Here is a 53,648-nt window from a genome sequence, read left to right as displayed (position 1 = left end):
CCGCCGGGAATGTACATCGATCTGGGTCGTACCTATCCGATCAAAACACGTATCGCAGGGCCGGCGGCAATGACGTTTTATACCGACAGCGCGGGTAAATATCTTGGTCACGCCGACTATGCGGTTGTGCAGCTCCTGTTTGCCGATCCGCTCGGCCGCTACCCTGGCGAGGAGAACTGTGACCCTCGCTATGAAGTGCAGCATGTTTGACCCGATCTCTTTGCCTTCGCGCCGAGATTTGCTGCAGTAATCATTGCCGTGATCATGGCGGCGAGGGACTGGGCTTTGCCGCAGTGCGCGTCGCTATCGTCATCACAAGCTTGATCTGTGCGCTCCGGCGACGGACCAATCGCGAAGCCATGCGGCAAGGCTGAAAAGGGAAGGGGGGCCGGGGTCGCGAGTGGAAAGACCGCTCGAGATTTCCGGAGGACCCCATGAGCTACGACGTGGCGTTTCGCTATAGCCAAGCGCTCGACCCCAGCGCGCTGATCACCATCGGTACCACCTTGCACGCCGTGCAGGCGGCGATCACGGATTGCCGCAACGCCGGCATCGATGTCGAAACCGACCCCGCCGTCATCCTGCTGGTGCGGCATCTGTCGCAGGTCTGCGCCGATCGCGGCACAGACGCCGATCTCCGCCGGGACTGCATGGCGCGTATCGCCGATTTGCGGAACCGTCCCATGCTCAAGACCCTCGCCTTGCGCGGTGTCGCCTATGACGAACCGGCAAAGCGTCTCTTCCACTCCGAGGGCCGCGCCGCGCTGCGACGACTCGCCGAGGCGCTCGGCCTTGAAGAGGGCAGCTTCGATATCCGCTCCAACAAGGCCGGGCCGGCCGTATCCGGCGAGATCACCCTGCACGGCGAAACGCTGTGGGTGCAGCTCTCGATCGGGCCGTTCGGACCCGACCGCGAGGTCTGCTTTCGCAAGGTGCAGGGCCGGCAGGATCATATCGGCGAGCGCAACCACTGGGCATCGGTTCGCGAGCTGGTCGAGCCGGATCGTTTCGCCGCGCGTGTTCGCCGCGAACTCAAGCTCCCCGCGGCGGCGCCCACCGCGCCGCGGCTCGTCGCCTGAAGGGGGCAAATCATGCGCATCCTTCTCACCCGCATCAGGATCGGCGTGGACGTGCCGAGCTATTCTTACCGCACCTATGTCCCCTTCACCGAGATCTCGCTCGAACGTCAGGCCTTGATCTCGATGCACTCGGACTATGGCCACGGCGCCGGGCTCCTCGCTCGTCTGCCCGATGTTATCGCGCCAATGGCGCACCTCGAGGCCGCGTCCGGTCTCGACAAGCACAACGTCGCGAAGGCCATCGATGGCGTTGCCGATCGTCTCGCTGCCGTCCTCCTCGGTGCAGCCTTTCCCGAGATGACGGAACGGATCCTTCCGTTCCGCCTGGATGTCGCGTCCGTGCCGCCCAACGCGCGGCGGTTCGGGCGAAGCGAAAACCTCGCAGGACGCTACGAGATGCTCGTCCAGGCGCGCGATAGCCTCACCGCCGCGAGCCTCGGCTTCCGGTTGGAGACCGACCGATGATCTCGGAGCCGTTCGACCCGGCCGATGCTGGCACCTGGATCGCCCGAGGACGCAGGCCGGAGCATGCCGCCGTCATCGCCGAGGCCTGGCGCCACTTTCCGGATCTGCCAGCGGCGGCGGCACCGGAAGATCGCCTCGCGCGCATGCGACAGCGCGCGTTGGCGCTGCGGCCCGTGATGGAATCTATGTCGCGCGCCGCCGAGGAAGAGCGCCAGGCGCGGAACTTCGCCTTCACCGAAGCCCGCATCGCCAAAGGGGAGGGCGACGATCGCGATCGCGCGATCCTGTCTGCGCGCAGCCTCCACGGCTACGATTGGGATCGGGCGGTGCAGTACGCTTATGGCTGGTATGCTGCGATCGCTGGATGGGAACCGCGGGTGCGCCGGCCGGGATGTTCGACGGCCGCGACGATCGCCTACGATCAGGGCTTTGCTGAGGGCGGCGGCAACCGCGACGATCTTTTCGATACCGCCCGGCGCGCCTTCGAAGCGGCCGCGCCCCAGATCGAGCCGCCCTTGCTTGCCACCGGCCGGCCGCGCCCGAGTGAGTGGCCGAAACCGACCGACGAGCCTTTGCCCGCCCGCTGGAGCCGGCGGCTGCTCCTGCTCGGCGCGCCCGAGGCAGGCCTGGTCCCGCCGAGCGGTGACGCGAAGCCCGACGTCGCCGTGCTCCTCCCGACATTGCAGGCCTGTCAGGGCTATGGCGAACTCTTCGTCATCATCATTTCCGGCGCCGGTTTCCATGCGTTCGGCAATCAGCCGCCGGACGCTCGACCGTTGGAAGCCGCTTCCGGCGTTGTGTCGGGATCCGATCCGCGACTGGATCGCCAGCTCCGCGCACTGCTTGCCGGCCGCGACTTCGATGATGTCCTGATTGCCGCCCAGGAAGGCTATCTCGCGCTCCTTGACGCCCATGCGAGTGCGCTGCCGCTCTGCCGGACCATGGAACGCACGCGCAACACCGTCCTCCAGCAGCGCGCCCATTTCCGGATATGGCTCGATCGCGGCCTGTCGGCGGGCGAGAGCGTCGGCGCCGGTCACATTCGGTGGGGCAAGGCGGCCAAGGGTCTGACCGGCAAGCTCGGCGAATTCACCGCCCGCTATGCCGGCAAGTCGCCCGCCGGCGGCCATCGTATCGTGGTCGAGACTGAGGATGGCGAGCCCGCCCATCGCTATGTGACGCCGCAGGGCGAACCGCTCTCACCCGAAACCGTGATCGGCAATCGATCGCATCTCCGCAAGGAAATGGCCGCGCGGTTGCGGGCCTTCGGCGGCGCCACGCGCCTGTCCGCCGCTCCAATTTCCGATCTTCTCGATGCGCTCGCCGCCTGAGCCGGCGCTGGGGTGAGGGAAGGGGGAGCGCGAGAGAAGAGCCGGCAGGCTGACAGACCGGATCTTCGCCCCCTCAAACACGGGAACTCACCATGTCCGATACGCTTGCCCCCTCTCGCGTCCCCGTTGCCGCCGATTCCGATCTCATTGATCAGCTCGACCGGCTAACCGTGGCACTGACCGAGACCGAATATCACGCCGCGACGATCCTCGCCTTCGATCCCGACGCTCACGTCTCCGCCGGGCACCTCGATCATGGCCAAGGCGAGCCACGTGACCGTCACCTCGCCGGCGACGCGATGAGCCTGCGGGCCTGGCGGATCCTTGCCCGGGCCTGTGCTCCCGCATCCGACCGATTGGACGACACAGCGCGGCTCGCGCTGTTCCTCGCCGAGCGATCCACGCCGATTGACGCGGTGCGTGAACCGGGGATCCGCGACCGCGTGCGCATCCGGGTACGTCCGCGCGTTGGCGGGGACCGATTTGCGGGCCGCGAGGGCGTGATCGTGAAGACGCATTTCGCGGGCTTTTATGTGAAGCTCGACATGACGCCCCGCGAACGCAGTCAGAAGACCGAACTGGTCGAAGCGGCCTATCTCGAAGTTCTGGCTCCGGCCTCTGCCATTTGAACCGCTCCAACCGATATGGAGGCGTACATGCCTAAAACCTTCGCCAAAAACGTACACGATGCGGAGCCGGTTTTATCAGGGAATCGGCAAGGCGGCCCAGGAGCTGGCCGACCTCTACGTCTACGACACCGACCTGGAAAACCGCGCAGCCTTCAAGGAGCTGCTGTGGGATGCGGTGATGCATTCGCTCGTCGAGCACCACGGGTTCAAGCCGGAAGACCTGTAATGGCCAAGATCGACCCTCTCGACCTTTTGGCATTCATTGCGTCCGGCTCCTCCATGACTACCGAGCAGATCGCCCGGAGATGGCCCGAATGGGCCAAGCGCAGCGACGCCGCCTACAAGCGCTATGATCGTGAGAGCGCGGCTTACCGCACGAAGTGGGGCTACCAGGCGCGAGGCACGAATGATCCTAAGGTCGACAGCCTGGCTGGCGCCCAGCGTTACTGGGTCCACCTCCCGCTGATCAGGGCATGCCTCGAGCAAAATCAACCCGATATCCTGTCGTGAGGAGGTATCAGTGCGACGCACTCATCAACCCAATATCCCCGACAACCGAGAGTTCTACGCTGCGATCGAGCGCAATATCGCGCAAAGCGGCCAGCATCTCTTCCTGATCTTCGCCGATGGGGAAACGCCGGCGTTCGCCTACACCATCGGCAACGCGCTGCGGGGACCGCCGGAGCTGCTTCTCATTGGCAATTTCCCCCCGCGCGTTGCCGGCGGCATCGTGAACGAGCTCGGCCAGCGCATGCGCGAGGCAGGCAGGCCGCTCGAAGGGGACATCGACGTGGGCGGCCGCTTCCCGGTTCGCGTGCGCCGAGCCTCCGCAGGGGCCCGGCAGGCCTATACGCTCCAGGCAGGACGTTACTTCCGCCACGAGGAATACGACGTGCTGCAGATCCTGCTCTGCGATCCGGGCGGCACCTATCCCGGCGAGCCGGGCTGCGAGCCCGGATACGACGTGCCGCTTGCCTGATCGCGGCGGCGGCCCCCCACATTCCAAGACCGGAGACAGATGATGTCCGAGCCGACCCACTTCGTCCACGTCTATGCGACCGTCAGGGTCAAGATGGCCGTTTCCGCCGACGATCATCACGAAGCGATGCTCGCAGCAGATGCCGCACTCTTCGCCAGGGGCTTCGGTGTGCGGCTTATCCCGACCGCAGAAGGCGCGCTCGATGCGGACTATGCCGGGGAAGTGACCGGCTATCTCGTCGATGAAGCGGGTGACCCGGAATTCATGCGGAGCGCTAACTACGGACCGGACTACGAGCCTGACTGGGGCCTGCGCGGCCGCGGCGACAACGCTGCGCCGATTGCCAGCTCGTAGCACCAGCAGGCAAAGGGAAGGGGGAGCGATTGGGTGGTGGCCAGACAGGCCAAGCCCCAGGAGATCCCACCATGGCAACAGTCGTACAGATCGACCCCTCCGCCGACCAATGGTCCGTGCCGATCGGCAGGCACAGCCGTGGCTCGCTCATGCTGAACCTCGAACGCCTGCTCGCCGGGCGGCTGCTCATCCAGGGCAGCAGCGGCGCGGGCAAGAGCAGAACCCTGCGCAAGATTATCGAGGAGGCCTTCGATTTCACGACAATCGTGCTCGTCGATCCCGAAGGCGAATTCGGCAATCTCGCCGCCCACATCGGCGCAACCTCCCTAAAGGGCTGCGAGCTGACCTCCGATGGCCTGACGGCAGCCGCGGCCCGCGCCAGGCAGCACCGCCTGTCGCTTCACGTCGACCTCACCGATCTCGATCCCGACCAGCGGATCATCAAGGCGGCGGCGCTCTTCGCCGGACTGATCGGCGCGCCGCGCGAGTACTGGGCGCATACCGTCCTGGTCTGCATCGACGAGGGCCATCTGCTCGCGCCACATCATGCCGGATCGGCCCGCGATGCCGAGACCCGGCGCCTTGGCGTTGCCACGCTGACCGACCTCTGTGCCCGCGGCCGCAAGCGCGGCATCGCCCCGGTCATCGCCACGCAGCGCCTCGCCAAGCTCTCATCCTCGGTGATCTCGGAGCTGCAGAACTTCCTCGTTGGCCTCAACGTGTTCGATCGCGACATCGCGCGCGCGGCCGATCTCCTCGGTTTCTCGGCGAAGGAGGCCGATGCCCTGCGAAAGCTCGCGCCCGGTGAGTTCTTCGCGATGGGCCCAGCGATGTCGCCGCTGCCTGTCCTCGCCCATATGGAAGAGACGATCACCGAGCATCTCGGCGCGACGCCAAGGCTCACCGCGGCCGCTGCGGTCGACAGTGAAGAAGCGGAGAAGCTGCTCGACCTGTCGGCTCTCCGCGAGGTCTCGAACGGCTCGCGCGATGCGGCTCTGACGCTCAAGGGCACCCGGGCGCTCGATGCCTTCCTCCTCGATCCTTCCGCGCCGCACGCGGCCTCGATCATCGGCGCGCTCAAGAGCATCGCGCCGAACGCCACGACCGCCAACGATCTTGCGGGCCATATCGGTGCCCCGCGCGAAGCCGTCGACAACGCCCTCGACATGCTCGCCGCCATCTCCGCGGTGGACACGATGCCTCGAGGCGAGGATCGCATCGCCCGGCTTCATGCCCGCCTCCGCGCCAAGATCAGCGACATCCCCGTGGTGGCGCTGGCATGAAACCGCTCGATCTGGATGCCGACATCGTCGAGCTGGTACCCGCGCCAAGGCTGGTATTGCCTGCCACGCCGCTGCGCGAGATGGCCTATCGGGCCGATGCATGGACACCGCAGGAGAGCGAACGGCTGCGCGCGCTCTTCCTCGAGGACACCGCGATCGCCGACATCGCGCTGGCAATCGGCCGGGGCAGGGCAGCGGTCGCCGAACGTATTGCGCTGCTCGGGCTCCGCCGCAATTCCACGCGGACATGGACCGAACTCGATGATGCGGAACTGTCGCGGCGCTACGGCGGCGAACCCACGGCGGCCATAGCTTCCGACCTCGGTCGATCCTGCTCGGCGGTCTATGCCCGCGCCAGGATCCTCGACCTAACCGAGGGTAATCCGGCGGAATGGACGCCCTGGGAGGACGCCCAGCTCGTCGAAGGCTATCGCCGCGGCGTGCCGTTGGCGCAGATCGCCACCCTTATCGGCCGGCCGTTCGGCGGCCTATCCAGCCGGGCCGGAGCTCTCGGCATCGTGCATGCGAACCATCCGCCGGACTGGTCGGAGGCGGAAACGGCGAGGGCTCTCGACCTGGCCGAAGCGGGTCATCGCTACACGGCGATCGTCGGGATGCTCGGCCAGGAAGGCTTTCCCCAACGCACGGTCCGCGGCTTCGGCCTCGCCATCCGCAAGCTGGGCTATGGCCGCGGCTGGGGCAGGGCCTGGACGCCGGAAGAAGACGCCCTGCTGCGCAAGGCCTACATCGACGGTACGAGTCTCACCCCGCTGCGCCGCCAGCTTGGCCGCACCGCTGGATCGCTGCGCCACCGCGCCGAATATCTGGGCCTGCGCGGGCTTCATGCCAACCGCAATGGCTGGCGGCTTGGTCCGGACTGGACCGAGGCCGACGAGGCGCGCCTTCGTGCGGACTATGGCCGTGTCCCGACCAAGGTCCTGGCGGCAAGCCTGGGACGGACCAAAGCTGCGCTCACCTCGCGCGCGAATAGCCTCGGCCTTGTCCACGGCTACATTCGGCCTTTCAGCGACGATGAAACGCGCGCGCTCGACGTCGCCTTCAACACCGGTGTGTCGCTCGCCGATCTCGCGGTGGCGCTCAACCGCAAGGCCATGTCGCTCAGCAAATACGCGACCAACCATGGCTATCAGTTCGGCCGCCGGCCGCGCCGCGCCGTGACGCTCGAAGCGCTCTTGGCCACGAACTGACCCGGGCTCGGGCGCCGAGCCATTCGCCCGAGCCCTTCCACGCCCGCCAATCAGAACGTCGCGATGCCGCGCGAAGCGGCCCCGTGACCGGGGATCTCTCATGCCGCCGCAGGATCGACACATCAGGAACGTCCTGAAACTCTTCGATGCGCATTGCTATCGTCACGACCGCTACACGCTCTTCTCCGACTGCATGGAGCTCATAGCGATCAGCATCTCGAACAGCGTCGACAGCCGATCCCGGGAAACGCGCGAGGCGCGCTATCTCGAGATCGTGGGACGATATGAGCAGCACACCATCGAGATGTTCCCTCGCGTCTTCGGAGAGATCACAATGGCACTGGAGGAAGCGCCAGGGGACGTCCTCGGGAGCATCTTCACCGCGCTCGAGATCCACAACAAGAACCGTGGGCAATTCTTCACGCCCTATCCGGTTTGCCAGATGATGGCACAGGTCACGCTTGGCGATGCCAAGGACGCCCTGGCGCTGATCGACGACAAGGGTTTCGTCAGCGCGATGGAACCCGCCTGCGGTGCCGGCGCCATGGTCATTGCTCTCGCCGAAGCGATGCGCGCCGCCGGGATCAACTATCAGCGCCATCTCCACGTGACGGCGATCGATATCGACCAACGCGCCGTACACATGGGCTATATCCAGTTCTCGCTGCTCCACATTCCGGCCCACGTGATCGTTGGTAACTCTCTCAGCAACGAGGTCCGCGAACACTGGTTCACGCCGGCCCACATCCTCGGCGGCTGGGGCGCCAGGCTTGCCAGCCAGGAACGCTTGGTCGAACAACCCCCGCGATTTTTTACTGAAACGACACCGGAACGCACAACCCACGATAAGCAAGCCCAAGAGCCAAGGACCAGAACGGTCGGCGAGCAGTTGACCCTATTCTGAATTGCAATCCCGCCAGCGCGCCTCGGCTCTGGACATCACACTCTGAGGCGGGCTCTGGATCACCAATATACCCGGAACCTCCGGTCAGAGCGATCATAGGGCTGTTCGAAAATCGCTGCCCGCACCTTCTCCGCGATCTCTTTGAGCGTGGCGAACATCCGATTGATTTCGGACAGATCGCTGAGCTGTTCCGGCCCATATCTCACCATGAGATAATCGCGCTGATCGCTCAATCGGACCAGATGCTCCGCGGTACGGCGCCGGAGAGACAATCCCTTCTCGACAGCCAACCGCGTCCGTTCGGCGAGATCATGCTGCAATCCCCGGACCTGCTTTCGATCGACCGAATGAAAGAGCAGAAACGCATTGAGGTAAGTCTCGATCGACTGAATGGCGCACAGCCTAGCCGGGGTGGACGAGACACTCCGGCCTTTCTCGATCTGCGGCAGCAGCCTGTGCGCGGCATCCCAGTAGGCGTCGGCCAAGGTCATGACCGTACCAACCGACGCCTCCGTGCCGGGATAGGACGGGGTGCGAGTCTCGATCAGCCCCGGAGGTGTTGTCGAGCGCCGCGTCGAAATATCTTGATCCGATGGTCCCTTTTCCAAACCGGCCGTCTCCCCAGAGGAAGTCCTATTAGGCGGGCTGCCCTTCGGTGGATTTCGGACTTCCGCGACGAACCGGCGCAGATTTCGTCGCCTTTGCCGATGCGGCAGCGCTGGACCCCTTGGGCTTGCGGCCAAGTCCGATGCTCTTGGCGAGCGTGCGACGCTGCTCGGCGTAATTGGGCGCGACCATCGGATAGTCGGCCGGAAGATTCCACTTCGAACGATAGTCCGCCGGCGTCATCTGATAGTGCGTCATGAGATGACGCTTGAGCATCTTGAGCTTTTTGCCGTCTTCCAGGCAGACGATGTAGTCAGGTTTCACCGAGGCACGCACGGATACCGCCGGCTCCTGCTTTGTCTCGGGCGCCGTTTCACTTTTGCCGAGATTGCTCAACGCTCCGTGAACATTCTGGATCAGGGACGGCAAATCCGCCACCGCCACGCTGTTGTTCGTCACATGCGCCGCGACGATATCAGCGGTCAGGGTAATCAGCGTGCTATCGTTTTCCGATACGTCGCTCATGATGATCTTGCCTTCTCTGGTTGAAGAACCCGGAAGACTATTCGCTACCGGGAACATGGCGCCCTGTGAAGTTCCCAAAGGCTCACAGGAGCACCTATTCACCCGCGCCAAACAGGGACGTACGATATCTGATCGCGTCCAAACCCGAACATTCCGTAAATCCCTTCATGTCGATTCATGTCCAAAGAAGAGGGGAATGGGCCGGGGAGACCGGTCGGAGGCCAAGCGCCTTCGACCCCTTCCACCCGGGAGCCAGGACATGGAGACCTCACGAAGCCAGCGATGGCGGGAACGCCGCGCCTTATGGGCGACGGACTCTCTCATCATCAATCCGAAGGCCTATTCGGTCGACATCATCGATCACGCCGTAGCGCGTACGTTCATCGCCGAGCATCATTATCTGCCGAGCTATCCGGCAGCCCAGGTCGCAGTCGGCCTCTTTGGACTCCGCGCGGTCCTGGCAGGCGTGGCCGTCTTCGCGGTTCCCGCGACCGACGCCGTCATCACCCGGCACACGGGCTTCACCGATCCGGCAAAGGGATGCGTTCTCGCACGCCTGATTCTTCTCGACCGGGTCCCGCAGAACGGGGAAAGCTTCTTTTGCGCACGGGCCTTCCGACTGCTTCGCCAGGCGCGGCCAGCGATCGAAGCCGTCGTTTCCTACAGCGACCCCGAATTCGGGCATACCGGCCGGGTTTACGCCGCTCTTTCCGGGGCGCACCGGGGCACCACGCGCCCGCGTACAGTCCTTCGCGCCGCAGGCCAGACGATCTCCGATCGGACGCTTTCGAAGATCCGGCTCCGCGAACGCGGGATGGATGGCGCCATCGACCAGATCGTCCGCCTCGGTCTACCGGCGCCCGGCCTGCGCGAGAGCCCAGCCGCATGGCTCGCCCGCCTTCAGGCCGAGCAGCTCCTGACCCGCCACCGCCAATCCGGACTCTTCACCTACTGCTTCGAGCTCACCCGCAACGCGCGCCGACAGGGCCGCGCACTCCCGCGGTTGCCCTATCCTAAACTATTGCCGGGGCCGTGATCGCTCTCAGGCCTTGACGCCTTCGACATAGGTGATCGCCTCACCGACCGTCTGGTTCTTCTCCGCGTCGGCATCGGGGATCGCGATTCCGAATTTCTTCCTCGATCGCCATGACCAGCTCGACGACATCCAGGCTGTCTGCCCCGAGATCATCAATGAAATGGGCGTTGGGCATTACTTTCTCGCGGTCGGCGCCAAACTGATGCGCCACGAAATCGCTGACCCGATGGCTACGTCACCCCAAGCGACCCTCCCGCGGAGCGGGCTCGTGCTCTGCGCGCAACCTGTTCCACAAGGTCTACATGCAGAACCTGACAGTTCAGGCGGGCAATAGCGGCCTGATCGTCGGCACTCCGAGCGAACCCCGGCTGATCGGGGTGACTCTGAGGCTGCACAATTAAACCAACCCGTCTCTAAAACGCTCGAATTTCGAGACGCATGCGGCCTACATGAGCTATCCGCTCCCCAGGTTAGGCCGTTACCGCTGGCTGTATTTCAGGTCGATTGCGCCCATCGCCAACGCGGAGGGAGAACCTCCCTCGCGCGCTATCTCCTCGTCAACGCAACGCTGCCTCGGGCTTCGAGTGTCTTTCGGCCGCACAGGCACGGTATAGACCTCGCCGTAGCCCGGCACGATGACCGTGCGCGCAACCGCGCGAGGATCGTCTGTCGGCGCGGGCTGAACAAGAACAGTGCCGCGGCCTGGCAGATATAACATGCGCGGTTGCGGGGCTGCCGGCTTCTGGTCAGAGGACTGCGCGGCTATCGGCGCAGTCGCGCCGATCGTGAGCGCGGCTGTCGCCGCCAAAGCCAATAATTCTATGCGGGCCACAGTGAGGCAAATTGGCCGGGGTGCGGTTTTCATCAAGTTAACGCCCCAATTGCTAGAGGAGTGGCCTGCCCTCTGCGAGGGAGTCCAGAGCAGTACGATCATGGATTAGGATGCGTCGTCCGATACTTGTGAGCAGGCCGGCCCTGGCCCAGGCGGAGAGCATTCGGCTCGCAGTGTGAAGGGTCGTTCCCGAGAACTCCGCCAGGTCCTTACGACGTAGCGGGAACGCTACCTCGTCGCCACCATCGTTACGGATCAGGCGCAGGAGCGCACGGGCGAGACGCTGATCGGCGCGCTGGGTGGCCAACTCGCGGACCCGATCCTGAAGTTCGATAAGCCGCGTCCCGATCACTCGAATGACGTTCAGCGACACCTGCGGATATATGCCGATCAGCACTACTATATCCGCCTCGCTCCAACTGAGGACGACCGACGCCTCCGCTGTGATCGCGTCCGCCGGAAGAAGGTGGTCAGTGAAGAGAGGCACTGTTCCGAACATTTCGCCGGAGCCGATAAAGCGAATGATCGCCTGCCCGCCATCACTGCCGGTCTGGATGATTCTCACGCTGCCCTTCGCCACCGCATAGGCCCGCTCGGCACGGGCTCCTTGCTCGAAAATCCTCGCATGTTTTGGCAATCGTTCGATGCGTGCGCAGGCATGGGCATGCACCAGCGCTTCGTGAGGCAGATCGCGAAATAGCTCCACCGCGCCGATAATCTTCAGGTGTGAAGCAAGGCCTCGGGTCTGAACGATGATTTGCCTCCTGCCTTCTCTCGTTCGGGTCGATCTAGTCGAAATAACAGAGCCGAGTTTGCGCCAGCGCAAACCGGCTCGCACCGACAGCCTCTACAAGCAAACTGTTATCATGAAGAGGATCGTCGTGACCAAAGCATTGTCTCCCCAAACCATGACGTTGGTCAAAGCGACGGCGCCAGCCCTTCAACAGCATGGCGTGGACATCACCACGCGCATGTATCAGCGGCTATTTGTCGATCCCGAGATCAAGGCGCTGTTCGACATGGCCGCGCAGGAGTCGGGCGCGCAACCCAAGCGCCTTGCGGCGGCGATCCTGGCGTTCGCCCAGAATGTGGACAAGCTCGACGTCCTGAAACCGGCGATCGAGCGGATCGCCGGGCGGCACGTCGATACCCATATCAAACCAGAGCATTATCCTGCGGTCGCCAATGCCTTGCTGCCGGCCATTCGCGACATCCTGGGCGAGGCCGCGACGGACGAAATCCTGGCGGCATGGGGCGAAGCCTATTGGTTCCTCGCCGACATTCTGATCGCGCGCGAGGCCGAGCTTTATGACGAGGCCCAGGCCGCATGACGGGGCCGGCGCCCTACAGCTCGTCGCCGGTGTTCGATCAGGACACATTGCCGGCGGCGCTGCGCGCGCGCCATGACACCAAGGCGGGGGTGTGGGGACTGATCCGCGTCCTCGAAGGTGAACTGAAGCTCACCTATCTCGAGCCGGCGTCGGAAGTCATCCTGAAGCCCGGTCATCCCGGTCTGATCGAACCGCAGCAGCCGCATTTCGTGACCCCGCTGGGTCCGATGCGGATGCAGGTCGAATTTTACCATGAGCCGCCCCCGAAGAGCTGATGATCGCGGACGATTTCACTCTTGCGCGCGTGATCCATGTCGTCGCCGTCCTGTTCTGGATCGGCGGCGTCGCCTTCGTGACGCTGGTGCTGATGCCGGCCGTGCGTGCCGGCAATCCGCCCGCTGAGAGGCTGGCGGCATTTCACCGGATCGAAGGCCGCTTCGCGCCGCAGGCTCGGCTGTGGGTTCTCCTTGCCGGCGCTAGCGGCTTCTGGATGACCTGGCGGGCGGACCTGTGGGAGCGTTTCGCCGATCCCCGCCTCTGGTGGATGCAAGCGATGGTGGCGATCTGGCTGGTGTTCGTCGCCATGCTGTTCGTCATCGAGCCGCTTTATCTGCACCGCCGCATGGCCGCTTCCCCCGATCCGGCGGCCGACTTCGCACGCATGGAGCGTATGCACCGTCTGCTGCTGGCGGCATCGGTCATCGCGCTGATCGGCGCCGTCGGCGGCAGTCACGGGCTTTTCTAAAGGAAGAGGGACGGGGAACGATGTCGACGACGAAACGGCTGTGGATCGGCCTGGCTGCCGTCATCTTCGCAGGATTCGCGGTGATGCTGTGGCTCGGGTCGGACCTTATGCGTACCGCGCCGCCGATCCCCGAACGGGTCGTGACCGCTTCCGGGCGCACCGTCTTCACACGCGACGATATCGAGACCGGCCAACAGGTTTGGCAGTCGATGGGCGGCCAGCAGCTCGGCAGCGTGTGGGGTCACGGCGCATTGATCGCGCCCGACTGGTCCGCCGACTGGCTGCACCGGGAGGCGCTGGCCCAGCTCGACGCCGTTGCCCGCACGAAGGGCGCGGCCAGCTTCGACATGCTGTCGCTGGCAGATAAGGCGGCTTTGCAGGCCGAGCTACGTCCCGGCTTCCGTGCCAACACCTATGACGCTGCGACCGGCACGCTGACGATCAGCGACGCGCGCGCTGCAGCGATCGCCGGCGTGGCAAGGCATTATGACAGCCTGTTCTCCGCTGACCCGGCAACGCGCGATTTGCGCGTCGCCTACGCCATGAAGGAGAACACACTTCCCGATCCGGCGCGGCGCAGGGAACTCGCGGCCTTCTTCTTCTGGACAGCCTGGGCGACCGTGACCGATCGGCCCGGCGATATGGTGAGCTTTACCAACAACTGGCCCTCCGAACCGCTGGTCGGCAACGTGCCCACGTCCGGCACCTTCATGTGGTCGCTTTTCAGCATCCTCTTCATGCTCGCCGGCATCGGCCTTCTCGCGTGGCACTATGCGGTCTGGCACGGCAAGGAACCGCCGCTCACCCCGCCCGCGGCCGATCCGCTCAAGGGGATCGTTCTGACACCCTCGATGCGTGCCAGCGCCAAATATTTCTGGATCGTCATCGCGCTCCTGCTCGCGCAGATCGGCCTGGGGGCGGCGACCGCGCATTATCAGGTCGAGGGCCAGCATTTCTACGGCATCAACCTCGCCGACTGGCTACCCTACAGCCTGACTCGAAGCTGGCACACCCAGCTCGCGGTGCTGTGGATCGCGACGGCCTGGCTCGGCACCGGCCTCTATATCGCGCCCGCCATCTCCGGCCATGAGCCGCCGTGGCAGCGCGCCGGTGTCAACTTCCTGTTCGTCAGCCTGATCGTCATCGTCGTCGGCGCGTTCGCCGGACAATGGCTGGCGGTGATGCAGAAGATGGGCCTCACCGAAAACTTCTGGTTCGGGCATCAAGGCTGGGAATATGTCGATCTTGGCCGGTTCTGGCAGATATACCTCTTCATCGGCCTGCTGCTGTGGCTCTTCCTCGTGGGTCGCGCGCTCTGGCCCGCGATCCGGCGCCGGGATGAGATGTCCTCGATCGTCGGCCTGCTGTTCCTCTCCACGGTGGCGATCGGTCTCTTCTATGGCGCGGGGCTCATGTATGGCGCGCGCAGCCACCTGTCCGAGGTTGAGTATTGGCGTTGGTGGGTGGTCCATCTCTGGGTCGAGGGCTTCTTCGAGATTTTCGCGGTCGCCGTCATCAGCTTCCTGTTCGTAAAGCTGGGGCTGGTGCGCGGCCGCACGGCCACGGTCAATGTGCTGTTCGCGACGATCGTCTTCCTGTCGGGCGGCGTGCTTGGCATGTTCCACCATCTCTATTTCGTCGGCACGTCGATGGCGGGCGTGGCGCTCGGCGCCAGTTTCTCCGCGCTTGAGGTGGTCCCGCTCGCGTTAATCGGCCTCGAGGCGATGGACACCTGGTCGCACAGTCGCGCGACGCCGTGGATGGCGCGCTACAAATGGCCGATCATGTTTTTCCTCGCGGTGAGCTTCTGGAATCTGGTCGGCGCCGGCCTGTTCGGCTTCCTCATCAACACGCCGATCGCGCTCTATTACGTCCAGGGACTCAACCTGACCCCGCTGCACGGCCATACCGCGCTCTTCGGCGTCTATGGGATGCTCGGCATCGGCCTGATGCTCTTCTGCCTGCGCGGCCTGCGCGATCATATCCATTGGAACGAAGGCTGGCTACGCGCGAGCTTCTGGTGCTTCAACATCGGGCTTGCCCTGATGGCCCTGCTCACGCTGCTGCCGATGGGCGTGCTGCAACTTCAGGCGGCGCTCGATCATGGCTACGCCTATGCGCGGTCGGCCGCGTTTATGGATCGGCCGCTGATCCATTTCCTCGTGTGGATGCGCACCCCCGGCGATGTGGTATTTGCCGCTGGCGCGCTGCTGCTGACGGCGTTTGTCGCGCTGCAATGGCTTCGGCCCATACCGGAAGTACCCGCCTCTACTGCAAAGGCGAACGAACAGAGCGTTTGACTAACACCTACGTGCCGATTTGTGGATATCAGTCAGCCCGTAAAATGACTGCTGTGGTGTAGAGGGAATGCAATTCCCATCCTAAGGATGCATAGAGACCGCGACCCTCTGCAGTGGCGACCAACACCTCCCGCGTCGCACCATGATGCGCGCGATGGATTCAAGTTTCTTCATGACGGTTCGCGCGAGGCCGCGCCGTCTATGAGCGGCGTTGGTTTCGATCCGATCGTATATGGCAAACTCACCGACGCGAACGACACGTCCGATTGCGACCAGCGCGCCGCTCGGAGTAAGCGCCCGCACGATTACAATGGGGCGAGGTTCAGCCGCATCGAGCAGATAGCCGTCAGGAGGCGCGGAATCGCCGGGCATGATGCGCCGATATTTCATCATGAAGCCCGGTGGCTGTATTACCCAGTGTTCTGGTAAGGCGACGCGCATTGCTGTCGCCGAGACACAAGCTTTCAAAAAAACCCACGGCTCCTCGATCGTGGTGGCCAATTCGTGCAGGGCCGGCGAGATATCGGTAAAGACATAGCGCGTCCGTTGTTGCGGCCATCCCACATCGACTCTGAAACCACCGTGATCTTCGACCGGAGGCGGCGTTTCGCGGGCAATGGTCCATCCTTCGATCCAAGTCGCCACAACTCTTGAATCGGCAACCAACTCATGTTCGTTAGCCATGCCTCATCCTATCAAAACCTGATGCCGGTTGGACGAGCAGATCAGTTTACGGGCGAGGGCGAAAATCGTTGATATATCGCTTGGTCTCGGAAACGCTGATTTTCGAGACAACGCAGCCTGAAAGGCTCAAAAGCGGCAATGAGCATCTCCTCGATTTCGACTTCCGGTTGATGGGCACAGGCGAGTTAGCCAGACAAGTCGTGGTTAGAGGTTCGGACTGCAATAATAGAGTTGTCCAAAGAGCCGGGTCCTCTCTACCGGTCTATCCTAGCCCTTGAACGACCGCTTCTGCGACAATCGAGACGTCAAGCGCCCCAGGTTGACGCAACGCTATCGAGCCGCTTAGCTCATTCTACGTTCAGCCATCTATGCTCATCTCGGCGGACTTGTTCAAACCGACACACAAACTACGCACTCGGCGCTTCGCACAAAGTTCTATAGGACAGCGAAGGCCGGTCATCCATCGATTCCGGCATCATTTGATACATGCATTATCTTAGGGCAGCCCGACGTAAAATTGCCGTCCCGAAACGAGCCATCGCCCGTGTCCGTCCATCCAATGATCGAGATGGCCAGCACCGCAGAGGCCGACGACCACCGCGACCTGACAACGGCGCAAACGGCCGAGTTCGGGGGTCATCTCGACCTCTACGATCGCACATCTTGCCTGCAGGACAGCGACTAAAGCGGGCGGCGACTACGGCAGAGAGGTGAGGGGAAGGGAGCCGGGCGCGCAGAATGGCTGCGCGAGACCGGAGCGACTCCCATGCTGGCCAGCGATCGCCCCGCGCCGTCCGCGCGGCCCCGTGACATCGACTATATCCGCGTCGCCGAGCCGGCTCCCGTCGTGCTTGCCTATGGCATCGGCGTCGACAGCACGGCGCTCCTCGTCGAGCTCGAAAGCCGCGGCACGCCGCCTGATCTCGTGATCACCGGTGACCCGGGCATCGAGAAGCCGGAGACCTATGTCTATCAGGAGATGATGGCGGCGTGGATGGCCGCGCGCGGCATCCGCTACGAGACCGTCCGCTACACGCCAAAGCGCTTCAAGCACTGGCCGCCCTATTACGACCTGCTGGCCAATGTCCTCACCAATGCCACACTCCCCAGCATCAGCCTCGGGCGCCACAGCTGCAGTCTTAAGTGGAAAGTGGCTCCGCAGGACGCTTTCCTGAAGCAATGGGAGCCGGCAAAGGCCGCCTGGGCCAGAGGCCAGAAGGTCATACGCCTCATCGGGTATGATGCCTCGCCCGCCGACACGCGCCGCTATAACCATGCGTCCGCCATCGCGAACGATCTGTTCGAATGCCGCTACCCCTTGCGCGAATGGGGCTGGAACCGCGCCGCCTGCATCGCGCGCATAGAGGCCGCAGGTCTGCCGGTGCCACCAAAATCGAGCTGTTTCATCTGCGGGGCGATGAAGCCCGACGAGGTCCGAGCGCTGCCTTCCTGGTGCCTCAGGCTCATCGTCCTTGTCGAAGCGCGCGCAGCTCCACGCCTGCGCACGGTCGAAGGCCTCTGGCGCCGTTCGACTGCGACCCGCCCGGGCCGAATGACCGACTTCATCCGCGCCGAAGAACTGCTCCCTGCGGCCGACATCGACGCGATCATCCGCGATGCGCCGGCCGATCTCATCCGCTTCCAGGACGTGGCAGGGCACGTCCCGCTCCCCGAACGACCGACAATGGCGGAGTGGCTCGACATGTTCAACGCCGGCCTGTTGGAGGCAGCATGACAGTCCCCGTCACCGAACGCATCACCCAGCTCAACGATCGCTGCCGGCACGGCCTCGACCCCAACGCGCGGATCATGGTCACGCGCAACTGTCTCGCCCGGCTTTCAGGCGACGGCGAGGGGATCGCTGAGGTACTCGCCCAGGCCGCGTTGCTTGCGGCCGTGCGCCGTTACGCGTTCCAGCCGGGTGATGGCCCCGAACGCGACTTCGGCGCCTTCGACCTGCAGGGGCAGCGAGTCCTCTTCAAGATCGATTATTACGACATGGCGCTCGAGTGCGGCTCCGAAGACCCGGCAGATGCCTCGATCACTCGGCGCGTCCTCACCGTCATGCTCGCCGACGATTACTGACCGCGTCCGCGGGCAAATCCAACCTTTCGAAATCGACTGCGCGCTCTTCCAGCCCTCCGGGCCGCGCGAGGGGAGGGGGAAGGCGAGCGTGAGGCTCGCAGAACCGAAGGCACGCGACCCCGGCCGACCCGGCCTTCCCATTCCACGAGGAGATCCGTCTTGAGCACTCCAGAACCGAGCTGCGCCACGCTGCCGCTCTCGCGCATCGTCAAGGGCGACAATCCGCGTCGCTATTTGTCGCGTAGCCCTTAATTGTGAGATGAGAAATCCAACGAAATCAACGGCCTTGCTTTGCCCTTAAATATGATATTTTGCCTTTAAATCCGATATTTTTGCCCTTAAACCTGAGACAGGGTTCGCAGCTTCGTGTGGCAAATATTGATGGATGATGATCGCGAAGACTTCGTTGCCGCTGGTGCTGAGGAGGCGCGCAGGGCGGCCGTTCTGCGTCCGCTTGTTCAGGCATATCTCAAAGGAACTGGCAGTCTGGAAAGTGGCATCAATGACGCCGTTTGGGAGCTTGGTGTCAGCAGGGCGACTGTCTGGCGCTGGATAAAGCGTCTGGCCGAAGAGGGTGGGCGCACCAGCGCGCTGGCTTCTCGGAAACGGGGCCGCCCGACTGGTACAACCTTGATATCCGGCAAGGTGGAAGCGGTGATCGAAGAACATCTTCGCCGTTATTTCTTACGGCGGGAACGCCCAAGCCTGTCGCGCATCGTGACAGAAATCCGAAGCGCGTGCTGGCAGCAGGGCTTGCAACCGCCGACACGTCGGACGGTTCAGCGCAGGCTGGATGCAATGGATGCCCGTGAAATTGCCAAGGCACGCGAAGGCGCAAAGGCGGCCCGCCAGAAATTTGCGCCGGTCGTAGGCGACAACAAGGCAAACCGGCCACTGGAGGTCGTGCAAATCGACCATACGCCTGCGGACATCATTCTCGTCGACAGTTTTGAACGCAAACCAATTGGGCGGCCTTGGGTCACGCTGGCGATCGACGTCGCAACGCGGATGGTGACCGGATATTACACCTCTCTCGAGGCACCTTCGCGTCTGTCGGTGGCGCTTTGCCTGACACAGGCTGTGGCCCCCAAGGCGGAACTTCTGGCGGAATTGGTGCGCAATGTTCCTTGGCCCGCGCAGGGTAAACCGCATAGCATCCACGTCGATAACGGGCGCGATTTCCGGTCGCATGCCTTTCGGTCGGCATGTGCAGAATGGGGGATCGATCTGGTCTATCGGCCGCCAGGCAGTCCTCATTTCGGAGGGCACATCGAACGATTGATCGGCACGATGATGGGGGCCGTGCACCTGTTGCCTGGAACAACGCAATCCTCGGTCGTGGCCAAGGGCGACTATGACGCCGAGGGCATGGCCACGATGACCTTAAGCGACTTCGATCGCTGGTTTGCTCTGGAAATCTGCCGCTACAACAACAGCATTCATTCAAGTCTTGGCTGCACGCCCGTTGCCAAATGGGAGGCGCTCTCAGAGCAAATGATGGGCGATATCCCCTTCGAGATTGAAGCCTTTCGGGTGAGCTTTCTGCCAAGTGAACTGCGCAAGGTCAGGCGTGACGGCATCCATCTGTTCCAGATACGGTACTGGTCCGATGCGCTTGCAGGCCACATCGGGCGCGGGGATGGAAAGGTGGTCGTCCGCTACGACCCTCGCGACCTCTCGGTGATCTGGGTCGAACTGGATAATGACCGATACGTCGAAGCTCGGTACCGAAACCTGGAAATTCCGCCTGTGTCGCTCTGGGAATATCGCGAAGCCATGAGGAATGCCCGTGCCCTTGGCAAGTCCGGGTCCAATGAGCTGGTCCTGGCTGAGCTGATCCGACAGCAACGCCAAATCGAGTCTGAAAGCCGGAGCCTGACGAGGGCCGAACGCCGATCCCGTGAAAGAAAAGGGACATTGGAGGGCGCCAACTCGGCCGTCTCAACAACCGAAGGGCTGCGCGCGATCGATACGGGTGATACATCGCGCCCATTGTTCAAGGTGGAGAGATGGTGAATTGAGGGCAGGAAAAACAGAGGAAGACGGTCGGATCACCCTCATTCAATCGGATATCTGGATTGGCTTTCCGCGGGCCGAACAAGTTCTGGACCGTTTGCAGTGTATGATCGAAGCGCCAAGGCAAACCCGTATGCCTGGCCTTCTTGTGCATGGCGCGTCCGGGATCGGAAAGACGATGATCGCCCGCAATCTTTCGCGCAGATATGCACCGGAATATGACCCAGCATCGGGAATTACGCGAACGCCGCTGTTACTGTTACAAGCACCACCAGCTCCCGACGAACGACGGTTCTATCTGCACATCCTGGCGACCGTCGGGGCACCGGCCACGGCACTGAGCGCGCGCGCTCAAAATGTGGCCTCCCTCGAAGTCCGTGTCGTCGCGCTCTTGCGCGACCTTGGCCTGCGGATGATCATGATCGACGAAGTCCACAACCTCTTGGCCGGGACCCACCGCGAACAGCGCCGCTTTCTCAATGTTCTGCGGTATCTCAGCAATGAACTCGAAGTGTCGCTGGTCTGCCTGGGGGTCAGCGAGGCCGTCGATGCCATCCGTGGTGATATCCAGCTTGCCAGGCGGCTGGACGAACATCACCTTCCAAACTGGCGCGACGACGCCGAGTTCTCGGACATGATCCAGACACTCATCGCGGCAATGCCCCTCGAGAAGAAATCCAATCTGAAGGTCAAGTCACTAAAGCAGATACTTGCGCTGACCGGCGGGGTGACCTCGCGCATCTTCGCCCTGATCAAGGATCTTTCCATCGACGCCATTGTCACAGGTGATGAATGCATCACCGATGACGCAATCGCAAAATGGACGCCGGTTTGGTCGCGCCATGCGAACCCCCATCGGCGGCTCGAGAAGTCCGGGGTGTGAAGCCGCACCCGCTGCCCAAGACTGTCGCGCCGCTGCCCGACGAGTTGTTGTCAGGTTGGTTGTCTAGGCTGGCGGCGGCCAACTACTGTGATGATGCGGAACTACTGGCTCATCTCAGAATCGATACCGCGCATGGCACCGCCTTGAACTTCAACGTCGACGCGGCTGCGGCGGCGAAGATTGCCAACGCCGCACGGATTGACCCAGATGTTGTGCGATCTTTGACCTTCCCAGCAATGACGACACGAGAAGCCTCGCTGACGGCCCAGATACCATTCCAGCATTGCCTGCAATGTTCCAGAGAGGGCCTTTCGCTCAAGCATTGGAGGCGAGCCTGGGCATTCGACTGCCAGGTTTGTGGGACGAGACTTGTGCCGACGCTCGGCAAGGCCAGTGGCGAACAGATGCCCGAAAAGCTGATAAATCGTGCGCGCAACGGCGCCGCGCGGCTTGAATACGCCGCGCGATTACGCAGCTCCAAGCAATTTCGGCGCGCAATGCGCGCGGTCACCTTTGCCATATCATTAAAGGCCTTCCGCGGAGATCCGTTATACGCTCTTCAGGGCCACAGGCTGGAAGTAAGGCTGTTTGGCCTTGCTGCAATTGATGCAGCCCAATCCCGTCCACTGGTCAAAGCGGCCATCTCAAGCTCCGGCATCGACGACTATGCAAGGGTTGCTCTATTGCGCGCCTTCGATAAGGAGCCACGTCTGCTTGCCGCGGTTGTTTACATCGCCCGGCAGCGCGCGAAAAGCATAGGCGCGATGGCAGTGGAATCTCATAATTAAGGGCAAAAAATATCCCCGAACGCGTCGTGTCTCAGATTTAAGGGCAACGCGACAGCGCCCGATTGCGGCAGCGAACAGGCCCCTTGGCTTGAGGTGGATGGCCAGCGTGTTCCCTATGCCGAAGGCGAGGGGCTGTTGTGGGATGACACTTTTCCGCACGAGGTGCTCAATCCCGGCCCCAACCCGCGGCTGGCCCTGCTTTTGGACATTCGTCGCCCGGTCACCCGGTTGCGCCAGAAAATCGCGTTTCGGGCGATCATGCGCGGTGGGCAGCTGTATAGCTGGATCAATGAGGGGCGGATGCGCGCGGCCTGAGGCGCACGCCCCCCTTGATCCTGCCGGGATGTTCGTGCATCTTGGGGCAAAGCCTTTGGGGGGGACAGGATGAACAAGCTCTCGATGCTGCTGAAACTGGCAATCGTTCGCGCGCCCGAACCCGTGGCGGCGCTGTGGTTTGCCGGTCGGCGCAAAGTGGTCGATGGCCGCAAGATCGACGCCAAGGCGCAGGCCTTGGGCGAGCTGTTCAACGCGGTGCGGGTGCCGGGCGTGATCCCCACGCTGGAAGACAGCCGCCGCTCGCTGGTGGTGCTGGCAGACAAGTTCGACACCCCGTCCCCCGCGCAGGTCACCAAGCGCGATGTCAGCATCGCGGGCGCAGATGGCCCGCGGCCCGCGCGCGTCTATGACACCCAGCCCCAGGCAAAGGATCGCCCCACGCTGATCTATATCCACGGCGGCGGTTGGGTGCTGGGCGGGCTGGATACCCATGACGGGCTGTGCGGTCAAATCGCGCTCGAGGCGGGGATCCGCGTCATTTCACTCGATTATCGGCTGGCGCCCGAGCATCCCTGGCCCGCCGGGCCGGATGATGTGCTGGCCGCCTATCGGGCCGTGCTGGATGCGCCTGATGACTGGGGCGTCGATCCGGCGCGGCTGGCCGTCAGCGGCGACAGCGCGGGCGGCAACCTGACCGCCGTGCTGATGCATGATCTGGCGGGGCTGGGCCTGCCGATGCCCAAGGCGCAGGTGCTGATCTATCCGGCCGTGGACAGCCGGGGGGAAACGCCCTCCATGACCTCGCTGGCCAAGGCCTATGTTTTGCCGCGCGACCGCATCGACTGGCACATGGATCAATATGTCCCGGCGGTCGAGCAACGCGGCGATCCTCGGGTCTCGCCCATCTTTTCGGACCGGCTGACGGGCCAGCCGCAGGCGCTGATCCTGACCGCCGGGCATGACGCGTTGCGCGATGACGGGGCGATGTATCATCAGGCGCTTGAGGCTGCGGGCGTCACGTCTGATCTGCACGAATACTCGGGGCAGATCCACGGTTTCGTGTCGGCCCGCCGGGCCGTGCCGCAAGGGGCGCAGGCCACCACGCAGATCAGCAACTGGCTGCGTCGGACACTCTGAGCGCTTAATCATCGACCATGGCGCACAGACATGGGGCCGTTATGCCCGCACAGGTTGCGCATCGCGGGGCCGTGGCACTCTGTCGCGCATCCGATGGTTGATTTTCGTAGGCCAAAGGCGGACCCTGAGACCTGAAGTGCCGTGCGGCACATAAGCGCCCCACGGCTTTGCGGCTTCCGATCTGTTTCGGCGGCCCCACGTTGTAGGAGGTCATCATGAAGTCCAGTATTTCCTGTGCCGCGCTGCTTGTCGCTCTGTCGGCGGGGACCGCGCAAGCCACCGGCCCGATTGCCCCGCCGCCGCCTTACGTTCCCGAAATCGTTCCGATGCCCGACCCCGATTGGGGCGGGTTCTATATCGGTGGGTCGGTCGGCCTGTCGCAGGGCGACATGTTCGATATTGGCGGGCCGTATGATCTGGCCGATGACAGTTTCACAGGCTCGATCTTTGCGGGCTATCGCTGGTGTCGCGTAGCCCTTAATTGTGAGATGAGAAATCCAACGAAATCAACGGCCTTGCTTTGCCCTTAAATATGATATTTTGCCTTTAAATCCGATATTTTTGCCCTTAAACCTGAGACAGGGTTCGCAGCTTCGTGTGGCAAATATTGATGGATGATGATCGCGAAGACTTCGTTGCCGCTGGTGCTGAGGAGGCGCGCAGGGCGGCCGTTCTGCGTCCGCTTGTTCAGGCATATCTCAAAGGAACTGGCAGTCTGGAAAGTGGCATCAATGACGCCGTTTGGGAGCTTGGTGTCAGCAGGGCGACTGTCTGGCGCTGGATAAAGCGTCTGGCCGAAGAGGGTGGGCGCACCAGCGCGCTGGCTTCTCGGAAACGGGGCCGCCCGACTGGTACAACCTTGATATCCGGCAAGGTGGAAGCGGTGATCGAAGAACATCTTCGCCGTTATTTCTTACGGCGGGAACGCCCAAGCCTGTCGCGCATCGTGACAGAAATCCGAAGCGCGTGCTGGCAGCAGGGCTTGCAACCGCCGACACGTCGGACGGTTCAGCGCAGGCTGGATGCAATGGATGCCCGTGAAATTGCCAAGGCACGCGAAGGCGCAAAGGCGGCCCGCCAGAAATTTGCGCCGGTCGTAGGCGACAACAAGGCAAACCGGCCACTGGAGGTCGTGCAAATCGACCATACGCCTGCGGACATCATTCTCGTCGACAGTTTTGAACGCAAACCAATTGGGCGGCCTTGGGTCACGCTGGCGATCGACGTCGCAACGCGGATGGTGACCGGATATTACACCTCTCTCGAGGCACCTTCGCGTCTGTCGGTGGCGCTTTGCCTGACACAGGCTGTGGCCCCCAAGGCGGAACTTCTGGCGGAATTGGTGCGCAATGTTCCTTGGCCCGCGCAGGGTAAACCGCATAGCATCCACGTCGATAACGGGCGCGATTTCCGGTCGCATGCCTTTCGGTCGGCATGTGCAGAATGGGGGATCGATCTGGTCTATCGGCCGCCAGGCAGTCCTCATTTCGGAGGGCACATCGAACGATTGATCGGCACGATGATGGGGGCCGTGCACCTGTTGCCTGGAACAACGCAATCCTCGGTCGTGGCCAAGGGCGACTATGACGCCGAGGGCATGGCCACGATGACCTTAAGCGACTTCGATCGCTGGTTTGCTCTGGAAATCTGCCGCTACAACAACAGCATTCATTCAAGTCTTGGCTGCACGCCCGTTGCCAAATGGGAGGCGCTCTCAGAGCAAATGATGGGCGATATCCCCTTCGAGATTGAAGCCTTTCGGGTGAGCTTTCTGCCAAGTGAACTGCGCAAGGTCAGGCGTGACGGCATCCATCTGTTCCAGATACGGTACTGGTCCGATGCGCTTGCAGGCCACATCGGGCGCGGGGATGGAAAGGTGGTCGTCCGCTACGACCCTCGCGACCTCTCGGTGATCTGGGTCGAACTGGATAATGACCGATACGTCGAAGCTCGGTACCGAAACCTGGAAATTCCGCCTGTGTCGCTCTGGGAATATCGCGAAGCCATGAGGAATGCCCGTGCCCTTGGCAAGTCCGGGTCCAATGAGCTGGTCCTGGCTGAGCTGATCCGACAGCAACGCCAAATCGAGTCTGAAAGCCGGAGCCTGACGAGGGCCGAACGCCGATCCCGTGAAAGAAAAGGGACATTGGAGGGCGCCAACTCGGCCGTCTCAACAACCGAAGGGCTGCGCGCGATCGATACGGGTGATACATCGCGCCCATTGTTCAAGGTGGAGAGATGGTGAATTGAGGGCAGGAAAAACAGAGGAAGACGGTCGGATCACCCTCATTCAATCGGATATCTGGATTGGCTTTCCGCGGGCCGAACAAGTTCTGGACCGTTTGCAGTGTATGATCGAAGCGCCAAGGCAAACCCGTATGCCTGGCCTTCTTGTGCATGGCGCGTCCGGGATCGGAAAGACGATGATCGCCCGCAATCTTTCGCGCAGATATGCACCGGAATATGACCCAGCATCGGGAATTACGCGAACGCCGCTGTTACTGTTACAAGCACCACCAGCTCCCGACGAACGACGGTTCTATCTGCACATCCTGGCGACCGTCGGGGCACCGGCCACGGCACTGAGCGCGCGCGCTCAAAATGTGGCCTCCCTCGAAGTCCGTGTCGTCGCGCTCTTGCGCGACCTTGGCCTGCGGATGATCATGATCGACGAAGTCCACAACCTCTTGGCCGGGACCCACCGCGAACAGCGCCGCTTTCTCAATGTTCTGCGGTATCTCAGCAATGAACTCGAAGTGTCGCTGGTCTGCCTGGGGGTCAGCGAGGCCGTCGATGCCATCCGTGGTGATATCCAGCTTGCCAGGCGGCTGGACGAACATCACCTTCCAAACTGGCGCGACGACGCCGAGTTCTCGGACATGATCCAGACACTCATCGCGGCAATGCCCCTCGAGAAGAAATCCAATCTGAAGGTCAAGTCACTAAAGCAGATACTTGCGCTGACCGGCGGGGTGACCTCGCGCATCTTCGCCCTGATCAAGGATCTTTCCATCGACGCCATTGTCACAGGTGATGAATGCATCACCGATGACGCAATCGCAAAATGGACGCCGGTTTGGTCGCGCCATGCGAACCCCCATCGGCGGCTCGAGAAGTCCGGGGTGTGAAGCCGCACCCGCTGCCCAAGACTGTCGCGCCGCTGCCCGACGAGTTGTTGTCAGGTTGGTTGTCTAGGCTGGCGGCGGCCAACTACTGTGATGATGCGGAACTACTGGCTCATCTCAGAATCGATACCGCGCATGGCACCGCCTTGAACTTCAACGTCGACGCGGCTGCGGCGGCGAAGATTGCCAACGCCGCACGGATTGACCCAGATGTTGTGCGATCTTTGACCTTCCCAGCAATGACGACACGAGAAGCCTCGCTGACGGCCCAGATACCATTCCAGCATTGCCTGCAATGTTCCAGAGAGGGCCTTTCGCTCAAGCATTGGAGGCGAGCCTGGGCATTCGACTGCCAGGTTTGTGGGACGAGACTTGTGCCGACGCTCGGCAAGGCCAGTGGCGAACAGATGCCCGAAAAGCTGATAAATCGTGCGCGCAACGGCGCCGCGCGGCTTGAATACGCCGCGCGATTACGCAGCTCCAAGCAATTTCGGCGCGCAATGCGCGCGGTCACCTTTGCCATATCATTAAAGGCCTTCCGCGGAGATCCGTTATACGCTCTTCAGGGCCACAGGCTGGAAGTAAGGCTGTTTGGCCTTGCTGCAATTGATGCAGCCCAATCCCGTCCACTGGTCAAAGCGGCCATCTCAAGCTCCGGCATCGACGACTATGCAAGGGTTGCTCTATTGCGCGCCTTCGATAAGGAGCCACGTCTGCTTGCCGCGGTTGTTTACATCGCCCGGCAGCGCGCGAAAAGCATAGGCGCGATGGCAGTGGAATCTCATAATTAAGGGCAAAAAATATCCCCGAACGCGTCGTGTCTCAGATTTAAGGGCAACGCGACAGCGCCCGATTGCGGCAGCGAACAGGCCCCTTGGCTTGAGGTGGATGGCCAGCGTGTTCCCTATGCCGAAGGCGAGGGGCTGTTGTGGGATGACACTTTTCCGCACGAGGTGCTCAATCCCGGCCCCAACCCGCGGCTGGCCCTGCTTTTGGACATTCGTCGCCCGGTCACCCGGTTGCGCCAGAAAATCGCGTTTCGGGCGATCATGCGCGGTGGGCAGCTGTATAGCTGGATCAATGAGGGGCGGATGCGCGCGGCCTGAGGCGCACGCCCCCCTTGATCCTGCCGGGATGTTCGTGCATCTTGGGGCAAAGCCTTTGGGGGGGACAGGATGAACAAGCTCTCGATGCTGCTGAAACTGGCAATCGTTCGCGCGCCCGAACCCGTGGCGGCGCTGTGGTTTGCCGGTCGGCGCAAAGTGGTCGATGGCCGCAAGATCGACGCCAAGGCGCAGGCCTTGGGCGAGCTGTTCAACGCGGTGCGGGTGCCGGGCGTGATCCCCACGCTGGAAGACAGCCGCCGCTCGCTGGTGGTGCTGGCAGACAAGTTCGACACCCCGTCCCCCGCGCAGGTCACCAAGCGCGATGTCAGCATCGCGGGCGCAGATGGCCCGCGGCCCGCGCGCGTCTATGACACCCAGCCCCAGGCAAAGGATCGCCCCACGCTGATCTATATCCACGGCGGCGGTTGGGTGCTGGGCGGGCTGGATACCCATGACGGGCTGTGCGGTCAAATCGCGCTCGAGGCGGGGATCCGCGTCATTTCACTCGATTATCGGCTGGCGCCCGAGCATCCCTGGCCCGCCGGGCCGGATGATGTGCTGGCCGCCTATCGGGCCGTGCTGGATGCGCCTGATGACTGGGGCGTCGATCCGGCGCGGCTGGCCGTCAGCGGCGACAGCGCGGGCGGCAACCTGACCGCCGTGCTGATGCATGATCTGGCGGGGCTGGGCCTGCCGATGCCCAAGGCGCAGGTGCTGATCTATCCGGCCGTGGACAGCCGGGGGGAAACGCCCTCCATGACCTCGCTGGCCAAGGCCTATGTTTTGCCGCGCGACCGCATCGACTGGCACATGGATCAATATGTCCCGGCGGTCGAGCAACGCGGCGATCCTCGGGTCTCGCCCATCTTTTCGGACCGGCTGACGGGCCAGCCGCAGGCGCTGATCCTGACCGCCGGGCATGACGCGTTGCGCGATGACGGGGCGATGTATCATCAGGCGCTTGAGGCTGCGGGCGTCACGTCTGATCTGCACGAATACTCGGGGCAGATCCACGGTTTCGTGTCGGCCCGCCGGGCCGTGCCGCAAGGGGCGCAGGCCACCACGCAGATCAGCAACTGGCTGCGTCGGACACTCTGAGCGCTTAATCATCGACCATGGCGCACAGACATGGGGCCGTTATGCCCGCACAGGTTGCGCATCGCGGGGCCGTGGCACTCTGTCGCGCATCCGATGGTTGATTTTCGTAGGCCAAAGGCGGACCCTGAGACCTGAAGTGCCGTGCGGCACATAAGCGCCCCACGGCTTTGCGGCTTCCGATCTGTTTCGGCGGCCCCACGTTGTAGGAGGTCATCATGAAGTCCAGTATTTCCTGTGCCGCGCTGCTTGTCGCTCTGTCGGCGGGGACCGCGCAAGCCACCGGCCCGATTGCCCCGCCGCCGCCTTACGTTCCCGAAATCGTTCCGATGCCCGACCCCGATTGGGGCGGGTTCTATATCGGTGGGTCGGTCGGCCTGTCGCAGGGCGACATGTTCGATATTGGCGGGCCGTATGATCTGGCCGATGACAGTTTCACAGGCTCGATCTTTGCGGGCTATCGCTGGTGTCGCGTAGCCCTTAATTGTGAGATGAGAAATCCAACGAAATCAACGGCCTTGCTTTGCCCTTAAATATGATATTTTGCCTTTAAATCCGATATTTTTGCCCTTAAACCTGAGACAGGGTTCGCAGCTTCGTGTGGCAAATATTGATGGATGATGATCGCGAAGACTTCGTTGCCGCTGGTGCTGAGGAGGCGCGCAGGGCGGCCGTTCTGCGTCCGCTTGTTCAGGCATATCTCAAAGGAACTGGCAGTCTGGAAAGTGGCATCAATGACGCCGTTTGGGAGCTTGGTGTCAGCAGGGCGACTGTCTGGCGCTGGATAAAGCGTCTGGCCGAAGAGGGTGGGCGCACCAGCGCGCTGGCTTCTCGGAAACGGGGCCGCCCGACTGGTACAACCTTGATATCCGGCAAGGTGGAAGCGGTGATCGAAGAACATCTTCGCCGTTATTTCTTACGGCGGGAACGCCCAAGCCTGTCGCGCATCGTGACAGAAATCCGAAGCGCGTGCTGGCAGCAGGGCTTGCAACCGCCGACACGTCGGACGGTTCAGCGCAGGCTGGATGCAATGGATGCCCGTGAAATTGCCAAGGCACGCGAAGGCGCAAAGGCGGCCCGCCAGAAATTTGCGCCGGTCGTAGGCGACAACAAGGCAAACCGGCCACTGGAGGTCGTGCAAATCGACCATACGCCTGCGGACATCATTCTCGTCGACAGTTTTGAACGCAAACCAATTGGGCGGCCTTGGGTCACGCTGGCGATCGACGTCGCAACGCGGATGGTGACCGGATATTACACCTCTCTCGAGGCACCTTCGCGTCTGTCGGTGGCGCTTTGCCTGACACAGGCTGTGGCCCCCAAGGCGGAACTTCTGGCGGAATTGGTGCGCAATGTTCCTTGGCCCGCGCAGGGTAAACCGCATAGCATCCACGTCGATAACGGGCGCGATTTCCGGTCGCATGCCTTTCGGTCGGCATGTGCAGAATGGGGGATCGATCTGGTCTATCGGCCGCCAGGCAGTCCTCATTTCGGAGGGCACATCGAACGATTGATCGGCACGATGATGGGGGCCGTGCACCTGTTGCCTGGAACAACGCAATCCTCGGTCGTGGCCAAGGGCGACTATGACGCCGAGGGCATGGCCACGATGACCTTAAGCGACTTCGATCGCTGGTTTGCTCTGGAAATCTGCCGCTACAACAACAGCATTCATTCAAGTCTTGGCTGCACGCCCGTTGCCAAATGGGAGGCGCTCTCAGAGCAAATGATGGGCGATATCCCCTTCGAGATTGAAGCCTTTCGGGTGAGCTTTCTGCCAAGTGAACTGCGCAAGGTCAGGCGTGACGGCATCCATCTGTTCCAGATACGGTACTGGTCCGATGCGCTTGCAGGCCACATCGGGCGCGGGGATGGAAAGGTGGTCGTCCGCTACGACCCTCGCGACCTCTCGGTGATCTGGGTCGAACTGGATAATGACCGATACGTCGAAGCTCGGTACCGAAACCTGGAAATTCCGCCTGTGTCGCTCTGGGAATATCGCGAAGCCATGAGGAATGCCCGTGCCCTTGGCAAGTCCGGGTCCAATGAGCTGGTCCTGGCTGAGCTGATCCGACAGCAACGCCAAATCGAGTCTGAAAGCCGGAGCCTGACGAGGGCCGAACGCCGATCCCGTGAAAGAAAAGGGACATTGGAGGGCGCCAACTCGGCCGTCTCAACAACCGAAGGGCTGCGCGCGATCGATACGGGTGATACATCGCGCCCATTGTTCAAGGTGGAGAGATGGTGAATTGAGGGCAGGAAAAACAGAGGAAGACGGTCGGATCACCCTCATTCAATCGGATATCTGGATTGGCTTTCCGCGGGCCGAACAAGTTCTGGACCGTTTGCAGTGTATGATCGAAGCGCCAAGGCAAACCCGTATGCCTGGCCTTCTTGTGCATGGCGCGTCCGGGATCGGAAAGACGATGATCGCCCGCAATCTTTCGCGCAGATATGCACCGGAATATGACCCAGCATCGGGAATTACGCGAACGCCGCTGTTACTGTTACAAGCACCACCAGCTCCCGACGAACGACGGTTCTATCTGCACATCCTGGCGACCGTCGGGGCACCGGCCACGGCACTGAGCGCGCGCGCTCAAAATGTGGCCTCCCTCGAAGTCCGTGTCGTCGCGCTCTTGCGCGACCTTGGCCTGCGGATGATCATGATCGACGAAGTCCACAACCTCTTGGCCGGGACCCACCGCGAACAGCGCCGCTTTCTCAATGTTCTGCGGTATCTCAGCAATGAACTCGAAGTGTCGCTGGTCTGCCTGGGGGTCAGCGAGGCCGTCGATGCCATCCGTGGTGATATCCAGCTTGCCAGGCGGCTGGACGAACATCACCTTCCAAACTGGCGCGACGACGCCGAGTTCTCGGACATGATCCAGACACTCATCGCGGCAATGCCCCTCGAGAAGAAATCCAATCTGAAGGTCAAGTCACTAAAGCAGATACTTGCGCTGACCGGCGGGGTGACCTCGCGCATCTTCGCCCTGATCAAGGATCTTTCCATCGACGCCATTGTCACAGGTGATGAATGCATCACCGATGACGCAATCGCAAAATGGACGCCGGTTTGGTCGCGCCATGCGAACCCCCATCGGCGGCTCGAGAAGTCCGGGGTGTGAAGCCGCACCCGCTGCCCAAGACTGTCGCGCCGCTGCCCGACGAGTTGTTGTCAGGTTGGTTGTCTAGGCTGGCGGCGGCCAACTACTGTGATGATGCGGAACTACTGGCTCATCTCAGAATCGATACCGCGCATGGCACCGCCTTGAACTTCAACGTCGACGCGGCTGCGGCGGCGAAGATTGCCAACGCCGCACGGATTGACCCAGATGTTGTGCGATCTTTGACCTTCCCAGCAATGACGACACGAGAAGCCTCGCTGACGGCCCAGATACCATTCCAGCATTGCCTGCAATGTTCCAGAGAGGGCCTTTCGCTCAAGCATTGGAGGCGAGCCTGGGCATTCGACTGCCAGGTTTGTGGGACGAGACTTGTGCCGACGCTCGGCAAGGCCAGTGGCGAACAGATGCCCGAAAAGCTGATAAATCGTGCGCGCAACGGCGCCGCGCGGCTTGAATACGCCGCGCGATTACGCAGCTCCAAGCAATTTCGGCGCGCAATGCGCGCGGTCACCTTTGCCATATCATTAAAGGCCTTCCGCGGAGATCCGTTATACGCTCTTCAGGGCCACAGGCTGGAAGTAAGGCTGTTTTGCCTTGCTGCAATTGATGCAGCCCAATCCCGTCCACTGGTCAAAGCGGCCATCTCAAGCTCCGGCATCGACGACTATGCAAGGGTTGCTCTATTGCGCGCCTTCGATAAGGAGCCACGTCTGCTTGCCGCGGTTGTTTACATCGCCCGGCAGCGCGCGAAAAGCATAGGCGCGATGGCAGTGGAATCTCATAATTAAGGGCAAAAAATATCCCCGAACGCGTCGTGTCTCAGATTTAAGGGCAACGCGACAGCGCCCGATTGCGGCAGCGAACAGGCCCCTTGGCTTGAGGTGGATGGCCAGCGTGTTCCCTATGCCGAAGGCGAGGGGCTGTTGTGGGATGACACTTTTCCGCACGAGGTGCTCAATCCCGGCCCCAACCCGCGGCTGGCCCTGCTTTTGGACATTCGTCGCCCGGTCACCCGGTTGCGCCAGAAAATCGCGTTTCGGGCGATCATGCGCGGTGGGCAGCTGTATAGCTGGATCAATGAGGGGCGGATGCGCGCGGCCTGAGGCGCACGCCCCCCTTGATCCTGCCGGGATGTTCGTGCATCTTGGGGCAAAGCCTTTGGGGGGGACAGGATGAACAAGCTCTCGATGCTGCTGAAACTGGCAATCGTTCGCGCGCCCGAACCCGTGGCGGCGCTGTGGTTTGCCGGTCGGCGCAAAGTGGTCGATGGCCGCAAGATCGACGCCAAGGCGCAGGCCTTGGGCGAGCTGTTCAACGCGGTGCGGGTGCCGGGCGTGATCCCCACGCTGGAAGACAGCCGCCGCTCGCTGGTGGTGCTGGCAGACAAGTTCGACACCCCGTCCCCCGCGCAGGTCACCAAGCGCGATGTCAGCATCGCGGGCGCAGATGGCCCGCGGCCCGCGCGCGTCTATGACACCCAGCCCCAGGCAAAGGATCGCCCCACGCTGATCTATATCCACGGCGGCGGTTGGGTGCTGGGCGGGCTGGATACCCATGACGGGCTGTGCGGTCAAATCGCGCTCGAGGCGGGGATCCGCGTCATTTCACTCGATTATCGGCTGGCGCCCGAGCATCCCTGGCCCGCCGGGCCGGATGATGTGCTGGCCGCCTATCGGGCCGTGCTGGATGCGCCTGATGACTGGGGCGTCGATCCGGCGCGGCTGGCCGTCAGCGGCGACAGCGCGGGCGGCAACCTGACCGCCGTGCTGATGCATGATCTGGCGGGGCTGGGCCTGCCGATGCCCAAGGCGCAGGTGCTGATCTATCCGGCCGTGGACAGCCGGGGGGAAACGCCCTCCATGACCTCGCTGGCCAAGGCCTATGTTTTGCCGCGCGACCGCATCGACTGGCACATGGATCAATATGTCCCGGCGGTCGAGCAACGCGGCGATCCTCGGGTCTCGCCCATCTTTTCGGACCGGCTGACGGGCCAGCCGCAGGCGCTGATCCTGACCGCCGGGCATGACGCGTTGCGCGATGACGGGGCGATGTATCATCAGGCGCTTGAGGCTGCGGGCGTCACGTCTGATCTGCACGAATACTCGGGGCAGATCCACGGTTTCGTGTCGGCCCGCCGGGCCGTGCCGCAAGGGGCGCAGGCCACCACGCAGATCAGCAACTGGCTGCGTCGGACACTCTGAGCGCTTAATCATCGACCATGGCGCACAGACATGGGGCCGTTATGCCCGCACAGGTTGCGCATCGCGGGGCCGTGGCACTCTGTCGCGCATCCGATGGTTGATTTTCGTAGGCCAAAGGCGGACCCTGAGACCTGAAGTGCCGTGCGGCACATAAGCGCCCCACGGCTTTGCGGCTTCCGATCTGTTTCGGCGGCCCCACGTTGTAGGAGGTCATCATGAAGTCCAGTATTTCCTGTGCCGCGCTGCTTGTCGCTCTGTCGGCGGGGACCGCGCAAGCCACCGGCCCGATTGCCCCGCCGCCGCCTTACGTTCCCGAAATCGTTCCGATGCCCGACCCCGATTGGGGCGGGTTCTATATCGGTGGGTCGGTCGGCCTGTCGCAGGGCGACATGTTCGATATTGGCGGGCCGTATGATCTGGCCGATGACAGTTTCACAGGCTCGATCTTTGCGGGCTATCGCTGGTGTCGCGTAGCCCTTAATTGTGAGATGAGAAATCCAACGAAATCAACGGCCTTGCTTTGCCCTTAAATATGATATTTTGCCTTTAAATCCGATATTTTTGCCCTTAAACCTGAGACAGGGTTCGCAGCTTCGTGTGGCAAATATTGATGGATGATGATCGCGAAGACTTCGTTGCCGCTGGTGCTGAGGAGGCGCGCAGGGCGGCCGTTCTGCGTCCGCTTGTTCAGGCATATCTCAAAGGAACTGGCAGTCTGGAAAGTGGCATCAATGACGCCGTTTGGGAGCTTGGTGTCAGCAGGGCGACTGTCTGGCGCTGGATAAAGCGTCTGGCCGAAGAGGGTGGGCGCACCAGCGCGCTGGCTTCTCGGAAACGGGGCCGCCCGACTGGTACAACCTTGATATCCGGCAAGGTGGAAGCGGTGATCGAAGAACATCTTCGCCGTTATTTCTTACGGCGGGAACGCCCAAGCCTGTCGCGCATCGTGACAGAAATCCGAAGCGCGTGCTGGCAGCAGGGCTTGCAACCGCCGACACGTCGGACGGTTCAGCGCAGGCTGGATGCAATGGATGCCCGTGAAATTGCCAAGGCACGCGAAGGCGCAAAGGCGGCCCGCCAGAAATTTGCGCCGGTCGTAGGCGACAACAAGGCAAACCGGCCACTGGAGGTCGTGCAAATCGACCATACGCCTGCGGACATCATTCTCGTCGACAGTTTTGAACGCAAACCAATTGGGCGGCCTTGGGTCACGCTGGCGATCGACGTCGCAACGCGGATGGTGACCGGATATTACACCTCTCTCGAGGCACCTTCGCGTCTGTCGGTGGCGCTTTGCCTGACACAGGCTGTGGCCCCCAAGGCGGAACTTCTGGCGGAATTGGTGCGCAATGTTCCTTGGCCCGCGCAGGGTAAACCGCATAGCATCCACGTCGATAACGGGCGCGATTTCCGGTCGCATGCCTTTCGGTCGGCATGTGCAGAATGGGGGATCGATCTGGTCTATCGGCCGCCAGGCAGTCCTCATTTCGGAGGGCACATCGAACGATTGATCGGCACGATGATGGGGGCCGTGCACCTGTTGCCTGGAACAACGCAATCCTCGGTCGTGGCCAAGGGCGACTATGACGCCGAGGGCATGGCCACGATGACCTTAAGCGACTTCGATCGCTGGTTTGCTCTGGAAATCTGCCGCTACAACAACAGCATTCATTCAAGTCTTGGCTGCACGCCCGTTGCCAAATGGGAGGCGCTCTCAGAGCAAATGATGGGCGATATCCCCTTCGAGATTGAAGCCTTTCGGGTGAGCTTTCTGCCAAGTGAACTGCGCAAGGTCAGGCGTGACGGCATCCATCTGTTCCAGATACGGTACTGGTCCGATGCGCTTGCAGGCCACATCGGGCGCGGGGATGGAAAGGTGGTCGTCCGCTACGACCCTCGCGACCTCTCGGTGATCTGGGTCGAACTGGATAATGACCGATACGTCGAAGCTCGGTACCGAAACCTGGAAATTCCGCCTGTGTCGCTCTGGGAATATCGCGAAGCCATGAGGAATGCCCGTGCCCTTGGCAAGTCCGGGTCCAATGAGCTGGTCCTGGCTGAGCTGATCCGACAGCAACGCCAAATCGAGTCTGAAAGCCGGAGCCTGACGAGGGCCGAACGCCGATCCCGTGAAAGAAAAGGGACATTGGAGGGCGCCAACTCGGCCGTCTCAACAACCGAAGGGCTGCGCGCGATCGATACGGGTGATACATCGCGCCCATTGTTCAAGGTGGAGAGATGGTGAATTGAGGGCAGGAAAAACAGAGGAAGACGGTCGGATCACCCTCATTCAATCGGATATCTGGATTGGCTTTCCGCGGGCCGAACAAGTTCTGGACCGTTTGCAGTGTATGATCGAAGCGCCAAGGCAAACCCGTATGCCTGGCCTTCTTGTGCATGGCGCGTCCGGGATCGGAAAGACGATGATCGCCCGCAATCTTTCGCGCAGATATGCACCGGAATATGACCCAGCATCGGGAATTACGCGAACGCCGCTGTTACTGTTACAAGCACCACCAGCTCCCGACGAACGACGGTTCTATCTGCACATCCTGGCGACCGTCGGGGCACCGGCCACGGCACTGAGCGCGCGCGCTCAAAATGTGGCCTCCCTCGAAGTCCGTGTCGTCGCGCTCTTGCGCGACCTTGGCCTGCGGATGATCATGATCGACGAAGTCCACAACCTCTTGGCCGGGACCCACCGCGAACAGCGCCGCTTTCTCAATGTTCTGCGGTATCTCAGCAATGAACTCGAAGTGTCGCTGGTCTGCCTGGGGGTCAGCGAGGCCGTCGATGCCATCCGTGGTGATATCCAGCTTGCCAGGCGGCTGGACGAACATCACCTTCCAAACTGGCGCGACGACGCCGAGTTCTCGGACATGATCCAGACACTCATCGCGGCAATGCCCCTCGAGAAGAAATCCAATCTGAAGGTCAAGTCACTAAAGCAGATACTTGCGCTGACCGGCGGGGTGACCTCGCGCATCTTCGCCCTGATCAAGGATCTTTCCATCGACGCCATTGTCACAGGTGATGAATGCATCACCGATGACGCAATCGCAAAATGGACGCCGGTTTGGTCGCGCCATGCGAACCCCCATCGGCGGCTCGAGAAGTCCGGGGTGTGAAGCCGCACCCGCTGCCCAAGACTGTCGCGCCGCTGCCCGACGAGTTGTTGTCAGGTTGGTTGTCTAGGCTGGCGGCGGCCAACTACTGTGATGATGCGGAACTACTGGCTCATCTCAGAATCGATACCGCGCATGGCACCGCCTTGAACTTCAACGTCGACGCGGCTGCGGCGGCGAAGATTGCCAACGCCGCACGGATTGACCCAGATGTTGTGCGATCTTTGACCTTCCCAGCAATGACGACACGAGAAGCCTCGCTGACGGCCCAGATACCATTCCAGCATTGCCTGCAATGTTCCAGAGAGGGCCTTTCGCTCAAGCATTGGAGGCGAGCCTGGGCATTCGACTGCCAGGTTTGTGGGACGAGACTTGTGCCGACGCTCGGCAAGGCCAGTGGCGAACAGATGCCCGAAAAGCTGATAAATCGTGCGCGCAACGGCGCCGCGCGGCTTGAATACGCCGCGCGATTACGCAGCTCCAAGCAATTTCGGCGCGCAATGCGCGCGGTCACCTTTGCCATATCATTAAAGGCCTTCCGCGGAGATCCGTTATACGCTCTTCAGGGCCACAGGCTGGAAGTAAGGCTGTTTTGCCTTGCTGCAATTGATGCAGCCCAATCCCGTCCACTGGTCAAAGCGGCCATCTCAAGCTCCGGCATCGACGACTATGCAAGGGTTGCTCTATTGCGCGCCTTCGATAAGGAGCCACGTCTGCTTGCCGCGGTCGATTACATCGCCCGGCAGCGCGCGAAAAGCATAGGCGCGATGGCAGTGGAATCTCATAATTAAGGGCAAAAAATATCCCCGAACGCGTCGTGTCTCAGATTTAAGGGCAACGCGACACTATTTCGACCGGAAAAAGCACGACGATCTCGTCGCTTCGATCCGCATTCGTGGCATCCTGCAGCCGATCCTGGTTCGTCCGGCACCCAGCTCGGACGATAGCTACGCCATCGTCGCCGGCGAGCGCCGGTACAGGGCGGCGCTGGAAGCGTTCGGTTCCGACGGCGAGGTGCCCGCGATCATCCGCGAGATGACCGACCAGGAGGCCCTCGAGGCGGCAATCGACGAGAACGACAATCGCGACGACGCCTCGGAGACGGAACAAGCGGACGCGGCCGTTCGCGTGCTCGCCGCATGCCGTAACGATCGCGCCGAGGCCGCGCGGCGTCTGGGCTGGTCGCGGGCCAAGCTCGATCGCCGCCTGGCGCTCGCCGAACTCTCCGAGGCGGTCAAACTTGCGCTCGACGAACGGCGGATCAAGGTCGGCCATGCTGAACTCCTCGCCGCGATCCCCGCCGACAAGCAGGACAAGGCCCTCGAGACCATCCTGGGCTCCGGTCTCGATGTCAGCAAGACCCGCGACCTCCTCATGCGCGTCACCCAGAATCTCGGCGCGGCGTGCTTCGACAAGACCGACTGCACCACCTGTCCGTTCAACTCGGCCGCACAGCGAACCCTGTTCGAAACCCATGTCGATGACGGCCATTGCACCAATCCGGGCTGCTTCCAGCTCAAGACCGAGGCGTGGGAAACCGCCCAACGCGAGGAGCAGGAGCGCGCCGCTGCCGCGGCCAAGGCAGCGGCGCCGCCGCCCGCAGACGACATCGAGGACGAGGAACAGGATGACGACGAAGACGACGCCATCGACCAGAGCCCGCCGGAAGCGGACGATCAGGAAGAGGCAGGCGACCGCGCCTCGCCTTCGGGCACGGCAGCCACGCCCGCATCCACGCCGCCCACTGTCGTTCAATCCAAGGGCAGTATAGTCCAGGCGCACAAGCCAACGGTCACCGTCAAGTCGATCGCCGGCCGCACCAGCGACCTGCGCGAGGCGACGTGGCGCACCGCGCTCGCCCGTGCGCTCGCCGGCAATGCCGCGCACGCCCAGACCGCGATCCTGGTCGCCGCGATGTCGGGCACGCTCTCGCAGATCAAACCGGAGACGCTGAAGGCCCGCGCCGGCCTGCTGGTGGGCGCCTCGTTCCCGGAGCTCGCCTACAGCGCCAAGATCGCGGAGATCCGCGCGTTGCCCGAGGCTCAGGCCGAGAAGGTGCTTTCCGCGATCGGCGCCGCTTATGCCAAGGATGTGCTCACCTTCGGCCATGTCGCCGACCTCGCCCGGACCTTCGACGTCGACCTGCGCGATGTCTGGCAGGTCGATAAGACATTCCTCGAGCGCTACACCAAGGACGAACTCAGGTTCATCGCCCAGGAGTGCGGCCTCGTCGCGCATGTAAGCGAAAAGGCGTTCGCCAAGCTGCTCAGTGCGAAGAAGGCCGACCTGATCGCTGGCATGCTCAACGCCACCGGCTTCGACTGGGCCGGCCGCCTGCCGAGCTCGATGACGCTCGACGGCCAATATGGCCCGCCCCCCGTGCCGGCCCAAGCCGAAGAGCCGCTCTCCCGACAAGCCGCCTGACCCGCTTCTCCAATCTCACACAAGGACCGAACGCCATGCTGATCTCCAGCCTTCTTCCTATGCTCGCCCGCTACTCGCTCGGCTTCGATCTTGTCGCCGGCGCCAACGACACGGTCACCCTGACCATCCTTCCGCGCAAGGCCGAAGGCGCAAAGGACAATCTCGAGGCCAGCGAAACCCGGCCGATCTCGATCACGGCGACCGCCGCAGAAATCGATGCGGAGCTCGCCCGGGGCCCTGACGGCGCGCTCGGCCAGCTCATCGCCTCGCGCCGCACCCTTGCCGATCAGATCGCGGAGCAGCGACAGGCTGCCGAAGCCGCACGGGCGGCCGCCGCCGAGGCAGCCAAAGCCAAGGCGGCTGCGCCCAAGACGCCCGCGCCTGCAGCCTCACCGAAGACGCCGGCTCCCAGCAGCCCGCCGGTCGATGCCAAGGCCGAGGAGCCCGCCAGCCTCTGGTGACGCGCCGCCCTTGAACTTCCCGATCACCACCAGCCCGGAAGGCCAGCCATGCAGATCAACCAGCTCACCCGCGCCTATCGCTACGACGGCATCGACCTGCCCGTGCCGCCGCACCTTGCGGACGACCGCCAAGCTCTGCGCGCCTATCATGCTACCCTCTACCCGGCGATTCTCACTGCCGAGGCGGTGGACGCCGGCGTGTCGGGCACCGCCCACGTCACCGAATATCGCCGCGCCGTCGGCACCAAGGGCTGATCGTGCCCTGCGGCAACGACGCGCCGATCCCCGCCGCACCGCGCAAGACGCTCCTCGAATGGATCGAGCACGACGATGGCAACACGAGCGAGTTCCCCCAGCCTTCCTGCAGCGCCCAGGCCAAGGCGCTTCACGCGCGGATCCTCCCCGATCCCGACAACGGCAAAGGCGAAGCGCCGGAGCCGCTCCAGCCTCCTCCCGGTCTCAGGCTCGCGCCCCTCGGTTGACCTCGCGGGGCGAACGGTCGCGTTATCGGCCGACATTCCCGCGACCTTCGACCAGCCCCTCAGCAATCACCACAAGCTGATCGGCCGCTGGGTCGCGGGGCGAGAGCCGAGCGCCAAGCAATACACCCGTGTGAGTGCCCGCCGCCGCATCGAGCAGGTTTTCAACGCTGCCGTGCTCGAGATCCTGGACCCGATCGAAATCGTCGACCTGCGGATCGCGGTCCTCACCGGCGAAGACGCCAACCCGCCGGCGATCGCGGTCGCGTGTGACAGCCTCGGACAGCTGGATCTCGGCTGGATCGAAACCGGCGAGGCGCCCACCCCCTGGCGTGCCGCGGCCTATGCGGCGCTCGGCGAAACCCTCGGCACCGCGCTCCCGATCTTCGGCTACCAGGACCTCTTCGACGAAATCTCCATGTATTACTGGGACGGGGAGATCGACGACGAGGGCGCGCGCCAGAGCCTGATCGCCTATCACGGCCTCAGCGCCGAGGAACTCGAAGAGCAGACCATGCCTTCGGAGATGAACGCGCGCCGGCCTGACTGGATGATCGGCGCGAACGCGGCGAAACCGGCCGCCCTTCCGAAGGGCCTGCGCGAGGCGCTCTGCCAGCTTCGCGACGCGCACAAGGCGCTCAAGCGGCTGCCATCGGACCGCAACGCCTGGCACTTCGATACCGACATTCTCTACGAATATGTGCCGGGGATCGAGGAATGCTCGTCCCTGCCGCCGTTGACGCTCGTGCCTTTCGATGAGTTCGCGCGCGAGCTCGACGATGTCGCCCGCCACGGCATGGAAATGGGCTTCATGGACGTCTGCGGCATCTGCCCGCTGCCCGATGTCAGCCGGATCGACGACTGGTTCGCAAGCCTGCGCCTCGGCGTCCAGTTCCTGCTCGCCGCCCAGGACCTCGTCCGCTTCGACCCACCCAATCCGTGAGGCCGTCATGTCCGATCACAGCAGCCACTTCGAAACCACTGGCGGCGGTCTCGTCCTGACCAACGCCGTTCTGCTCTATCAGGCGGGAACGCCCCGCACGCCCAGCCCTTATGGCGCTCCAAGGCCGGATGCGGCGGCCTTCGCCAGCATGCATGCCGTCGAGCACGATGCGGACGGGCGTCCGACGATCGCCGCCGGCGTGCCCCTGTCGCGGGCACAGCTGCGCCAATGGACAGAGGCGCTGGGCCGGACCGCGGTTCCAGAGATCCTGCCGGCCAATGTGCTTGTCTCCCACCCGGACGTCCTCGCCTGGTGGGTGCCGGAGCAGGTGCGCCAAGCCTATTTTGCGCTGTCGTCGCCCCCCGATGGCCTTCGGGCGCTCGCACGGCGCACTACCGTCGCGGTGCCATACCCGGCCCATCTGTTCGTCGCCACGCGCTCCGGCCTCGGCGTTTACGCGCTTGCCGCAAGCGAGCGCCCTGCCGCCGACACGCCGGTGCTCCATTCGCCGATCCTCAACGTCTTCATCCAAGGCCGGCTGTGCTGGGGCAACATCCCGAGGCCGAAAACACTGGGCGTTGCCGCCATCTCGGAATTCGAGCGCGCGGTGTTCGACAGCTGGTCAACTCACCCCAACCCCGGCCAGGAGCGGACGGTCACGGGGAAGGGCGGCCTGGTCAGGCTCTGGGACGATCTTGCCGCGCGCGGCGCGCGTCGTTTTCCGGTGAAGCGGCTCCGATCCTTCCATCCTGCCGCCGGCCAGCGGCAAGTCCGTCCCGCCGCTGATGCGGTCACGGTCGGTATGCTCGTTGCCGCAGCGGCAGGGAGATGATCATGATCGCCGAAGATCCGACCGCGGCGGCACTGCTCGCTGTCGTGCCCTGCTATCCGGTGCCATCGAGCGGTGGCTCGCCGGCACTCGACGCGCTTCGCGGCAGCCGTGCCGGCCACGGCCTTGCGGTGGGCAAGGATGGCGTAATGCTCATCCTGCGCCGGCCATGGCTTGCTCTCGATGCGCCGGTGACGCCGCCGATCGCCGCCTATCTTCCTTATGGCAGCATCGGGTCACCCAAGGCCGACCTGCGCTGCGGACTGATCCCTGGCGAGCATCTGGCTGCGATCCTCGATCACTTCCGGGCGGCTCTGCCCAACGAGGCTGCGGCCTTCATCCTCTGGAACGAGACGACCAACACGTTCGCGGTCGATTTTCCGGCAATCGACGACGCCACGCCGACACGCCTCGTCTATCGCCCCCCGGTCTGCGAGCCGGGCTGGCACATGGTCTGCGACATCCACAGCCACGGGCGGGGGCCCGCCTATTTCAGCGCGACCGACGATGCGGACGACGCCCACGCTACGAAAATTTCGCTCGTCATCGGCCGGCTCCACGATCCCGCTGGCCCGGTCATGGCAGCGCGGCTCTGCGCGGGCGGCATGTTCCTGGCCGTACCGCGCAGTCCATTTTCCGGAGACAATCCATGCAGCCTGAGAGCCCCAAGCGCCACTATCTTCCCGCCGCCTTCGACAACAGCGCTGTCCGAATCCTGCTCGTGGGATGCGGTGGAAACGGAGCGCAAATGCTGATGGGGCTCGCCTCGCTCGATACCGCATTGCGCGCAATTTCCTCACGCTCGCTCGAGGTCACCGTGGTCGACGAAGACATCGTCACCGAGGCGAATCTCGGCCGCCAGCCCTTCTACCGCTGCGATCTCGGCAATTCGAAGGCGAGGACGCTGACCGAACGGATCAACCTTGCCCATGGTCTGGCCTGGAAGGCGGTCCACGGCCGCGCACCCGGAGCGATCGGCGTCGACAACAGCCATGTGCTCATCAGCTGCGTCGACACGGCCTCGGCCCGCCGCGCGCTGGGCGCGGCGCTGCAGGATGCGCGGAACCCGCCCATCTATTGGTTGGACCTCGGCAACCGCGCCAGCGACGGCCAATATCTGATCGGATGCCCGGGCCGTGGAACCGGCCGCGACGATAATCGCCTTCCAACGGTGCTCGAGGCTTTTCCCGAACTCGCCGACGAGGGCCTGGCCGAAGACGATGCGCCCTCCTGTTCGGTCGCCGAGGCGCTCGAGCGCCAGTCGCTCTTCGTCAACCGGGTGCTTGCGAGCCACGCGCTGGCGCTCCTGTTCGATCTGCTCGGACGCGGGTCGATTGGCCACGCCGGCGCCTTCGTGAATCTTGCCACCGGGTACAGCGTTCCGATCCCGCTACCTATGAAGGTCGTTTCCCTGTGCTAAAGCAGGTGGCTCGCCACCCCTGTGAACGGTGATGGTCCGGTTGCGTCACCGCGCTCGGACCATAGCATTATTCTGCCGAGGCCGTTTCAGCAGGAGCGATTTCGACCGGTGCTGTCGGCGGGGTGTCAGCTTTCGTCGCACGGCTGCGCTTTGGCTTTGCAGGCTCGACAGCCGCTGCCGGTTTCCCTTTGCCGATGGCGGCCTTGGCGTTCGACGTTTTTGGCGAGGCCTTTGCAGGGGCTGCCTTCGCGCGCGGCCCGCGAGCGGGCGTCGCCTTCACTTGCGCAGCTTCGCTGGCAGTCGCTTCGGGCGTTGGGGCCGGCTCGCCTGCCGGCGCCGCAACGGTCTCGGCGACAGCGCTGGGCTTGCCCTTCCCGGCTACGGCATTGGGCTTCGCCTTAGTTGCCGGGGCAGAGGCATTCACTCGAGCCTTGCGCACCGGCGCGGGCACTTCCGCGACCACTTCCGCAGGCGCCACTTCGGCTGCCGGGGCTTCGCTGCCCGCCTCGGCTAGCGCCGGATTAGCGGCGACGTCCTTCCGCTTGCCGCCAAGACCAAGTTTCAGGGCGGCCTCCCGGCGCGCGGCGGAATAACCGGGTGCGACCATGGGATAGTCCGCGGGCAGATCATAGCGCGCGCGATATTCTGCGGGCGTCAGGCCGTGAGTCGAGAGATGGCGTTTCAGGGACTTATAAGGCTTGCCGTCGATCAGGCTCAGTATCTGATCGGGCGACGCAAGGCTTGCATCTACCGTCACCGCTGGCTTGAACTCGGGGGCTGGTGTCGGCGGCACAGCCGCTGGTTCAACTGACACCGGCGCGGACACTGTCTCTTCAGGGGCTGGCGACACCACTGGTGCATCGCCCAACAAGGCTTTTCGAGTTCCCTCGACCAGCGCGGGCAGTTCGCTGCTCGGCACGGTGTTGTTCGCAAAATAGGCGCTGAGCAGCGCCACGGTCAGAGACATCACGTCCGACTGTTCGGCCTCGGCCATGCAGGTTCCTTCTTTTGTTTGGATAGACTGGTCTTGACCCATGCGTGATTGCGCAAGCGTAAACAGATACGTGCCGTCATTCGGCGTGCAAGTCAAAGGGAGGGAGAAAGAAACTCATGGATGGCGTGGCGATTGGGCCGCGCAACTGTCTCATCGAGAAAATTTATGGCGGACAGCTTCGTTGAGGGGCTCTTTCTCCTTCACCTGCTCAAGCAAATGAAGCTGCATTGAGTGAAGAGCCTCTCACCAACGAAATCGAGGCGTCTCTTCCGGGCGCCTGACATTCTCCGCCCGCGAACGGCGGAAAACCAATCATCCGAGGAAATATGTAATGACCGACACCACTTCGTCGGGCGCGCCCGCGCGCCTCTATAGCCAGACCCCATATGACGATCGAGGCAACTTCCATTATCAGGGCGATCTCTATCGTCCCAGTGATAATCTTGCGACCCTCGCTGGCCGCATCGAACCGCATCTGGCGCGGTGCTTTCCGAACGCGTCCTTTGCGATCCAGACCCAGAAATTCGCGGGAGGACGCAAGATCACCGCTGAGATCCTCGACTGGCCCGAGGATCTGACCGGGCGTGACGCTCAGGAGGCCGCGCAGGTCGCGATCCGCGACCAGATGGAGCGGTTCGGAACTACCCGCACCAACCCTCTACAGGACTTCTGGTCCTGCTCCTTCTACTGCGAAGCGCGCATTGGACAGGTTTATTGGTCGGCGCTCGCGAAACGCAACGGACTGAAGAATCCGGTCGACGCGATCGTATCGCTGGCCGCCTTCAAGAAGCGCGTAAAAGCGGGCGACGCCCTCAAACTGGTCGATGCGCCGGCAGGGCATCGCGCAATTGGGACCACGCGGACGATCACCAAGGTGCGCTCGGGCGATCTGATCCTCGAAGGCAAATCCTATCTCGGTTTCCCGCGGGCGTCGGCTTTCGCGTGCGATGGCAAGTTCGTTCGCATCTCGATCGGATCGGAATATGAGCCGGACGCCCATCTGCTGTACGAGTGGATAGTGCAAAAGGCCGCGTGAGACATGGCCCTCATCGTCAAGGGCGGCGCCGTCTGCCAGAGCCCTCCGCGTCGGCGCCGACCATTCCGTATCGTGCAGAAGGGCTATCCCGACATCTGGGCGGCTGACTGGGCTGACGCCTCGCGCCTTTACTGCGATCGGCGGGACATGAACGGCCTGGGCGCAAGTATGTTCCCTGAAGCCACCCTGCTCCTCGAACACATGCCTGTCGGCCGCATCAGCTACAACGGCCGTATCTGGCTTCCAGGCGAGTGGCGTCCGGACGACCGGCCACTGTACGATAACCAGATCGCGTCCGGCACCTGACCGCGCGCTCTGGTCCTCCCATCCGAAATCGCCGTCCCGAGGAAACTCCATATCCGCAAGCGGCGTCCGAACGGCGAGCGCTACGTCCACATCGAGACCGAGGCCGAGACCAGCGCCGCTGTGCCTGATCGGTTGCGAAAGGGGAGAAGGGGAGGGCCGGGGGAGCAGGTCCGCTCTTGTCCAGGAGACCCCGATGCCCCTTCCCACCGTCATCCACAGCCAGGTCGATCCCGCCGCGATCACCAAGGTGACGCGCCTCTTCAACAACACGCTGGTCGACACCCTGGCTGAGCTCATCCAGAATTCGCGCAGAGCCGGCGCGACGGTCATCGATCTCGATGTTGCCGAGGCCGACGGGCAGAGCTGGCTTGTCATCGCGGATGACGGCGCGGGTATCGCCGATCCCGCCGTGATCCTGGCGCTCGGGCGCTCGGGCTGGGACGACAACATCGCGCGGCGCGAAGACCCTGCCGGCATGGGCGTCTTCAGCCTTGCCGGTCGCCATGTCGAAATCCGCTCCTGCCCGCGCGGTCCGGGCGAGGGCTGGGCTATCACCATCGGACCAGACCATTGGGAATCGGGCGCACCGATAGCTGTCGCCCCCTGCGATCATGGCTTCGGAACTGCAATCCGTCTTCTGCTCGACGACGATTGCACTAGGAATCTCGAAGCAGTGGCCAGCGGCGCGGCGCGCTATTGTCCCACACCGATCCGTTTCAACGGCGTACCCCTTACGCAAGCCGACTGGCTCGCCGGGGCCGATGTGGTCGAGGAGGTCGATGGCGTGCGGATCGGCCTGTTCACCGACGGGCGCACGACGCCCCATCAACCGCGCATCAATTTTCACGGCCTCACGGTTCCTTGCGTCCTGCCGTCAGTCGACGAGAAGGATCGCCATTGGTGGGCCCGGGTCGATATCGTCGATGCGCCGGCCCTGCAGCTCGTCCTGCCGGCCCGCAAGGAGATGGTCGAAAACGCCGCCCTCGAAGCGCTTCGCAATAGGGTGCTCAAGACGATCTACCGGCACATCGCCTCGCTCGGCAGCCATCGACTGTCTCATGCGCAGTGGACCGAGGCCGCCCAGCTTGGCGTCGATCTGCCCGAGGCGACGCCGCTCTTGCGGGCATGGATCCCGGCGACTGCCGACCAGAACAGCGGGCGCGAGAGTCAGGGGCTCATCCCCGCCGATAACCTGATGCTCGTCGATGACTTCGGTCCGCCACTCGAACAATGCGCGGCGTTCGCGCTTGCCCGCGATGGCCGTCTGAGAGGACGCTTGGCTGACCCCGACACTGCCATGGCCGGATATAGCTGGTACGACGCACTGCAGCGCATCGCCGCGCTCCGCTTCGAGATCGAGCGCGATGGCCGCGCCCATGTCTTCGACTGCACCGAGCTACCCGGTCTCGAAAGCGGCCCGGTCGAACGGCTCGACCTCGTGCTTGAAATCACAGGTCCGCAGCCCGAAACGATTACCGTCCCGGCACCTGTCGTCATCGAATATGACGATGGCCTGTTCTGGACCTTCGAAGATGCGAATATCCTGCTGGGCTCTCGCGACGCCGTCTCGCCCGAGGAGCTGGTTGATCTGCTGGAAGCCGCTTGCTTCTGCGCGAGCGACGATCGCGACGCTGATAGCTGGGAGACCCAAAACGACCGCTTCCTTCTCGACGCCAGGGAAATGGCTACCCGCCTTCTGCTCGGCGACGATGCCGCGCTCGTCGAGCGCCTGCGGGCGATCATCGCTTATCGCGCCCAATGGTTCGTGCCCGAAGGCCGGCAGTTCTCGGCGGTGATCGGCCGCGACGCGATCGCCATCGAGCTCCAGCCCACCAACCAGGTGGCGGCATCCTGACGGCATAATTGGAGGACCAAGCCATGCGATCCATCAAACGAGCGGCGCCGGCCGATCGCGCCGCCGTGGCGGAGGCGATTGACCATCTGCGCGCCGCGCGTAACCTTCTCGCCAGGAGCGGCGCCCCGCGTGCCGCCAGGGCCGTTCGCAAGGCACTGCGCAGCGCCGAAGGCGCGGCCCGGCACGTCAACCATCGTATCCGCAGGAGCCAGACATGAGCCGCTACGAACTGAAGCCGAGGCCCGGAAACGGTGTCATCAAGGCGGTGATCGGATGGGATCGCCCGCTGCAGAGCTTCTTCGCGCAAGTCTTCACGCCCACCGAAGACGAGCCCGACGAGGGCGAAGCAACGATCTGGCTCGGCACGGAGCCGGGGGAACTGCCGACCCCCGAGGCCGCGATCCGCGTCGTCGAAGCCTATGCGGACATTCCCGAAACGCTGGCGGCGTCCCTCGCCGCCGACCGGCACGCGACCATCGGGATGGTGGACGGCGTCCACCAGACGCGAGCCAAATTGAGTCTCTTCGGCACTCGCTCCTAAACCCCCCGAGGCCGCTGAAGCGGGCCTCGGAAATGGCGCTTGCGCGCCTGCTCGGCCGAACGGCCGAGGAGGGGAGTGGGGAAGGAGGAAGTTGGCTCGGACACAGTGTTCGAGACCGGCTTTCAGGAGACTTTCCCATGAATATCGGTTCGATCAAGCAGAATGACGCCGGCATTTTCGTCGGCAAGATCGCGACGCTGGCGATCGCGATGACGATTGCGCTGCGCGAGGTGCACTCGGCCAATCCGAAGGCGCCGAAGTACGAGGTGCTGGCGCTGTCGGCATCGCGGGCGTGGGTGCAGGTGGGTGCTCTGTTCGAGCTTGCCTCCAACAGCACCGGCGAGGCGTTCCTCAACGGCAAGATCGAGGATCCGAGCCTGGCCGCGCCGCTCTACGTGTCGGCGTTCCGTCAGGAGGACGGCAGCTACAACGTCGTGTGGTCGCGCCCGACGCGCCGCCGCGACCTCGCCTCGGAGATGGCGCCCAAGGCCGACGAGGGCCTGCCGCCGCTGCCCGGTGCCGACGAGACCGCCGGCCCCGCCACACAGGGCACCGAAGCCGGCCTCGGACAGTCCTCCGCAAGCCATGCCTTCGCTGGCTGATCGCACACGCCAAGTCACGAAAGGCCCTCGCTCTTCGCGGAGCGGGGGCTTTTCGCAATTTCCCCGGCCGTGCGGCCGCAGAGGAGAGGGGGCTTGGGCTGGTTGCTCACCGAATTGGAGAAGGCCATGTCCGACATCATCGATCTGGGCGGCGCGCCAGCGAACGAGGATTGCGCCCAGCTCGGGCACACATCCGACTTCGAGCGATTGAACCGCCTTGAGGTCGCCACCTACCGCGCGGCAATCATCGCCCGTTTCGGTCCGCCGCCTGACGGCTGCGCGCTGCTCACATTGACCAACCGGCACGATTTCGGCGTCTATTACACGCTCGGTCTCAAGGTCGATGCAAGCGCCACGCGGCGCGATTCCACCGTCGCCACCTATGCGGAGACCGTCGAGAACGGCCTTGGCAGCTGGATCGAGGCCGGCTTCGCCGCGCCGGTCTGCTATGAGGACGGGGAGGCCCCCAAGGTCGAGCGAAGCTCGATCGACGACATCGTCATGGGGGCGCTCCTCGCCACGCGGCCCGGCCCCGACGGACACTTCCCGGTCGCCGACTTCGCGATACTCCACCGCAATCTGGCTGCAGGCTATCCCCGCAGCGCCGAGGCCGCACAGCGCCTCCCCGAGGAGATTTGACCATGACCGCGACAGATCAATCTGCCGATGCCGCCATCACCGATCCGATCGAGGCCGAGTTGCAGGCGGCCCTGTCCGCCGTGCGGACAGTCGAGGCGCGCTGCAAGGATGCCTTCCTCCCGCATCTGCTCGATCATGGCATTGTCCGTGTCGAAATCCACTACGATGGCGGCGGCGACCAAGGCAGCGTCGGTGATGTCAATGCCTACACGCTGGAAGGCGAGATCGCGCTGCCGCGCATCCTCTGCGATCACCATAGCCTCGCCTATAGCGGCGAAGTGTCGACCCGCACGATCGACCTCGAGGATGCTCTGAGCGCCTTCGTCGACAACGCCATCTGCGCGCGGCACGCCGGCTGGGAGGACGGGGAGGGCGCTTATGGCACCATCGCCATAGACGTCGCCAGCGGCGCGGTGACCCTCACGCACAACAGCCGGTTCATCGACTATGACACGACCGAGGCGGAGCTATAGGCGATGTCGCACTGCTATTATCACGCGCTCAGCTCCGTGAAGCGCTGGGGCGGCGAGGCCGAGGACTATCTGCCCCTCCACCAATGGTTCGACGAGTCGAAGAAGATCGTCGCGGACCCCCGCCACCGTTCCTTGCGCCACCATGCAGAGGGCATATTCATGCTCGAGACGGTCTTCGGCGTGACGATCCGAAACGCTGATGGACGGGATATCCCGGTGCGGTTGATCGGGGAACAGCACGTCCAAGAGGATCTTGGCCGTATTCCCTCCTTCGCTGACTGGGCGCGGCTCATCCAGCCGATGCCGTGGATTCTTCGGGGCAACCCGGCCGGGTCACCGGGATTGGATCCAGATGTTGAAAACATGTGCCGGGTTGCTCCAGCGACGCAATTGTAGTAACATGGCTACATGCCCAAGTGCGAGGCTCTTATGAACATGACAACCATTTCAAGTCGTGACTTCAACCAAGGTGCGAGCCGGGCAAAGAAAGCTGCCCGCAAGGGCCCTGTCTATATCACCGAACGGGGCAGGCCCACCCATGTGCTCATGACGATCGAGGATTATCATCGACGGCAGGGCAAGAAGCCCCGCAGCTTGCTCGCGACCTTGGCGCAAGCCGGCGACGATGCTGACTTTGACTTCGAACCCAGCAAGCTGGATCATATCGTCCGACCGGCGGATCTGGATTGATGTTTCTCCTAGATACGAACGTCATCTCCGCGCTTCGCAGACCTGAACGGCTGCCTCCCGAGGTGACATCCTGGGCGGACGAAGCCGATGTCGACCAGTGCTACATTTCGGTCATATCGGTCCTCGAAATTGAACTAGGCATTTTAGCCAAGGAGCGCGTCGATGCTTCTACCGGCCGCATTTTGCGGACATGGTTTCAAACCGACGTGCTGGCGGCGTTCGATGATCGCATCATCCCGATCGACACCGAAGTCGCGATGCGGTGCGCCGCATTGCATGTGCCGGATCCCCAACCGGAGCGGGATGGTCTGATCGCCGCGACGGCGGTTGTGCATTCGATGACGCTTGTTACCCGCAACGTTGCGGATTTCGAGCGCACGCCGGCCAACCTCCTAAATCCCTGGCATTGAACTGGCGCTGAGCCGAAGTTGATTTGAGGTGACAGACCATGAAGTCTCGGCACAAAGATCCGAAAGCAGGCGACACATCCAGGCGGGAAGTGCTGCGCCTCCCCGACTTCAATGCAGATGATCGCAAAAATGTTGCAGCTGCTCGTCCTCCGGTAGCAGCGGACGCTTTCAATGAAGAAACGCGGCCGGCGTGACCGCGGCACCCTTCGGCAAGGCCGCTGCGGGAAAAGCTCTCGATCGCCTGATCGATCTTGCCCGGTCCGACACGGGCCAGGCGCGCCGCGCCGCCAACTTCCTGCTCGCCTGGTGGAATGGCGAGGATTGCGGTCATTTTCCCATCGCCGATCTCTTCGGTGTCGATGCGACGATCGCGACCCATATCACGACCATCATTGGATTTCTTGGCCAGCATGAAGGTGCGATCTACCCCGATGCCTTCGGTCGCAAGGCCGAGATGATCGAACTGGTCGGGCGCTGGCGCGACTTCGCCGACGAGGATGGCTGAGCGCTCGCATCGGGACGCTATCGGCGCTATTGTCGAGTCCCATGGCCGAGCTTGATCCCCACACGCTGCGCGTCGCCGCTTCGCTCGTTCGCTCGCGGATCGAGACCATAAAGCTCGACGGGCGCATGGACGGGCTCCAGCGGTTGGGTGCGCACCGTACGCTCACCCAGCTCGCGGTGGATCTCGAAGTGTCGGCCGACCATGTCGGGCCTCCCCGCCGGCGCAAGCGTACGAGCTGAACGCGCCAACCCGGCGGTGACGCCGGCCGGGCCTTCCGACCATCGCTGACCGAGGCCGAGAAGCTTCTCCGCACGTCTTCTGCCGTCCGCGCTCCGCGCACGGGGAGGGAAGGGGGGAAGAGGATGGCGGCCGGGCCTGTCTCCGAGGCCGGGGACCGGCCTTGCGCCGCACGCCCTTCCTGAGGAGCCATTATGGCCAACCATTTTACCAAGGCGAGCTTCACCTTCGCTGTCACCGATGCCGAGGCCGAAATCTTCCGGCATGTCGGCGAGGCTGCCGAGATCGTTGGCGATTCCCGCCTCGCACCCGATCAGCGCGCTGCAGCCTATGCCGACCTTGGCGCGGGCTTCGCCGCCTGTTTTCCCCCGATCGACTCCGATCCCTTCGGCGGCTTCCTCGCGATCTTGAGCGATCCCGATTATCCACGGCTCGGCTTCTCCGTCCAGGTCGATCCGTCGGATGGGACAGGGCGGTGCAAGGTCTGGCTCCATGGCGATCAGTTCGACGTAGAAACCGCCGCGCAACTGATCCAGAAGGTCGCGAAATCCGCGCTGCCGGCCGGCTTCGAATATTGCCTCGATTGCGACCGCCTGCGCCCTGGCGAATTCGGCGGCGGCTATGTCGTGATCCGCGAGGATCGCTTCGAATTCGCCTCATCGGCCCAGCTCCTCGAGCGGGCGCTTTCGCGCGAGCACCGTGAAGGCGCCGACGGCTACGTCCTCACCACGCGAGATGCTGAAGAGGGTCTGCTGTTCTGGAACAATGACACGGGCTTTGGCGAGCTAAGCACCGCAACCGTGTTCTCCGAAGCCGAGGCCGGCCGTTTCGACGTTCCCATCGCCCATGATCAGCCGGAATGGCTGGCCATGCCGGCGCCGATCTCCTGAAGGAGCCCGCCCATGCGCTTCATCATCGCTCTCTACGAGATCGACCGCGCCTATGGTGGGCCTGAAGAAGGTGCCTGGTGGTACGATACCGGCGAACTGGCTCGATTGCTGGCGCTCGCGCCCACCGAGACCCGCGCCGTCCAGCTTGCCGATCGCGCCAATCGCCTGCTCGAGCGGTTACAGCGCCACCGCCGCCGCGTCGATTCCGTCCTCTACGACGGTGGGCGCTATGCCGCCATCGTCTTCGAATGGACGGCGCCGCCGGCATTTCCCGAAGTCCGGCCGCAATACGCCTGACCACGCACGCGCAGGCAACCGGTCCGCGCCTGCTCCCTCCTGACCCCCCAGACCGACCATCCCAAGGAGGATTCTCCATGTCGACCTATCATGTCGCCTTCACGGCGCGTGTCCCTCACTGGATTCTCGAGCACGCCGAGGCCGGGAACACGGACCGTGCGCGCAGCTGGATCCTCTTGCAAGGCTGGTATGAGCGCCGCAGGCTCGAATGGAACGCCACGCTTACGGTGGAACCGGACAAGGCCCACTCCCCGATACGCCATGAGGTCATTCTCGATCTCGATTGTCCCGAAACCGACAGGCCCAGCGCCGCCTCGTTCGCGTTCACCGTCAAGGTAGGCGTTCGCCATGGCGAGGA

Annotated in this window: 70 protein-coding genes and 1 pseudogene (2 of these 71 only partly in view); 65 read left to right on the top strand and 6 right to left on the bottom strand. The window is 63.1% G+C overall.

Annotation, left to right across the window (positions count from 1 at the left end; all coding sequences use genetic code 11):
• The 12 genes from ACZ2HM_RS23915 to ACZ2HM_RS23860 all read left to right on the top strand — a co-directional run.
• Positions 1-210, top strand: the 3' portion of a protein-coding gene (locus ACZ2HM_RS23915; RefSeq protein ID WP_081490916.1) for a DUF4262 domain-containing protein. Its footprint begins 231 nt before the window's first position; only the last 210 of its 441 coding nucleotides appear in the window; its start codon lies beyond the left edge, outside the window; it ends in the stop codon at positions 208-210.
• Positions 211-434: 224 nt separating this feature from the next.
• Positions 435-1,079: a hypothetical protein gene (locus ACZ2HM_RS23910; protein WP_017183272.1), complete on the top strand. Its 645-nt coding sequence runs from the start codon at positions 435-437 to the stop codon at positions 1,077-1,079.
• A 12-nt stretch (positions 1,080-1,091) separates the two neighbouring features.
• The gene (locus tag ACZ2HM_RS23905) at positions 1,092-1,544 is read left to right on the top strand and encodes a hypothetical protein (protein WP_017183271.1); all 453 of its coding nucleotides are present in this window, start codon (positions 1,092-1,094) and stop codon (positions 1,542-1,544) included.
• Positions 1,541-2,875: a hypothetical protein gene (locus ACZ2HM_RS23900; RefSeq protein ID WP_017183270.1), complete on the top strand. Its 1,335-nt coding sequence runs from the start codon at positions 1,541-1,543 to the stop codon at positions 2,873-2,875. The genes ACZ2HM_RS23905 and ACZ2HM_RS23900 overlap by 4 nt, the downstream gene beginning before the upstream one ends.
• A 92-nt stretch (positions 2,876-2,967) precedes the next feature.
• Positions 2,968-3,504: a hypothetical protein gene (locus tag ACZ2HM_RS23895; protein ID WP_017183269.1), complete on the top strand. Its 537-nt coding sequence runs from the start codon at positions 2,968-2,970 to the stop codon at positions 3,502-3,504.
• Positions 3,505-3,562: 58 nt separating this feature from the next.
• Entirely contained in the window at positions 3,563-3,730 is a 168-nt protein-coding gene (locus tag ACZ2HM_RS23890; RefSeq protein WP_017183268.1) for a hypothetical protein, read from the top strand.
• Positions 3,730-4,014, top strand: a complete 285-nt coding sequence (locus tag ACZ2HM_RS23885; protein ID WP_017183267.1) for a hypothetical protein — start codon at positions 3,730-3,732, stop codon at positions 4,012-4,014. Before ACZ2HM_RS23890 ends, ACZ2HM_RS23885 begins: the two co-directional genes overlap by 1 nt.
• A 10-nt stretch (positions 4,015-4,024) precedes the next feature.
• Entirely contained in the window at positions 4,025-4,483 is a 459-nt protein-coding gene (locus ACZ2HM_RS23880; protein ID WP_017183266.1) for a DUF4262 domain-containing protein, read from the top strand.
• 39 nt (positions 4,484-4,522) lie between these two features.
• On the top strand, positions 4,523-4,837 hold the full coding sequence (locus ACZ2HM_RS23875) for a hypothetical protein (RefSeq protein ID WP_017183265.1): 315 nt from the start codon (positions 4,523-4,525) through the stop codon (positions 4,835-4,837).
• 71 nt (positions 4,838-4,908) lie between these two features.
• Positions 4,909-6,120, top strand: coding sequence for a helicase HerA domain-containing protein (locus ACZ2HM_RS23870; protein ID WP_017183264.1), 1,212 nt, complete (start codon positions 4,909-4,911; stop codon positions 6,118-6,120).
• Positions 6,117-7,328 (top strand): hypothetical protein, encoded by a 1,212-nt coding sequence (locus ACZ2HM_RS23865; RefSeq protein WP_017183263.1) that lies wholly within the window; start codon positions 6,117-6,119, stop codon positions 7,326-7,328. The genes ACZ2HM_RS23870 and ACZ2HM_RS23865 overlap by 4 nt, the downstream gene beginning before the upstream one ends.
• A 100-nt stretch (positions 7,329-7,428) precedes the next feature.
• Entirely contained in the window at positions 7,429-8,232 is an 804-nt protein-coding gene (locus tag ACZ2HM_RS23860; RefSeq protein WP_011950478.1) for an N-6 DNA methylase, read from the top strand.
• A 59-nt stretch (positions 8,233-8,291) separates the two neighbouring features.
• Here ACZ2HM_RS23860 and ACZ2HM_RS23855 read toward each other — a convergent pair whose 3' ends face one another.
• Positions 8,292-8,840 (bottom strand): hypothetical protein, encoded by a 549-nt coding sequence (locus ACZ2HM_RS23855; protein ID WP_011950477.1) that lies wholly within the window; start codon positions 8,838-8,840, stop codon positions 8,292-8,294.
• Positions 8,841-8,868: 28 nt separating this feature from the next.
• On the bottom strand, positions 8,869-9,363 hold the full coding sequence (locus ACZ2HM_RS23850) for a Ros/MucR family transcriptional regulator (RefSeq protein WP_017183261.1): 495 nt from the start codon (positions 9,361-9,363) through the stop codon (positions 8,869-8,871).
• 259 nt (positions 9,364-9,622) lie between these two features.
• On the opposite strand from ACZ2HM_RS23850, the gene ACZ2HM_RS23845 reads away from it, so the two are divergent.
• A complete protein-coding gene (locus ACZ2HM_RS23845) occupies positions 9,623-10,399 on the top strand; it encodes a Mom family adenine methylcarbamoylation protein (RefSeq protein WP_011950475.1) in 777 nt (258 codons plus the stop codon).
• A gap of 6 nt (positions 10,400-10,405) precedes the next feature.
• Here ACZ2HM_RS23845 and acpP read toward each other — a convergent pair.
• Both acpP and ACZ2HM_RS23835 read right to left on the bottom strand, forming a co-directional pair.
• Positions 10,406-10,610: pseudogene (acpP, locus tag ACZ2HM_RS23840) on the bottom strand (acyl carrier protein).
• A gap of 673 nt (positions 10,611-11,283) precedes the next feature.
• Positions 11,284-11,937 (bottom strand): Crp/Fnr family transcriptional regulator, encoded by a 654-nt coding sequence (locus tag ACZ2HM_RS23835; protein WP_129927364.1) that lies wholly within the window; start codon positions 11,935-11,937, stop codon positions 11,284-11,286.
• A 160-nt stretch (positions 11,938-12,097) separates the two neighbouring features.
• On the opposite strand from ACZ2HM_RS23835, the gene ACZ2HM_RS23830 reads away from it, so the two are divergent.
• Genes ACZ2HM_RS23830 through ACZ2HM_RS23815 form a run of 4 tightly spaced genes read left to right on the top strand, consistent with a single transcriptional unit; the run spans position 12,098 to position 15,607 of the window.
• Entirely contained in the window at positions 12,098-12,562 is a 465-nt protein-coding gene (locus ACZ2HM_RS23830; protein WP_171010603.1) for a globin domain-containing protein, read from the top strand.
• Entirely contained in the window at positions 12,559-12,837 is a 279-nt protein-coding gene (locus tag ACZ2HM_RS23825; protein WP_011950472.1) for a TehB family protein, read from the top strand. The genes ACZ2HM_RS23830 and ACZ2HM_RS23825 overlap by 4 nt, the downstream gene beginning before the upstream one ends.
• The gene (locus ACZ2HM_RS23820) at positions 12,837-13,307 is read left to right on the top strand and encodes a membrane protein (protein ID WP_011950471.1); all 471 of its coding nucleotides are present in this window, start codon (positions 12,837-12,839) and stop codon (positions 13,305-13,307) included. Before ACZ2HM_RS23825 ends, ACZ2HM_RS23820 begins: the two co-directional genes overlap by 1 nt.
• A 20-nt stretch (positions 13,308-13,327) precedes the next feature.
• Positions 13,328-15,607 carry a nitric-oxide reductase large subunit gene (locus tag ACZ2HM_RS23815; protein ID WP_011950470.1) on the top strand — a complete coding sequence of 760 codons (2,280 nt, stop codon included), beginning with the start codon at positions 13,328-13,330 and terminating at the stop codon, positions 15,605-15,607.
• Between the two features lie 81 nt (positions 15,608-15,688).
• Here the strand turns inward: ACZ2HM_RS23815 and ACZ2HM_RS23810 are convergent, their stop codons facing one another.
• Positions 15,689-16,291, bottom strand: a complete 603-nt coding sequence (locus tag ACZ2HM_RS23810; protein WP_011950469.1) for a GNAT family N-acetyltransferase — start codon at positions 16,289-16,291, stop codon at positions 15,689-15,691.
• Positions 16,292-16,835: 544 nt separating this feature from the next.
• Here ACZ2HM_RS23810 and ACZ2HM_RS23805 point away from each other — a divergent pair.
• The 32 genes from ACZ2HM_RS23805 to ACZ2HM_RS23650 all read left to right on the top strand — a co-directional run bounded on the left by ACZ2HM_RS23805 (position 16,836) and on the right by ACZ2HM_RS23650 (position 43,815).
• On the top strand, positions 16,836-16,976 hold the full coding sequence (locus ACZ2HM_RS23805; protein WP_174703678.1) for a hypothetical protein: 141 nt from the start codon (positions 16,836-16,838) through the stop codon (positions 16,974-16,976).
• An 81-nt stretch (positions 16,977-17,057) separates the two neighbouring features.
• Positions 17,058-18,026 (top strand): hypothetical protein, encoded by a 969-nt coding sequence (locus ACZ2HM_RS23800; protein ID WP_011950468.1) that lies wholly within the window; start codon positions 17,058-17,060, stop codon positions 18,024-18,026.
• Positions 18,023-18,376 carry a DUF3768 domain-containing protein gene (locus ACZ2HM_RS23795; RefSeq protein ID WP_017183254.1) on the top strand — a complete coding sequence of 118 codons (354 nt, stop codon included), beginning with the start codon at positions 18,023-18,025 and terminating at the stop codon, positions 18,374-18,376. Before ACZ2HM_RS23800 ends, ACZ2HM_RS23795 begins: the two co-directional genes overlap by 4 nt.
• A gap of 381 nt (positions 18,377-18,757) precedes the next feature.
• Positions 18,758-20,392 carry a Mu transposase C-terminal domain-containing protein gene (locus ACZ2HM_RS23790; protein WP_024099411.1) on the top strand — a complete coding sequence of 545 codons (1,635 nt, stop codon included), beginning with the start codon at positions 18,758-18,760 and terminating at the stop codon, positions 20,390-20,392.
• Between the two features lies 1 nt (position 20,393).
• Positions 20,394-21,275 carry a TniB family NTP-binding protein gene (locus ACZ2HM_RS23785; protein ID WP_024099410.1) on the top strand — a complete coding sequence of 294 codons (882 nt, stop codon included), beginning with the start codon at positions 20,394-20,396 and terminating at the stop codon, positions 21,273-21,275.
• The gene (locus tag ACZ2HM_RS23780) at positions 21,272-22,063 is read left to right on the top strand and encodes a TniQ family protein (protein ID WP_008335465.1); all 792 of its coding nucleotides are present in this window, start codon (positions 21,272-21,274) and stop codon (positions 22,061-22,063) included. Before ACZ2HM_RS23785 ends, ACZ2HM_RS23780 begins: the two co-directional genes overlap by 4 nt.
• 93 nt (positions 22,064-22,156) lie before the next feature.
• Positions 22,157-22,378 (top strand): aspartyl/asparaginyl beta-hydroxylase domain-containing protein, encoded by a 222-nt coding sequence (locus ACZ2HM_RS23775; protein WP_066769435.1) that lies wholly within the window; start codon positions 22,157-22,159, stop codon positions 22,376-22,378.
• Between the two features lie 69 nt (positions 22,379-22,447).
• Positions 22,448-23,476, top strand: coding sequence for an alpha/beta hydrolase (locus tag ACZ2HM_RS23770; RefSeq protein WP_066769428.1), 1,029 nt, complete (start codon positions 22,448-22,450; stop codon positions 23,474-23,476).
• Between the two features lie 215 nt (positions 23,477-23,691).
• Positions 23,692-24,006 (top strand): hypothetical protein, encoded by a 315-nt coding sequence (locus ACZ2HM_RS23765; RefSeq protein ID WP_066769423.1) that lies wholly within the window; start codon positions 23,692-23,694, stop codon positions 24,004-24,006.
• Positions 24,007-24,086: 80 nt separating this feature from the next.
• Positions 24,087-25,721 (top strand): Mu transposase C-terminal domain-containing protein, encoded by a 1,635-nt coding sequence (locus ACZ2HM_RS23760; RefSeq protein WP_024099411.1) that lies wholly within the window; start codon positions 24,087-24,089, stop codon positions 25,719-25,721.
• 1 nt (position 25,722) lies between these two features.
• Positions 25,723-26,604: a TniB family NTP-binding protein gene (locus ACZ2HM_RS23755; protein WP_024099410.1), complete on the top strand. Its 882-nt coding sequence runs from the start codon at positions 25,723-25,725 to the stop codon at positions 26,602-26,604.
• Entirely contained in the window at positions 26,601-27,392 is a 792-nt protein-coding gene (locus ACZ2HM_RS23750) for a TniQ family protein (protein WP_008335465.1), read from the top strand. The genes ACZ2HM_RS23755 and ACZ2HM_RS23750 overlap by 4 nt, the downstream gene beginning before the upstream one ends.
• Positions 27,393-27,485: 93 nt before the next feature.
• Entirely contained in the window at positions 27,486-27,707 is a 222-nt protein-coding gene (locus tag ACZ2HM_RS23745) for an aspartyl/asparaginyl beta-hydroxylase domain-containing protein (RefSeq protein ID WP_066769435.1), read from the top strand.
• A gap of 69 nt (positions 27,708-27,776) precedes the next feature.
• Positions 27,777-28,805, top strand: coding sequence for an alpha/beta hydrolase (locus ACZ2HM_RS23740; RefSeq protein WP_066769428.1), 1,029 nt, complete (start codon positions 27,777-27,779; stop codon positions 28,803-28,805).
• Between the two features lie 215 nt (positions 28,806-29,020).
• On the top strand, positions 29,021-29,335 hold the full coding sequence (locus tag ACZ2HM_RS23735; RefSeq protein ID WP_066769423.1) for a hypothetical protein: 315 nt from the start codon (positions 29,021-29,023) through the stop codon (positions 29,333-29,335).
• A gap of 80 nt (positions 29,336-29,415) precedes the next feature.
• Positions 29,416-31,050 carry a Mu transposase C-terminal domain-containing protein gene (locus tag ACZ2HM_RS23730; protein WP_024099411.1) on the top strand — a complete coding sequence of 545 codons (1,635 nt, stop codon included), beginning with the start codon at positions 29,416-29,418 and terminating at the stop codon, positions 31,048-31,050.
• A gap of 1 nt (position 31,051) precedes the next feature.
• Positions 31,052-31,933 (top strand): TniB family NTP-binding protein, encoded by an 882-nt coding sequence (locus ACZ2HM_RS23725; protein WP_024099410.1) that lies wholly within the window; start codon positions 31,052-31,054, stop codon positions 31,931-31,933.
• The gene (locus ACZ2HM_RS23720) at positions 31,930-32,721 is read left to right on the top strand and encodes a TniQ family protein (protein ID WP_470427343.1); all 792 of its coding nucleotides are present in this window, start codon (positions 31,930-31,932) and stop codon (positions 32,719-32,721) included. The genes ACZ2HM_RS23725 and ACZ2HM_RS23720 overlap by 4 nt, the downstream gene beginning before the upstream one ends.
• Positions 32,722-32,814: 93 nt before the next feature.
• On the top strand, positions 32,815-33,036 hold the full coding sequence (locus ACZ2HM_RS23715; RefSeq protein WP_066769435.1) for an aspartyl/asparaginyl beta-hydroxylase domain-containing protein: 222 nt from the start codon (positions 32,815-32,817) through the stop codon (positions 33,034-33,036).
• Positions 33,037-33,105: 69 nt separating this feature from the next.
• Complete coding sequence (locus ACZ2HM_RS23710; RefSeq protein ID WP_066769428.1) at positions 33,106-34,134, top strand: alpha/beta hydrolase; 1,029 nt, start codon at positions 33,106-33,108, stop codon at positions 34,132-34,134.
• A 215-nt stretch (positions 34,135-34,349) separates the two neighbouring features.
• Complete coding sequence (locus ACZ2HM_RS23705) at positions 34,350-34,664, top strand: hypothetical protein (RefSeq protein WP_066769423.1); 315 nt, start codon at positions 34,350-34,352, stop codon at positions 34,662-34,664.
• A gap of 80 nt (positions 34,665-34,744) precedes the next feature.
• Positions 34,745-36,379: a Mu transposase C-terminal domain-containing protein gene (locus tag ACZ2HM_RS23700; protein WP_024099411.1), complete on the top strand. Its 1,635-nt coding sequence runs from the start codon at positions 34,745-34,747 to the stop codon at positions 36,377-36,379.
• A 1-nt stretch (position 36,380) separates the two neighbouring features.
• Positions 36,381-37,262: a TniB family NTP-binding protein gene (locus ACZ2HM_RS23695; RefSeq protein WP_024099410.1), complete on the top strand. Its 882-nt coding sequence runs from the start codon at positions 36,381-36,383 to the stop codon at positions 37,260-37,262.
• On the top strand, positions 37,259-38,050 hold the full coding sequence (locus ACZ2HM_RS23690) for a TniQ family protein (RefSeq protein WP_007803196.1): 792 nt from the start codon (positions 37,259-37,261) through the stop codon (positions 38,048-38,050). Before ACZ2HM_RS23695 ends, ACZ2HM_RS23690 begins: the two co-directional genes overlap by 4 nt.
• Positions 38,043-39,683: a PRTRC system ParB family protein gene (locus ACZ2HM_RS23685; protein ID WP_470427347.1), complete on the top strand. Its 1,641-nt coding sequence runs from the start codon at positions 38,043-38,045 to the stop codon at positions 39,681-39,683. The genes ACZ2HM_RS23690 and ACZ2HM_RS23685 overlap by 8 nt, the downstream gene beginning before the upstream one ends.
• Positions 39,684-39,718: 35 nt before the next feature.
• The gene (locus ACZ2HM_RS23680) at positions 39,719-40,144 is read left to right on the top strand and encodes a PRTRC system protein E (RefSeq protein ID WP_011950465.1); all 426 of its coding nucleotides are present in this window, start codon (positions 39,719-39,721) and stop codon (positions 40,142-40,144) included.
• A 48-nt stretch (positions 40,145-40,192) separates the two neighbouring features.
• Positions 40,193-40,399 carry a PRTRC system protein C gene (locus ACZ2HM_RS23675; RefSeq protein ID WP_041380136.1) on the top strand — a complete coding sequence of 69 codons (207 nt, stop codon included), beginning with the start codon at positions 40,193-40,195 and terminating at the stop codon, positions 40,397-40,399.
• A 2-nt stretch (positions 40,400-40,401) separates the two neighbouring features.
• The gene (locus ACZ2HM_RS23670) at positions 40,402-40,626 is read left to right on the top strand and encodes a hypothetical protein (RefSeq protein WP_129927365.1); all 225 of its coding nucleotides are present in this window, start codon (positions 40,402-40,404) and stop codon (positions 40,624-40,626) included.
• 130 nt (positions 40,627-40,756) lie between these two features.
• The gene (locus ACZ2HM_RS23665; RefSeq protein WP_230461523.1) at positions 40,757-41,566 is read left to right on the top strand and encodes a hypothetical protein; all 810 of its coding nucleotides are present in this window, start codon (positions 40,757-40,759) and stop codon (positions 41,564-41,566) included.
• A gap of 7 nt (positions 41,567-41,573) precedes the next feature.
• Positions 41,574-42,398 (top strand): PRTRC system protein B, encoded by an 825-nt coding sequence (locus ACZ2HM_RS23660; protein WP_011950463.1) that lies wholly within the window; start codon positions 41,574-41,576, stop codon positions 42,396-42,398.
• On the top strand, positions 42,395-43,150 hold the full coding sequence (locus ACZ2HM_RS23655; protein WP_017183250.1) for a PRTRC system protein A: 756 nt from the start codon (positions 42,395-42,397) through the stop codon (positions 43,148-43,150). Before ACZ2HM_RS23660 ends, ACZ2HM_RS23655 begins: the two co-directional genes overlap by 4 nt.
• Positions 43,045-43,815 (top strand): PRTRC system ThiF family protein, encoded by a 771-nt coding sequence (locus tag ACZ2HM_RS23650; RefSeq protein WP_011950461.1) that lies wholly within the window; start codon positions 43,045-43,047, stop codon positions 43,813-43,815. The genes ACZ2HM_RS23655 and ACZ2HM_RS23650 overlap by 106 nt, the downstream gene beginning before the upstream one ends.
• Before the next feature lie 67 nt (positions 43,816-43,882).
• On the opposite strand, the gene ACZ2HM_RS23645 is transcribed toward ACZ2HM_RS23650, so the two are convergent.
• Positions 43,883-44,809 (bottom strand): Ros/MucR family transcriptional regulator, encoded by a 927-nt coding sequence (locus tag ACZ2HM_RS23645; protein WP_011950460.1) that lies wholly within the window; start codon positions 44,807-44,809, stop codon positions 43,883-43,885.
• 331 nt (positions 44,810-45,140) lie between these two features.
• Here ACZ2HM_RS23645 and ACZ2HM_RS23640 point away from each other — a divergent pair, with 331 nt between their 5' ends.
• From ACZ2HM_RS23640 to ACZ2HM_RS23565, 16 genes are all read left to right on the top strand, one after another.
• Positions 45,141-45,845 (top strand): hypothetical protein, encoded by a 705-nt coding sequence (locus tag ACZ2HM_RS23640; protein ID WP_011950459.1) that lies wholly within the window; start codon positions 45,141-45,143, stop codon positions 45,843-45,845.
• A gap of 3 nt (positions 45,846-45,848) precedes the next feature.
• A complete protein-coding gene (locus ACZ2HM_RS23635; protein ID WP_017183247.1) occupies positions 45,849-46,151 on the top strand; it encodes a hypothetical protein in 303 nt (100 codons plus the stop codon).
• Positions 46,152-46,398: 247 nt separating this feature from the next.
• Positions 46,399-48,006: an ATP-binding protein gene (locus tag ACZ2HM_RS23630; protein ID WP_458225903.1), complete on the top strand. Its 1,608-nt coding sequence runs from the start codon at positions 46,399-46,401 to the stop codon at positions 48,004-48,006.
• A gap of 23 nt (positions 48,007-48,029) precedes the next feature.
• Positions 48,030-48,224, top strand: a complete 195-nt coding sequence (locus ACZ2HM_RS23625) for a hypothetical protein (RefSeq protein ID WP_017183246.1) — start codon at positions 48,030-48,032, stop codon at positions 48,222-48,224.
• Positions 48,221-48,547 carry a hypothetical protein gene (locus tag ACZ2HM_RS23620; RefSeq protein ID WP_011950457.1) on the top strand — a complete coding sequence of 109 codons (327 nt, stop codon included), beginning with the start codon at positions 48,221-48,223 and terminating at the stop codon, positions 48,545-48,547. The genes ACZ2HM_RS23625 and ACZ2HM_RS23620 overlap by 4 nt, the downstream gene beginning before the upstream one ends.
• Positions 48,548-48,684: 137 nt before the next feature.
• Positions 48,685-49,149 (top strand): DUF736 domain-containing protein, encoded by a 465-nt coding sequence (locus ACZ2HM_RS23615; protein ID WP_011950456.1) that lies wholly within the window; start codon positions 48,685-48,687, stop codon positions 49,147-49,149.
• A gap of 126 nt (positions 49,150-49,275) precedes the next feature.
• Positions 49,276-49,788, top strand: a complete 513-nt coding sequence (locus tag ACZ2HM_RS23610; RefSeq protein WP_026002487.1) for a hypothetical protein — start codon at positions 49,276-49,278, stop codon at positions 49,786-49,788.
• Between the two features lie 2 nt (positions 49,789-49,790).
• On the top strand, positions 49,791-50,261 hold the full coding sequence (locus ACZ2HM_RS23605; RefSeq protein ID WP_011950454.1) for a DUF6878 family protein: 471 nt from the start codon (positions 49,791-49,793) through the stop codon (positions 50,259-50,261).
• A gap of 3 nt (positions 50,262-50,264) precedes the next feature.
• On the top strand, positions 50,265-50,657 hold the full coding sequence (locus tag ACZ2HM_RS23600) for a DUF6915 family protein (RefSeq protein WP_017183642.1): 393 nt from the start codon (positions 50,265-50,267) through the stop codon (positions 50,655-50,657).
• Positions 50,658-50,690: 33 nt separating this feature from the next.
• Positions 50,691-50,951, top strand: coding sequence for a type II toxin-antitoxin system Phd/YefM family antitoxin (locus ACZ2HM_RS23595; RefSeq protein ID WP_017183643.1), 261 nt, complete (start codon positions 50,691-50,693; stop codon positions 50,949-50,951).
• On the top strand, positions 50,951-51,361 hold the full coding sequence (locus tag ACZ2HM_RS23590) for a type II toxin-antitoxin system VapC family toxin (RefSeq protein WP_011950451.1): 411 nt from the start codon (positions 50,951-50,953) through the stop codon (positions 51,359-51,361). Before ACZ2HM_RS23595 ends, ACZ2HM_RS23590 begins: the two co-directional genes overlap by 1 nt.
• Before the next feature lie 190 nt (positions 51,362-51,551).
• A complete protein-coding gene (locus tag ACZ2HM_RS23585) occupies positions 51,552-51,866 on the top strand; it encodes a DUF7673 family protein (RefSeq protein WP_011950450.1) in 315 nt (104 codons plus the stop codon).
• 41 nt (positions 51,867-51,907) lie between these two features.
• Entirely contained in the window at positions 51,908-52,105 is a 198-nt protein-coding gene (locus ACZ2HM_RS23580; RefSeq protein ID WP_017183644.1) for a hypothetical protein, read from the top strand.
• Positions 52,106-52,297: 192 nt separating this feature from the next.
• Positions 52,298-52,993 carry a hypothetical protein gene (locus tag ACZ2HM_RS23575; RefSeq protein ID WP_011950449.1) on the top strand — a complete coding sequence of 232 codons (696 nt, stop codon included), beginning with the start codon at positions 52,298-52,300 and terminating at the stop codon, positions 52,991-52,993.
• A gap of 12 nt (positions 52,994-53,005) precedes the next feature.
• Positions 53,006-53,290, top strand: coding sequence for a hypothetical protein (locus tag ACZ2HM_RS23570; RefSeq protein WP_011950448.1), 285 nt, complete (start codon positions 53,006-53,008; stop codon positions 53,288-53,290).
• Between the two features lie 77 nt (positions 53,291-53,367).
• A protein-coding gene (locus ACZ2HM_RS23565) for a hypothetical protein (RefSeq protein ID WP_011950447.1) crosses the window boundary here: on the top strand, positions 53,368-53,648 show its beginning. It continues 658 nt past the right edge of the window; only the first 281 of its 939 coding nucleotides appear in the window; its start codon is at positions 53,368-53,370; its stop codon lies off the right edge, out of view.

It is taken from the genome of Sphingobium sp. KKT206 (genome assembly GCF_055640555.1).
This window is presented reverse-complemented; position numbering and strand designations above follow the sequence as displayed.

Excerpts from the sequence above, each read along its gene's own strand:
- ACZ2HM_RS23910 (WP_017183272.1), top strand. The coding sequence starts at position 435 with ATGAGCTACGACGTGGCGTTTCGCTATAGCCAAGCGCTCGACCCCAGC.
- ACZ2HM_RS23905 (WP_017183271.1), top strand. The coding sequence starts at position 1,092 with ATGCGCATCCTTCTCACCCGCATCAGGATCGGCGTGGACGTGCCGAGC.
- ACZ2HM_RS23900 (WP_017183270.1), top strand. The coding sequence starts at position 1,541 with ATGATCTCGGAGCCGTTCGACCCGGCCGATGCTGGCACCTGGATCGCC.
- ACZ2HM_RS23895 (WP_017183269.1), top strand. The coding sequence starts at position 2,968 with ATGTCCGATACGCTTGCCCCCTCTCGCGTCCCCGTTGCCGCCGATTCC.
- ACZ2HM_RS23890 (WP_017183268.1), top strand. The coding sequence starts at position 3,563 with ATGCGGAGCCGGTTTTATCAGGGAATCGGCAAGGCGGCCCAGGAGCTG.
- ACZ2HM_RS23885 (WP_017183267.1), top strand. The coding sequence starts at position 3,730 with ATGGCCAAGATCGACCCTCTCGACCTTTTGGCATTCATTGCGTCCGGC.
- ACZ2HM_RS23875 (WP_017183265.1), top strand. The coding sequence starts at position 4,523 with ATGATGTCCGAGCCGACCCACTTCGTCCACGTCTATGCGACCGTCAGG.
- ACZ2HM_RS23870 (WP_017183264.1), top strand. The coding sequence starts at position 4,909 with ATGGCAACAGTCGTACAGATCGACCCCTCCGCCGACCAATGGTCCGTG.
- ACZ2HM_RS23865 (WP_017183263.1), top strand. The coding sequence starts at position 6,117 with ATGAAACCGCTCGATCTGGATGCCGACATCGTCGAGCTGGTACCCGCG.
- ACZ2HM_RS23860 (WP_011950478.1), top strand. The coding sequence starts at position 7,429 with ATGCCGCCGCAGGATCGACACATCAGGAACGTCCTGAAACTCTTCGAT.
- ACZ2HM_RS23850 (WP_017183261.1), bottom strand. The coding sequence starts at position 9,363 with ATGAGCGACGTATCGGAAAACGATAGCACGCTGATTACCCTGACCGCT.
- ACZ2HM_RS23845 (WP_011950475.1), top strand. The coding sequence starts at position 9,623 with ATGGAGACCTCACGAAGCCAGCGATGGCGGGAACGCCGCGCCTTATGG.
- ACZ2HM_RS23830 (WP_171010603.1), top strand. The coding sequence starts at position 12,098 with ATGAAGAGGATCGTCGTGACCAAAGCATTGTCTCCCCAAACCATGACG.
- ACZ2HM_RS23825 (WP_011950472.1), top strand. The coding sequence starts at position 12,559 with ATGACGGGGCCGGCGCCCTACAGCTCGTCGCCGGTGTTCGATCAGGAC.
- ACZ2HM_RS23820 (WP_011950471.1), top strand. The coding sequence starts at position 12,837 with ATGATCGCGGACGATTTCACTCTTGCGCGCGTGATCCATGTCGTCGCC.
- ACZ2HM_RS23815 (WP_011950470.1), top strand. The coding sequence starts at position 13,328 with ATGTCGACGACGAAACGGCTGTGGATCGGCCTGGCTGCCGTCATCTTC.
- ACZ2HM_RS23810 (WP_011950469.1), bottom strand. The coding sequence starts at position 16,291 with ATGGCTAACGAACATGAGTTGGTTGCCGATTCAAGAGTTGTGGCGACT.
- ACZ2HM_RS23800 (WP_011950468.1), top strand. The coding sequence starts at position 17,058 with ATGCTGGCCAGCGATCGCCCCGCGCCGTCCGCGCGGCCCCGTGACATC.
- ACZ2HM_RS23795 (WP_017183254.1), top strand. The coding sequence starts at position 18,023 with ATGACAGTCCCCGTCACCGAACGCATCACCCAGCTCAACGATCGCTGC.
- ACZ2HM_RS23790 (WP_024099411.1), top strand. The coding sequence starts at position 18,758 with ATGGATGATGATCGCGAAGACTTCGTTGCCGCTGGTGCTGAGGAGGCG.
- ACZ2HM_RS23770 (WP_066769428.1), top strand. The coding sequence starts at position 22,448 with ATGAACAAGCTCTCGATGCTGCTGAAACTGGCAATCGTTCGCGCGCCC.
- ACZ2HM_RS23765 (WP_066769423.1), top strand. The coding sequence starts at position 23,692 with ATGAAGTCCAGTATTTCCTGTGCCGCGCTGCTTGTCGCTCTGTCGGCG.
- ACZ2HM_RS23760 (WP_024099411.1), top strand. The coding sequence starts at position 24,087 with ATGGATGATGATCGCGAAGACTTCGTTGCCGCTGGTGCTGAGGAGGCG.
- ACZ2HM_RS23740 (WP_066769428.1), top strand. The coding sequence starts at position 27,777 with ATGAACAAGCTCTCGATGCTGCTGAAACTGGCAATCGTTCGCGCGCCC.
- ACZ2HM_RS23735 (WP_066769423.1), top strand. The coding sequence starts at position 29,021 with ATGAAGTCCAGTATTTCCTGTGCCGCGCTGCTTGTCGCTCTGTCGGCG.
- ACZ2HM_RS23730 (WP_024099411.1), top strand. The coding sequence starts at position 29,416 with ATGGATGATGATCGCGAAGACTTCGTTGCCGCTGGTGCTGAGGAGGCG.
- ACZ2HM_RS23710 (WP_066769428.1), top strand. The coding sequence starts at position 33,106 with ATGAACAAGCTCTCGATGCTGCTGAAACTGGCAATCGTTCGCGCGCCC.
- ACZ2HM_RS23705 (WP_066769423.1), top strand. The coding sequence starts at position 34,350 with ATGAAGTCCAGTATTTCCTGTGCCGCGCTGCTTGTCGCTCTGTCGGCG.
- ACZ2HM_RS23700 (WP_024099411.1), top strand. The coding sequence starts at position 34,745 with ATGGATGATGATCGCGAAGACTTCGTTGCCGCTGGTGCTGAGGAGGCG.
- ACZ2HM_RS23680 (WP_011950465.1), top strand. The coding sequence starts at position 39,719 with ATGCTGATCTCCAGCCTTCTTCCTATGCTCGCCCGCTACTCGCTCGGC.
- ACZ2HM_RS23675 (WP_041380136.1), top strand. The coding sequence starts at position 40,193 with ATGCAGATCAACCAGCTCACCCGCGCCTATCGCTACGACGGCATCGAC.
- ACZ2HM_RS23660 (WP_011950463.1), top strand. The coding sequence starts at position 41,574 with ATGTCCGATCACAGCAGCCACTTCGAAACCACTGGCGGCGGTCTCGTC.
- ACZ2HM_RS23655 (WP_017183250.1), top strand. The coding sequence starts at position 42,395 with ATGATCATGATCGCCGAAGATCCGACCGCGGCGGCACTGCTCGCTGTC.
- ACZ2HM_RS23650 (WP_011950461.1), top strand. The coding sequence starts at position 43,045 with ATGCAGCCTGAGAGCCCCAAGCGCCACTATCTTCCCGCCGCCTTCGAC.
- ACZ2HM_RS23645 (WP_011950460.1), bottom strand. The coding sequence starts at position 44,809 with ATGGCCGAGGCCGAACAGTCGGACGTGATGTCTCTGACCGTGGCGCTG.
- ACZ2HM_RS23640 (WP_011950459.1), top strand. The coding sequence starts at position 45,141 with ATGACCGACACCACTTCGTCGGGCGCGCCCGCGCGCCTCTATAGCCAG.
- ACZ2HM_RS23635 (WP_017183247.1), top strand. The coding sequence starts at position 45,849 with ATGGCCCTCATCGTCAAGGGCGGCGCCGTCTGCCAGAGCCCTCCGCGT.
- ACZ2HM_RS23625 (WP_017183246.1), top strand. The coding sequence starts at position 48,030 with ATGCGATCCATCAAACGAGCGGCGCCGGCCGATCGCGCCGCCGTGGCG.
- ACZ2HM_RS23620 (WP_011950457.1), top strand. The coding sequence starts at position 48,221 with ATGAGCCGCTACGAACTGAAGCCGAGGCCCGGAAACGGTGTCATCAAG.
- ACZ2HM_RS23615 (WP_011950456.1), top strand. The coding sequence starts at position 48,685 with ATGAATATCGGTTCGATCAAGCAGAATGACGCCGGCATTTTCGTCGGC.
- ACZ2HM_RS23610 (WP_026002487.1), top strand. The coding sequence starts at position 49,276 with ATGTCCGACATCATCGATCTGGGCGGCGCGCCAGCGAACGAGGATTGC.
- ACZ2HM_RS23605 (WP_011950454.1), top strand. The coding sequence starts at position 49,791 with ATGACCGCGACAGATCAATCTGCCGATGCCGCCATCACCGATCCGATC.
- ACZ2HM_RS23600 (WP_017183642.1), top strand. The coding sequence starts at position 50,265 with ATGTCGCACTGCTATTATCACGCGCTCAGCTCCGTGAAGCGCTGGGGC.
- ACZ2HM_RS23595 (WP_017183643.1), top strand. The coding sequence starts at position 50,691 with ATGAACATGACAACCATTTCAAGTCGTGACTTCAACCAAGGTGCGAGC.
- ACZ2HM_RS23590 (WP_011950451.1), top strand. The coding sequence starts at position 50,951 with ATGTTTCTCCTAGATACGAACGTCATCTCCGCGCTTCGCAGACCTGAA.
- ACZ2HM_RS23580 (WP_017183644.1), top strand. The coding sequence starts at position 51,908 with ATGGCCGAGCTTGATCCCCACACGCTGCGCGTCGCCGCTTCGCTCGTT.
- ACZ2HM_RS23575 (WP_011950449.1), top strand. The coding sequence starts at position 52,298 with ATGGCCAACCATTTTACCAAGGCGAGCTTCACCTTCGCTGTCACCGAT.
- ACZ2HM_RS23570 (WP_011950448.1), top strand. The coding sequence starts at position 53,006 with ATGCGCTTCATCATCGCTCTCTACGAGATCGACCGCGCCTATGGTGGG.